The sequence below is a fragment of the Actinokineospora auranticolor genome, from assembly GCF_002934265.1.
Lineage (GTDB): Bacteria > Actinomycetota > Actinomycetes > Mycobacteriales > Pseudonocardiaceae > Actinokineospora > Actinokineospora auranticolor.
In genome coordinates this window covers 57,464-115,134 of sequence record NZ_PTIX01000010.1, presented here as the reverse complement: position 1 = coordinate 115,134, position 57,671 = coordinate 57,464, and the positions used below count along the sequence as shown (strand labels likewise).

Below are 57,671 nucleotides of genomic sequence, written 5' to 3'. Positions count from 1 at the left end.
CCGTCGTGCGGGGGAAAGTTGCGGCTGACCCGCGACGACGTGCCCGCTGAGGTCACCTCCGGGGCGCTGCTGTGTGTGGATTGCGCGCTGGAGTACCCGATCGCCGACGGGGTGCCGCAGCTGCTCTCGGCGCGGGAGCGCGAGAGCCACGTCGCGGCCAGCTTCGGCTTCGAGTGGCAGACCTTCCACGACGGCGGCTTCGAGTCCGACACCGTCTTCGGCCGCACCATCGACGAGGACGTGGCCCAGTTCCACGACGTCTTCGGTGTCCGGCCGGAGACCAACCGGTCCACCGGGGCCGCCGCCAAGCCGGTCGGCGAGGCCGCGGGCAAGGCGGTCGGCGGGGCGGCCGCCAAGACCGCCACGCTGCCCCCCGACCCGCTCGCGGGCCTGGTCGTCGCCGACATCGGCTGCGGCAGCGGCAAGCTCACCGTGGAACTCGCCCGCCGCCACCCCGGCACCACCTTCCTGGCCGTGGACGTCAACCCGGCCATCGCCGAGGTCGCCCGCGCCGCCCGGGACCTGCCGAACCTGCACGTGGTCCGGGCCAGCGTGTTCGCCCTGCCGGTGCGGGAGCAGAGCGTCGACCGGTTGTGGTGCAACGGGGTCATCCACCACACCGGCGCCACCGAGATCGCCTTCGCCGCGCTGACCAGGCTGGTCCGCACGGGCGGCGAGCTGTTCGTCTGGGTGTACCAGCGCAAGCTGAGCCCGCTGGTGCTGGTGCGCGACCTGCTGCGGCCCCTCGGCCTGCACCGCTGGTCGCACCGCACGGTGTACCGGGTGTGCCGGGCGCTGTCGTTCCCGACCCTGGTCGGGGTCCGCGCGCTCAACGCGGTCGCGGCCCTGCCGGGGGTGCGCGGGCTCGCCGCCCGCAGCACCCACGCGCGCATCCTCACCCGCCGCCGCGCCTACGACGAGCTCACCCTGACCTGGTTCGACGTGCTCTCCCCCCGTCACCGCGACACCTACACCACCGCGGAGGTGGAGCGCTGGTTCGAGCACAGCGGGTTCGAGCCGGTGCGGCGGTACTGGTGGCCGGTGGGCGTGACGGGCAGGCGCTCGGCCTGACCCGGGTCCACATCGGAGCCGATTCGCCGCGGTCGCCGCGGCGTTCTTTTTCGGATCCGCTGTGGACACGTGGCCGGGTCGCTCCGCGCGCGGTGCTTCGGGCTGCTAACTTCCACGCCAACCAGCAAACAGCAACCCGTTGTGCAATGAGGTGCCGCATGGCTCAGAAGACCATCGTCCAGCTCTACGACGACCTCGACGGTTCCACCAGCGATGACATCCGCTCGGTCGAGTTCAGCCTGGACGGCGTGCAGTACGAGATCGACCTGACCGAGACCAACGCCCAGCGGTTGCGCGACGAGCTGGCCGATTTCGTGGCCGCCGCGCGGCGCACCGGCGGCCGGATCAAGCGGCCCGTGCTCCCGGCGGGTGCCCGGCCGGAGGGCCGCAGCAAGGAGCAGACCAAGGCGATCCGGGACTGGGCGCGGCGCAACGGCCACGACATCTCCGAGCGCGGCCGGATCCCCTCGGCCGTGGTCGAGGCGTTCGAGGCCGCGCACGCCGTGCCGGAGCCCGAGCCGGAGCCCGCCCCGGCCAAGCCGCGGCGCGCCCCGAAGGTGAAGAAAGCCAGCTTCTCGGGCTGAGCTCGCGCACTACCCGGCGAACGGCCGGTTCCACTTCCGCCCACCGGGCGCGGGCGGGACCGGCCGTTCGGCCGTTCGCCGGACAATTCCGCGAGAATGTCGATCAACCCCGTCCGTGCCCCGGTCGTCCTTTCGGCGCGGCCCGTCCGCTATTTGCAGAGGCCAATAGCGGGAAATCGCCTTTTCCGCCGAAGCGTCCGAAAGGGTGATCACCGGCGTGTTCGGATAACACCGTCGCCGTGACCGAGCGATCACCCGGGGCGAGGGTGGTCGCCCGGGAACCCGGGCGGGAGGGGAGACGAACGCGCGTGTCGTCGTGGCGGTCCGCGGTCGCCGCCCACTTCCGGCGGACCGAGGGCAAACTGACCCTGGTGGTGGTGGGCGTGCTGGTCTGCGCCGTGGTCGCGGGCCTGACCGGGGCGCTGAGCGCCCACGACCGCGCCGACCTGCTCGACGACATGGCCTACCGGCGCGGCGGCCTCAACACCGCGGCGGGCGAGGTCTACCGGGCGCTGGCCGACGCCGACGCCACCGCGTTCTCCGTCGTGCTGGTCACCGGCGAGCGGGTCGCGGTGCAGCGGCAGGCCTTCCGCGACGACGTCGTCGCCGCCACCGCCGCGCTGGACTACGCGGCCAAGGTCGTCCCCGAGGTGACCCCGGTGACCCGGCTCAACCAGCTGACCAGCCAGGGTTTCCGCGGTCAGCTCGCGACCGCGGCGCTCACCCCGTCCGAGGCGCTGGCGGTGCTGTCGAGCCTGCTGCCGATCTACACCGGCATGGTCGAGTCCGGGTGGGTCTACACCAGTCGCGTCGACCCCGTCGGCACGTCGTACCTCAACGAGGCGTCGCTGATGGTGCGCGGCACCATGCTGGAGATCGCCAAGCGGCTGCGCGACGCCGAACCGCCGTCGGGGGTCAACGACTTCCCGTGGTTCGCCACCACCGTCGGCCTGCTGGTGCTGGCCGTGCTGCTGTGGTGCCAGCGGTTCCTGGCCCGCCGCACCCGCAGGCGGTTCAACGCGGGCATGGTCGCGGCCACCGCGCTCACCGCCGTCGCCTTCGGCTGGCTGCTCATCGCCTCGACCGTGGCCGCCGCGCACGCCACGGCCAGCGCGCAGCGGTCGGCGCGGCTGCTCGAACCGCTCACCGAGGTCCGCGCGGAGGCCCGCGGCCTCGACGGCGACGAGGCCCGCGCGCTGATCTTCCCGTTGATCGGGGACACGGTGACGCTGACCGCCAAGCTCGACGCCATCGACAACAAGCTCAACCAGGTGCGCGGCGGCGACCTCGACGCGGGCACCGCCCGCACCCTGGAGGGCGCCGCGCGCACCGTGACCGACTGGCGCCGCTCGATCGAGCGCGACTTCTCCCCCGACCGGCCCGGCTACGGCGAGATCGCCGCCGACATCACCGCGCACGAGGAGCTCAAGGAGACCCTGGACGCGGTCATCGCGCAGGCGGGCGCCGACGTCGACGGGTCCATCCTGGACGCCCGCACCGCGGTGTCCGGCACCGGCGCCGGGGTCGTCGTGCTGATGGCCCTGGCCGCGCTGGCCGGGGTGGCGGGCCTGTGGCCCCGGATCGCGGAGTACCGGTGACGGCCGCGCGCCGACTGGCGGCGCTGCTGTGCGCGCTCGCCGCGAGCGCTTGCGCCGTGGCGCCGAGGGCCGCGCTGCCCCGGCCGACCGCGCCGGAACCGCAGATGCCGACGCTCACCTCGGCGGCCCCCGCGCCCGCCCCGGAGCCCTGCCGCGGCACGACCAAGACCATCCGCCCGACCGGCACCGAGCTGACCGGGATCCCGAGCGGCACCACCGTCGCCGAGATCCGCGCCCGCGGGCTGCGGGTCGGGGTCAGCCAGACCGCGGGCAGGCTCAGCTCGCGCAACCTGCAGACCGGCGAGGTGTCCGGGCTGGAGGCCGACATCGCCTTCGAGATCGCCCGCGCGATCTGGCCCGACCGCGACCCCGGCCAGGTCCGGGCGCAGATCCAGTACATCGCCATGCCCACCAGGGACCGGTTCATCGCGCTGGACACCGACGAGAACCACCGGGCGCCGTCCGCGACCACCGTGGCCACCGTGGACATGATCGTCGCCGACGCCAGCGTCACCTGCCAGCGCGTGGACACCTACGGCGCCCGGTTCTCCGTGCCGTACCTGGAAACCCGGCAGGGCCTGCTCACCTGGCGCGGCACCGACGGCGTGTGGGACCCGCGCCAGGGCGTGGCGGGCAAGCGGGTCTGCTCCGGCGCGGGCACGATCAACATCGACCGGATCACCCAGCGCGGCGGCATCGCCGTACCCGCCGTGGACACCACCGACTGCCTGGTCCAGTTGCAGCGCCACCAGGTCGAGGCGGTGTCCACCGACGACGTGATCCTCGAGGGCTTCCACGACCAGGACCCGAACACCGAGATCTTCCCCGGGTTCGTCGACGACGTCGACGTGGCCGCCGTCGCCGTCGCCCGACAGGACGAGGACCTGCTGCGCGTGGTCAACGCCGTGCTGGAGCGGATGCGCCGCGGCGAGATGGACGCCCTGTACCGCAAGTGGTTCGGGCAGGCGACCACGCGGCGGATGCCGCCCGCCGACTACGAGGGTGGGTGATCGGCCGTGCGGTCGCTCACCCCACCGGACCCGGCGCGGTCCAGGGCCGTGCTGGTCGGCGTCGGCCGGTACGCGACCCTGCCGCCGCTGCCCGCCGCCACGGCTCGCCTGGCCGCGTTGCGCGCCGTGGTCACCTCGCCGGACGGCCTCGGTGTCGCGGGCTGCGAGGTGCTGACCGACCCGTCTTCGGCCGCGCAGGTCGTCCACGCCGTCGACGAGGCCGCCACCGCGGCCGAGGACCTGTTGCTCGTGCACTACGCGGGCCGCGTGCTGTGCGCGGACGACGGCGGCGAGCCCTACCTGGCCACGGCAGGCACCGACGCGCGGTACGTGTCGTCGACCGCGTTGCCGTGCGCCGAACTCCGCCGGGTGCTGCGCCGCGGCCAGGCCGCGACCCGCGTGCTGCTCGTCGACGGCCTGCCGGGCCACCTGGTCGGCGCCGGGCTCGACGTCGACGGCGCGTTCGTGCTCATCGCGCCCGGGCACACCCCGGCGCTGGTGGCCGCCCTGCGCGACGGCCTGCCCGGCCGGGGACCGGTGCTCACCCTGGCGGACCTGGCCGAGGTCGTGGCGGGGTCGGCAGGCGCGACGGTCCGCGACGGCGGCATCGCGACCGCGCCGCTGCTGCGCAACCAGGCCGAGCGGGTGCTGGACCTGCGGTCGCGGCTGGCCAAGGCGGACGCCTGGCTGGCCATGGTCGCCGAGGACGAGGCGACGACCGCACGGTCGGTCGCCGACGTCCGGATCCGGGTCGCGGGGTCGGACGGGTTGGTCGTGCCCGGGTTCGCCGACGACCTGCGACGGCGGCTCGCGGCGCTGGGGGAGCGGACCGTCGCCGGGCAGTGGACGGCCGTGGCCGAGGAACTGGCGGTGATCGACCAGGACGCCAACGCGGCCGTGGAGGCACTCGGCGCGTTGCGCGCGGAGGCGGCCCGGCTGTTGGAGCAGCGCGCCGAACTCCGCGGTCGGCTCGACGCGTACCAGGCGATGGCGGTGCGCCTCGGGGTGGCCGAGGACCCCGACGCGGTCGCGTGCCACCGGCGCGCGCACGGGCTGCTGTGGACGGCGCCGAGCGACCTGGCCGCGGCGGCGTCGGCGGTCGAGGCCTACCAGGACGCGGTGCGGCGGAGGCGCGGATGACGGCGTGCGTGCGGGACGGGTGCGACGGGACCTACCTGCCGGACGGGTCCTGCGACGAGTGCGGCTTCTTCGCCCCGACCGCGTCCGAGGCGACACCGCCCGCGGCACCGCCCGCCTCCGCGCGGACCGAGCCCATGCCATCGGGGCGTTCCACCGGCAACCGGACGCGGGCCGCGCGCACCGTGGTCGACCGGGTCACGCTCCCGCCGATCGCCGTGCCGAACCCGGCCGCCGCGGTGCTCACCGACCCCAAGGTCCCATACCACCGCAGGAAGTGCCCGAACTGCGGTGAGCCGGTCGGGCAGCCGCGCGGCGACCGGCCCGGGCTCGACAGCGGGTTCTGCCCGCGCGACCGCACGCCGTTCTCCTACGTCCCCGCGCTGGCCCGGCACGCCTACGTCGAGCGCTACGAGGTGTTCGGCTGCCTCACCTACGGCGGGCTCGGCTGGATCTACCTGGCCCGCGACTCGCACCTGGGCGACGACCGCACCGAGCGCTGGGTAGTCCTCAAAGGACTGATCAACTCGCACGACCCGGACGCGGTGGCGGCGGCCACCAGGGAACGGCAGTACCTGGTCACCGTCGACCACCCGAACGTCGTCCAGATCTCCGACTTCGTCGAGCACACCGACCCGCGCACCGGGGTCGTGGCGGGCTACATCGTCATGGAGTACCTGCCGGGCCGGACCCTGCACCAGGTGCTGGTCGACCCGGCCGAGCCGGAACCGCTGCCGGTACCGGTCGTGCTGCGCTACGCCGACGACCTGCTCGACGCGCTCGGCTACCTGCACCGCCGCGACCTGGTGTACTGCGACCTCAAGCAGCACAACGTGATGCAGGTCGAGCAGCGGGTCAAGCTGATCGACCTCGGCGCCGTCATGCGGGCCGACAGCGACACCGCCTCCTACGGCACGGTCGGGTTCATGGCGCCCGAGGTGGAGACCGGCGAGCACCAGCCGACCCCGCACTCCGACCTCTACACCCTCGGCCGCACCATGGCCGCGCTGACGTTCCCGTTCCTCGGCTTCTCCGACGCCTACCGGCACCGCCTGCCCGCCGACATCCCGTACCTGGCAGGCGAGGAGTCGTTCGTCCGGCTGCTGCGCCGCGCGGCCAACCCGAACCCGCGCGCCCGCTTCACCGCGGCGGAGGACATGCGCGACCAGGTCGTCGGCGTGCTCGCGGAGACGCTGTCGCGCGCCGACGCCGAGCCGTACGGGGTGAACTCGGCGCTGTTCACCCGTGAGCGCCGGGTGTTCGGCACGGGCGCGGGCGTGGTGCGCGCGGTGGCGGCGGAAGCGGTCGAGTGGCGGGAGGTGCCCGCCTGCCTGCCCAGCCCCCTGGTGGACCCGGCCGACCCGGCGGCGGGGTTCCTCGCGACCCTCGCGGGCGTCGCCCCGGACCGGTTGGTCGAGACCCTGCTGGGCGCCGGGGAACGCACCCCGGAACTGTTGCTGCGCCTGGCGGAGGCGCACGTGCTGGCCGGCGAGCCCGGGGCGGCGCGCGCGGTGTTGGCCGAGTTCGCCGAGGCGCTGCCCGACGACTGGCGCACCGACTGGTACCTCGGGCTGGCCGCCATCGCCGACGACCCCGCGGCCGCCGCGGACCGCTTCGACGCGGTCTACTCGGCGCTGCCCGGCGAACCCGCCGCGAAACTGGCGCTGGCCGCCGCGGTGGAGCGGACCGGCGACCCGGCCCGCGCGCGAGCCCTCTACGCCCGGGTCTGGGACACCGACCGCACCTACGTCAGCGCCGCGTTCGGCCTGGCCCGCGCCCACGCCGCCCAGGACGACCACCGGGCCGCGGTCGCCGTGCTCGACCAGGTCCCGGACAGCTCCAACCACCACACCGCCGCCCAGGTCGCCGCCATCCGCGCCCTGGTCCGCGCGGACCTGCTCCCGGACGCCGCCACCCGGCTCGACGCGCTCACCCTCGACGCCGAGCGCACCGCCCGGCTCAACATCGAGGTGCACGGCGCCGCGCTCGCCGCCCGCGCCGACCACCCGACCGACCACCGGGGCGCGGCCGAGGAGGAAGCGGAGACCGCCCTGCGCCGCCGCCTCGAACAGGCCTACCGCGCGCTCGCCAAGCTCACCCCCGACCGCGACACCCGCTCCGCCCTGGTGGACCGGGCCAACGAGGTCCGGCCGTGGACCCTGGTGTGACGCCGTGGAGCCGAACCCGCCCGCCGCCGACCCCGCGAGCCCCTGCGCGCGGTGCGGGGTACCGCTGGAACCGGGCTGGCGGTTCTGCGAGGGCTGCGGCGCCGACCGGCTCGCCCGGGCCGACGGCGCGGCCCGGGTGCGCACCTCCGAGTCCGCCGACGACCTCGACCTCGGGGTCGTCGCGGCCGTGACCGACCGGGGGCTGCGGCGCCCGCGCAACGAGGACGCCGTGGCCATCGGTGTGCTCGGCGACGTCGCGGCGGCCGTCGTCTGCGACGGGGTCGCGTCCGCCCCCGGGTCCGCCCGCGCCGCCACCGACGCCGCGGTGGCCGGGCTGCACGGCCTCCTCGCCGCCCTCGACCGCGGCGACGACGCCGTGGCCGCGACCACCGCCGGGGCGTTGGCCGCCGCAGCCGCCGCGACGGCGGTGTCCGCGCCCGACCCGGGCAACCCGCCCTGCTGCACCTACGTCTCCGCCGTCGTCACCCGCGACGCCACCGTGGTCGGTTGGGTCGGCGACAGCCCCGCCTACCTGGTCGACCCGACCGGTGCCCGCAGGCTCACCGTCGACGACTCCGCCGCCGGGCGCCTGGCCGCCGACGGCGCCGAGCCGGACGACCCCCGGCTCGCCGACCCCGCCGCGCACGCGCTGGAACGCTGGCTCGGCGCCGACTCCGGCCCCGTCGAACCCCGGGTGCGCGTCGACCCGGCGGCACCCGGGCTGCTCCTGGTGTGCAGCGACGGCCTGTCCCACTACCTCGACGCGGGCGTCGTCGCCCCCGCCGACCACCGCGCCGCCCCCGCCGCCGCGGCGCGCGCCCTGCTCGGCCGCGCACTCGCCGCGGGCGGCCACGACAACGTCACCGTGGCGGCCATCGCCGTCGCGCAAGGGTGAAGGAGGCAACCATGGGCCACGGCTTCGAGATCACCGTCGACCAGAACGAGTACCTGCCCGCGGGCGGCCGGGTGATGGACGCGATCATCACCGTCCGCCTCACCGGCGACGACCCCGGCAGCACCGGCCGCGACCGCGGCGTGGCCAGGGTCGTGCTGCTCGACTGCTCCGGCTCGATGTCCGGCAGCAGGCTCACCCAGGCCAAGCGGGCCGTCACCGCCTTCGTCGACGCGTTGCCCGACGGTGCCGCGTTCGCCGTGGTCCGCGGCACCGACGTCGCGGGCATGGTCTACCCCGTCGCCCCCGAACTGGCCATCGCGGGCGACCGCACCCGCGGCGAGGCCAAGGACGCGGTGCGCAGGCTCGGCGCGGGCGGCGGCACCGCCATCGGCAGCTGGCTGGCCCTGGCCAAGCGGCTGCTCGCTGACCACAGCGCGGCCGTGCGCCACGCCCTGCTGCTCACCGACGGCCGCGACGAGCACGAGACCCCGGAGCGGTTGGCCGAGGTGGTGCGCGACTGCGAGGGCGCCTTCACCTGCGACGCGCTCGGCGTCGGCGAAGGCACCTGGCAGGCCGACACCCTCGAGCGCGTCGCCGACGGCCTGCTCGGCGCCGCCCGCGGCCTGCCCGACCCGGCCGCGCTGGCCGCCGAGTTCCGCGAGGTCACCGAGCGCCTCATGGGCACCGCCGCGGTCGACGCCGACCTGCTGCTGTGGACGCCCGCGCACGCCGAGGTGCGGTTCTTCAAACAGGTCTTCCCGCGCTTCGTCGACCTCACCGGCCGCGGCACCCAGGTCACCCCGCGGGTGCGGGCCCACCCGACCGGCAACTGGTCCGCCGAGGCCCGCGAGTACCACCTCAGCGTGCGCGTCGAGGCGGGCCGCGTCGGCGACAAGGGCCTGATCGCCGCCCGCGTCCACATGGCGGTCGGCGACGAGCGCTCCGCGGAGCGGACCGTGCACGTCAAGTGGACCGACGACCAGCAGTTGGCCACGTCGATCAACGAGAACGTCGCGCACTACGCCGGCCAGTCCCGGGTCCCGGAGCTGCTGGACGAGTGCCTGAGCGCGGTGGCGGCGGGCGACCGCGGCCTGGCCACCGACCGGCTGGACCGCGCCATCGCCGTCGCGGACGCGCACGGCAACGCGAAAGCGGCCGCCCACCTGCGCAACCTGCTCGACACCGACCCGGCGGGCACGGTCCGCGTGCGCGACGGGGACATGACGGGCTACCTGGCGGAGATGGCCAAGATCGAGTCCAAGCTCACCACCCGGCTCCGGGACGACCGGTGACCGAACCGTGGGACTGCCCGAACGGCCACCCCGGGCAGGTCGGCCGCTACTGCGAGGTGGACGGGTACGACTCGCACCTGGACGCCCACCTGTCGGCACCGGTGGTAGGGGAGAAGGGCTGGTCGATCACGGTCGCGGCCGACCGCGAGTACTACGAGGTCACCCGGGCCACTACGGAGGACCTGAGCATCGACTACCCCCTTTTCCTACCCCCGCGCCGGTTCCCGCTGCGGGGCGAGTCGGTGCTGGTGGGGCGGGCGGACGTGAACCGGGGGATAGCGCCGGACATCGACCTGACGGGCCCACCGGAGGACCGGGCGATCGGGCGGGCGCACGCGATGTTCGTCCCGACGGGGGACGGCACGTGGGCGGTGGTGGACCTGCGCTCGACGAACCGGACGTACGTCAACGACTGCGCGAACCCGATCCCCGCCGAGGTCCCCGTCGAACTGCGCGACAGTGACCGGGTGTTCCTCGGTGCGTGGACGGCGCTGACCGTCCACCTGGTCACCGAACCCTGACCACCGGCGTGGTCTGCTTGACGGGTGAACCCCACCCAGGGCCGCTACCCCGTCCGCTTCGGCACCGCCGAGATCCTGCGCGACCTCGACCACCCCACGGGCTGGCTGCTGAGCGTCGACGGGGTTGCCCAGTCGTACGTGGACACGGCGAACCCCCGGCACCTGGAGTTCGACTACGTGCGAAGGCTGGCGGAGGTGGTGGACAGCCACGGCGAGCCGGGCACGCCGGTCGAAGCCGTGCACCTCGGTGGCGGCGCGTGCACCCTGCCCCGGTACATCGCGGCGGTCCGGCCGGGGTCCCGTCAGCGGGTGTTCGACGCCGACGAGGGGATGGTGGAGCTGGTCCGCGGGCAGTTCGGGGTGGACTCGATCCCGGGCCTGGAGTTGACGGTGGCGGATGGGAGGGCCGCGGTCTCCTGCCTCCCGGACGCGTCGGCGGATGTCGTGGTGGTGGACGCGTTCGAGCGGGGGACGCTCGCCGGGGCGCTCTACGGGTTGGAGGCAACCCGTGACATCTCCCGGGTGCTGCGGGCGGACGGGCTGTACATGGCGAACCTGTCGGACGGCCCGGACCTGAAGTTCACCAGCCGAGCGGTGGCGACCCTGTCGGCGGTCTTCGGCTCGGTCCTCCTCCTGGCCGAACCCCCGGTGCTGAGGGGGCGCAGGCACGGCAACATCGTCCTGGCCGCCGCGGCGACCGGTCTGCCGGTGGCGGAGATCGCCGCCAAGGAGGCGGCGGCGCCGTTCCCGGCGCGGTGCGTGACCGCGGCGGAGCTGAGGGCCCTGGTCGGCCCCGCGACCCCGTTGACCGACAACGACCCCACACCGCCGCCGGTGCCACCTTCGGGCCTGTTCAGCCAGTAGCCGGGTTGTGCACAGGCTTGATCATCTCCGCCCGGAACCGTCGGCCCTATTCGGTAGAATGGATACCGGGGGCCGGAGGCATGCGGTGATCACCTCGCTGCCTCGCATGTCTTGATTCCCTCGATCTTGGCCGGGCGACGGAACCGGCGCGGGAGGGGTGTGCCCCGGACGCCCGGGACACACCCCCGGTGCTCAGCTCCGCGGCAGCAAAGCCCGCATCTCGTCGATCTCGGCCTTCTGCGCCGCGACGATCCGCCCAGCCAATTCCCTGGTGTCGGGGTCGGCCCCGTCGGCCAGCTCGGTCTCGGCCATCCGCACCGCGCCCTCGTGGTGCGTGATCATCATCGACAGCCAGCGCCGGTCGAAGTCCGGGCCGGTGGCGGTGCCCAGGTCGGCCATCTCGGACCCGCCGTGCCCCGCCGGGTGCTCGGTCGGCTCGCCCCAGGCGTTCAGCCGTTCGGTGAGGGTGGTGATCTCCGGGGCCTGTGCCCGCTTGATCCGCTCGGCCAAGTCGACGACCGCCGGGCCCGCCCCGCGACCCTCGACCAGCTCGGCCATCGCCACGGCCTGGCGGTGGTGGGGGACCATCCCCTGGGCGAAGGTGACGTCGGCGGTGTTGTGCGCCGTGCCGCACGCGGCGAGCACGACTGATGAGGTCAGGACGGCGAGCGCCGACCTGACCAGGTTCTTCCTGGTCATGGTGTGGTTCCTCGGGTGGTTGCCTACGGGGTGCGGGAGCGGCTCCCGATCACTGCCGCAGCACGCAGAGCATGGCCAACCGAGGACGTGGTGGCGAACGCGGGGAACCGTGGGCGACGACCCGCTGCCCGCCGGGTCGTGCTTCCTGCGCCGGACGACGGCCCAGCAGGACCAGCAGGCCGAAACCGACGGCGGCGACGAGCACCGCCAGGCACGCGTGCCCCCACAGGTCGCCGTCGTGCGCGGGGGCGTCGTGGTGCTCCACCGACACGCTGACCGCGGGCCCGTGTCCCACGGGGCCGGGCAGGTGGTGCATGCCGAGCACGCCGAACGCCACGGCGCACAGCAGCGCCCACCGCACCAGCGTCCTCGACGGCTCGACCCGCACGCGGGTCACTGTACGGGCTAGGCGTCGTGGTGCTGGGGCAGGAACAGGTGGGCCAGGCCCGTGATCATCAGCATCCGCTCCAGGTTGGGGTCGATCGCGCTGACCGCGAGCGTGCCGCCGACGGCGCTGGCCTTCTTGTAGGCGTTGAGCAGCACCGACAGGCCGCTGGAGTCGCAGAAGCCGAGTCCGCCGAGGTCGAGGGTGAGGGTCGCGCCCTCGGGCAGCGGCAACGCGGCGAGCGCCGCCGTGAACTCGGGGGCGGTGGTGTAGTCGAGGTCGCCGCGCAGGGACAGTCCGCCGTCGTCGCGGCGGGTGATGGCCAGGGCGTGGGGATCGGTCTTCACCTTCGGCGGGCTCCTCACATAGGGTGCGCGCCTGCGGAAGTACCCACAATCCGCCCTGACCACGCCTGACGGGTCAGGTGTTCGGCAGCACGTAGGACGCCGAGCCGTCCGGGTGAGTGGCGCCGGAGGTGCACCAGACCTCGTGGCCGACCGCGTTGACGTCGAGGAACTGGTCGTTGCCGGGGTCTTTCTCGTCGCCGCGGTGGATGATGTGGCTCAGCCCGCCCGCACCCTGCGTGAGTGGGACCGACCAGTACACCCCGAACGTGTCCACACCGTCGGGTGGGCGTGACTCCTGCCAGCTCGGGCTCGGCTCCAGTGATCCAGCCCAGTGGTAGAGCGTCCACCCCGCGTAGGCGCCGTCCGGTCTCGAGTAGTGGATCACCGCGCGGTTGTCGGCCGCCGCCCGCGAGACGTACACGGCCTGGTCGCCTTCCCGTACCCACAGCCGTGCCGACGACACCCGCACGGTGCGCACCGTTGCGCCGTCGCGGACGATGGTGACCTCCGGTGCGGCGGGGACCGTGGCGAAGACACCGAAGTCGTCCTCGGTGCTCATCGGTGCGTCGGGTCGTCCAGGCACGCGTACCGCGAGGCCGGTGGTGTCGGCGGTGCGGTAGTGCACCGTTGCGGTGCCGGTGGCCTCGATCTCCGACGAGTACTGGGTTTGCGCACCGCTCTTCAGCCACACCTGTGGTTGCGCCGCCGGGTCGGCCGTGCGATCGGCGCCGTCCTTCTCGTCACCGTTGTGCACGATGAACCCGACCTGCCGCGCGCCGGGCAGCAACCGCACCCAGGCGAACCGGCCGTACGGCGTCTCCCCGGCGAAGGGCAGGGGCGACGTCCACGAGGTCGGCGACTCCACATCACCCCACACGTGCAGACCCCACCCCGCGTAGTCGCCCGCCGGTCGGTTGTAGTGCACGACCAGCCAGTCCGGCCCGACCGGTGGCGGCGGCGCCGCGACGAGCCCGATCTCCGCCCCGTCGGCCCCCAGCGCCCCACCCCCGTCCCGCGCGACGACCCGGAACTCCACCCGCTTGCCGACCCCGGCGCCGGGCAGCGCGCCCACGTCGGCGAACACCCGGTAGGGCGCCGCGTCGTCGGTCCCCAGCGGCGTCCACTGCCGGCTCCCCGCGACCCGCGCCGCGAAGCTCACCTGCGCGAACGCTGTCGAGACCCCCTCGGCCCGCAGCTCGACCCGTCCGTCGAGCGCGGTCCCGACCCCGGGCACCACCAGCCGCGGCGCGGGCGTCGTCGCGGGCAGCCGCTCGTCCGCGCGCAGGACCACGACCCCCAGCGCGGGCACCGTCACCCGTACCGACCGACCTCGGGTTACCGGTGAGTTATCCACAGGCCCGGCCGTCGCCCCTCGATTCCCGCCCACCTCCGCCACTAGACTTGAAATCAGGGGTTCCCCCTGGTCGGGGACCCCTGCGTCAGCTTCGGCGGGCGCGGTTCGGCCGAGGGTGCCTGCGGGATTTGTGGCTTTCGTGCCCCCGGATTCGAGTTCGGTCGCGGATTCGCGCTGCGGGCCGGGTCGGGTGTGGTCGGGGCCTGCGGGGTCGGTTTCCGCGATTCCGGTGTGCGGGGCGGTCGGCCCGGGTCGGGTGCCGCCGGGTGCGGTCGCCGCGGTGCGCAGTTCGACGCGGTAGCGGCCCGCGCTCACCGGAATGTCCACTGTGGTCTCGGTGGTGCCCGCGTTCGCGACGACGACGTGCTCGCGGCGGTCCCGGGCGTCGGTGCGGCTGAAGGCGAGGACGTCGCCGGAGGTGTAGCGAAGCGTTTGCGCGCCACCGGACCAGACGCGGTCTTTGTCGACAAAGGACGCAAGGTCGGCCAGTTGGCGGTACAGCGGGTGGTTCCGGTTGAAGTTGTCCTGCGCGCCCGTCCGGCCCGCACCGATGAACACCTCCGCCGCGTACTCCGGGGTCCGGCTGGCGAACATGTCCTGCCGCGCGAGCTTGTCGCCGCCGGTGCCCGCGAAACCCTGCTCGTCGCCGTAGTACACGACGGGGTTGCCGCGCCACAGGTACATCAGCGCGTTGCCCAGCTCCAGCCTGCGCAGGAGTTCGGTGTCGGTGACGCCCGGTCGGCGGTCGCGGATCAGCCAGGCGAGGCGGCCCATGTCGTGGTTGCCGAGGAAGGTCGGCAGGGCGGCGGCGTTGGAGTCGGGGTCGGTGTAGCGGTCGTCGGCCAGCAGGGCGTTGGCGATGGTCGTGGAACCCTTGCCGGACAACAGGTCCAGCGCACCCGCCTGGAACGGGAAGTCCAGCACGGCCTGCATGCGGCCGGTCGTCGTGTATGTCGAGGTCTTCGCCGGGTCGGCGTCGTACACCTCCCCGAAGACGAAGAAGTCCTTCTTGCCGCGCGCCTTCGCGTACGCCCGCACGTGCGGGGCCAGCGCCTGCCAGAACTCCAGGTTGACGTGCTTGACGGTGTCCACCCGGTAGCCGTCGATGTCGAGGGTGTCGACCCAGCTGGTGAAGATGTCCCGCATCCCGGCCACGACCCTCGGGTCCTCGGTCATCAGGTCGTCGAGGCCGGAGAAGTCGCCGTACTCGGTGGACTCGCCGGTGAAGGTCGAGTCGCCGCGGTTGTGGTAGAGGGTCGGGTCGTTGAGCCAGGTCGGGGACTTGGCGGTCGGGTCGGTCACCACGGGGGTGTAGGGGAACGTCGCGATTCGCGGGAAGTCTTGCTTTCCCGCGTGCGCCTTGATGTCCACCGGGTTGCCGGACGCATCGCGGTACGGGTACGCGCGGGTGTTGCGGTACTCGTGGCTGCCCTCCGCATAGTCGATGACGTCGGCGGTGTGGTTCGCAACGATGTCGAAGAAGACCTTCATGCCGCGCCGGTGCGCCTCCGCGATCACTCCGCGCATCTCTTCCGTGGTACCGAAATGCGGGTCCAGGCGGGTGAAGTCGGTGGTCCAGTAGCCGTGGTACGCGGCGGACACATCCGCACCGATGCCCTGCACCCACCTGTTGGCGAACATCGGTGTCATCCAGATCGCCGTGATGCCCATGTCCCGCAGGTACCCGAGCTGCGACCGCAGACCCGCCAGGTCGCCGCCGTGGTAGAACCCCTTGTCGGCCGGGTCGAACCCGGTGCGCAACCGATCGGTCTCGCCCGACCCGCCCCGGTCGTTGCGCGCGTCCCCGTTCGCGAAGCGGTCCGGCATGACGAAGTAGAACCGCTCCCCGACCAGGTCGTCCCGCACCGCCCCCCGCGCCAACCACCGATCATCCCCCCGAACCCCCGGCGCGATGTCGACGACGTCCCCGACGGCCAGCCGCGTGGCTGATGGGGTCGCGGCCGCGGGTGGCGCGGGTACCGCGAGGGCCAACGTGATCACCGCGCCCAGTAGCCAGCCCCGCCCCATGCCAACCTCCCGCACCGGTCCGCCACCGCCGACCCTCGACCGAACCACGCCCCGCCGCCCACCGCATAGGGCCGACCGGCGGGGTCCCCCGACCGGCCGACAGTCGCCCCGCCACACGGCACCTTCCCCATACCGCGAGGTTGTCCACAGCCCAGCCGATGGCGGCTCGGCCAGCGCATCCCCATACCGCGAACCTGTCCACAGCCCCACACACGCCACGAAAACCCGCGCCGCGGTCCACTAAGGGATGTCTCGTTACCGGGTGCTGTTGGTGGCGGTGTACTGGCGCACGAACCTCACGATGCGCCAGATCGGACCACTGTTCGGTGTCTCGCACTCCGCCGCGCACCGCGTGGTGGATTCGCTGGGCCCGCCGCCGGCACTGGCGCCGGTGCGCAAACGCCGCGTTGACCAGGTCGCGATCGTCGGCGGCACCCTGGTCCCGACCCGTGACCACCGCGTCGCCGAACGGTCGAAGAACTGCCGCTACTCCACCAACCCGCAGGTCGCCATCGACGCCGACACCCGACTCGTGCTCGCCACCGGCGACCCGAAGCCGGGCAACCGCAATGACTGCACCGCCTACCGCGATTCCGGCATCGCCGACACGCTCGCCGGGCGGCCGGTCATGGCCGACAGCGGCTACCAGGGCAATCCCGAGGTGATCATGCCCTACCGCAAACCCCGCGAGGGTCGGGAACGGCCCGAGTGGCAACAACAACTCAACACCGTTCACCGCGTCATCCGAGCCCGGGTCGAACACGCCCTGGCCCGCATGAAGAACTGGAAGATCCTGCGCGACTACCGCCGCGCAGGCCACACCCTCGCCACCACCGCGGCGGGCATCGCCTTCCGCCACAACCTCACCATCACCGACTGAACACCGAGCCACTGGAACCAACCACAACATCAGTTACGAGACATCCCTAGCGTGGAAAACAGGGGTTCCCCCGGCGAGGGGACCCCTGCGAAGCGCGGGACTTTCGAGGCTTGGGTCGGCCGGGCGCGGCAGCGGGGAGTCGGGCTCTGGCCGGGGTAGTGGAGTTCGAGGTCGGCGAGCGGTGCCACGGCGGCCGGGCCGGCGTCGCGCCAGGCGGTGGCACCGGTGCCTGCGAGGCGGGTGTGGGTGGCCAGAGCGGTGAGGGGACCCCTGCGAAGCGCGGGAGGTTCGAGGTGCGGGCCTGCCTGGCGCGGAGCTGGTGGCGGTGATCCCGCCGTGGCTCGGAGTCCGCGTCGGTACCGGTGCGGCGGAGGGCGAAGCGACTTCGGTGGTGCCGGGTGTGTGCGGGAGTCGGCGGTGGTGCCGGGAGTGACCAGGGCGGAAGTACGGGTTCTGGTGCGGGCTGAGGTGATGGGGGTCAGCGTGGCTGAGGGGAAGTCGGGTGGGGGCGAGGTGTGCGGAGGTGGCGGTGGTGCGGGGGGTGGGAGGGATCAGCGCGTCTGTGGGCGCCTGGTGCGGGGCTGAAGCGCTGGGTCAGCGTGGCTGCGCGGTGGCGGGCCGGGGCGGGGCGAGGTGGGCATGGGTGGCCTGGAGCTGGCGGTGGTGCCGGGAGTGCGTGGGGTCAGCGGCAGCGGGGGTGTTTGGTGCGGGGCTGAGGCGGCGGGGTCAGCGCGGCAGCGGGGGTGTCGGGTTGAGGCCGAGGCGGTGGAGTTCGAGGTTGGCGAGCAGAGCCACGGCGGCCGGGTCGGCGTCGCGCCAGGCGGTGGCGGTGGCGCCGGTGGCGGCGAGGCGGGTGTGGGGCTGGGTGGCCAGCGCGCGGAGGGCGAGGACGTCGTGGCCCGCCGGGCCGAGGTCGCGGAGGCGCGCCGCGCCGGTGGCCTGGCGGGCGTAGTGGACCCGCAGGGGTAACCAGGTCACCAGGAGGAAGGCCAGCGGGACCGCGATCAGCACGCTGGTGAGCCAGGTGGCCAGGTTCTCCACGGCGTGGATCTGGCGCCACCCCGCGTCGGCGATGCGGATGCCCGCGTTCGAGCCGGACAGCAGCGCGTTCGCCAGCGAGTCGCCCACGAGCGGGACGCCGTCGGCCTTGGCGGCGGCGGTGTCGAAGGTGCCGCGCAACGCGGTACCCGCGTCGACCAGGCGGTCGCCGGGGGCGCGCAGACCCAGCACGACATCGCGTACCCGCAGCGCCACCAGGATCGCGCCCACCGCGACCGCCCCCGCGACGACGTCCGCCACCAACTGCCTGCCCCGGCGGGCGGCGCGTTCGGCGTAGACCTTCATCTCGCTCCTCAGCCCAGGCAAACCAGTCCCAGCCAGAATGCCCCGATCCCGGCGACCAGCGACACCCCGACGTACACCGCCCCCGCCCCGCGCCGCGCGGACTCCACCAGGCGGAGGGTGTCGGCGGAGAAGGTGGAGAAGGTGGTGAGGGCACCGCAGAAGCCGGTTCCGAGCAGCACGCGCAGGTCCGGCCCGGCCGCCGCCACGACACCGCCGAGCACCAGGCTGCCGACGACGTTCACCACCAGCGTCCCCCACGGGAACCGCTCCCCGAGCCACCGCCGCATCCCCCGGTCGACCAGGTACCGCGCGGGCGCCCCGACGGCCGCGCCGAGCGCGGTGAGCAGGACGCCGTTCACCGCGCCACCCGCCCCGGCCCGGTTCCGCAGCCGGACGCGATGAGCTGGAAGCCGCGGGCGGTTCGAGGGTGAGCTGGGGTGGCCGCGTGCCTGGGTGCGGTGCGCTGGAAGCCGTTCACCGGAGCATCTGCTCCGGAGTGGTTTCGCGGGTCGAGTGCGGCGGGCGGGCCGCCGCCACCGTGGTGCGGGTGGGCGCGGGTCGGGGTGGCCGCTTGGCCGAGCGCCGCGAGGTGAACGCCGATCATCGGACTACCTGCCCCGGGGTGGTTTCGTGGGCTGGGCGCTGAGGGCAGGCTGAGCGCCGCGGGCGGTACGCCGTTCACCGGGTCAGCCGTCGGGTCAGGGTGGCGCCGGTGGTCACGGCTGCCAGGGCGGCGACGAGGGTGCCTGCCAGGTAGGCGATGCCCGCGACGGGCGCGGTGGTGACCAGGTGCTGGAAGTCGCCGGTGTAGGCCGAGAACGTGGTGAAGCCGCCCAGGACGCCGGTGCCCAGGAAGAGTTGGGTGGTCCTGTGTAGTTCGGTCACCATCAGGCAGCCCATGGCGAAGCAGCCGACCACGTTGATCACCAGGGTCGTCCACGCGCCGGGCCAGGCGGTGCCGATGCCGTACCTGGCCACGGCACCGAGGACACCACCCGCCGCGACGGCGGCTGCTTCTCTCCACACGGCGTCTACCGTGCCACACGAAACACGGGTGTAACCGTTGTGGGCCAACGGGGCGCCGTTCCCTAGTGGATGATCGGCGGCATGGAACGCGTCGACGCCCGCGGGCTGTCCGCCCTGGTGCCGGACCTGGCGGACCTCCTCGTCGACGCGGTCGCGGGCGGGGCCTCCGTCGGTTTCCTGCATCCTCTGGCCGCCGCGCGGGCCCGCGAGTGGTGGCGCTCCCTCGAACCCGACCTGGCCACCGGGCGCCTCCTGCTCTGGACCACCCGCCACGCGGGTCGCGTGGTGGGGACCGCGCAGCTGCGGCGCACCGACTACGAGAACGGGCGCCACCGCGGCGAGGTCGCCAAGCTCCTCGTGCACCGCGACGCCCGGGGGAGAGGGCTCGGGCGGGCCCTGCTCACGACCGTCGAACAGGCCGCGACCGAACTCGGCATGACCCTTCTCCTGTTGGACACCCAATCCGGTAGTCCCGCTGACCACCTGTACCGGTCGGCGGGCTGGGTGGAAGTCGGCGTGGTGCCCGACCACGCGCTCGACCCGGCCGGTGCCCGCCAGCCGACGACGATCTTCCGCAAGGCGCTCAGAAGTACTCCCGGGCCGCGCAGTCGCACGTGACCGACAGTACGTTCAGCGCCCGGGCCAACCGCCGCCACGGCAGATCGCGGCTCGCCGCCCACTGCCCGGTCAGGGGGAGCCGGTCGTCGCACTCCGCGAGGTGCGCACGCAGGTGAGCCGCCAGGTCACGGCGGGCAGCCGGGTCCAGCCCGAGCCGCGCGTCGGCCCGGCGGCGGCAGTCCTCGTGGAACGCCTCGCGCTCCGCGCGGCGGTACGAGTCCGGCCTCCCCTCCGCGCGGAGCAGCAGCCGGGCCTCGAAGACCTCGACGCGGAACCGCTCGAGAGACAGGAACGGGGTGAACGCGCCGTCGGTCGGCAGCACGGCTATCTCGTGGTTCTCCAGGTCGTAGCGCTCGAAGTACTCGTCGAGCAGGTCGTCGACGGCGATCGCGACCGGCGGCTCGGCCCACTCCATCGCCTCCGCCGACAGCTCCGCCAAGCGCCGGTGCGGCCAGAGCGGCACCTGCGTGACGTCGTCGTCGAGTTGGAAGACGGTCGACTCGTCCCACGCCCACACCACCCCGGTCGCGGCCACGGCGGCGAAGAAGTACTCCTTGCGCGCACGGCTGTCGAGGCCCCACACCCGCCGCGCCTCGTCCTCCGCCAGGGGGGCGCCTTCGCCCGAAGGTGTCATGGGCACTGCCTATCATCCCCGCTGTGATCGACTCAGCGGCCCTGCGCGCCGACCGCTCCTGGCAGCTCACCTGGACCGACGGGCGGCTCGACGAGGCCGTGTTCCGGCTCGACCCCGACACCGCCGCCGACCGCCGCGACCTGGTCGAGCGGCTCGGGGCCGACCCGACCGACCCGGAGCGGTGGGAGTCCGCGCTGGTCGAGGCGGTGCTGACCGACCCGGCCTCGGCCGACCTGCGTCGACTGGAGCTGCGCCTCACCGACTTCCACCACTCCGCGAGCCGCGCCGCGGCCGCGCTGGCCGCGCACCGCCGCGACCGGCTGACCACCCTGTACTTCGGCCACGACTTCGAGTTCCTCTACGAGGACGCCCACACCTCGACCGGCGGCCGCTTCGACCCGCTGAGCAGGCTGCACGAGGGCTTCGCCGACGACATCCGGCACGGCCTGTGGGCCGCGCTGCCCGCGCTGCGGGAGCTGACCGCCGAGGGCGGCCTGCTCTTCGACGAGATCGGCGGCGCCGCGCTCACCGACCTGCGGCTGCGCGGCGCGGTCCTCGCCGACGGCGCCGTCTTCCCGCACGAGGCGCCCGGGGTCGTCTCGCTCGTCGTCGACAGCGGCACGGACGTCTTCGGGGTCGCCTGCCCGGTCGACCACCTGGCCGAACTCGGCCCCCGGGGCTGGCCCGCGCTGCGCCACCTCGACCTGAGCCGCGCCGAGTTCGACCCGAGCGACCTCGCCACCGTGCGGGCGCTCGCCGAGTCCCGGATCGTGCCCCAGCTGGCGACGCTCACGCTCGGCGCCCTGCGCGTCAACGACCACGAGGCCGACGACCCGATCGGCGCGCTGACCGCGCTCGCCCCGGCGTTCGCCCACCTCACGCTCACCGTCGCGGGTGAGACCAACGTCGACGGCGCGGCCCGCGCACTGTCCGGAGTGGACCGCTAACCCGGCGTCCCCGCCCCTGCCACCCGGTCCGCCTGCGCGCGGGCACAGTACATATCGCGCGGGCACAGTACATATAGCGTCGGCTCATGGCGTCACCGAACAGCGGCCGCGCGCGGTCGACCCCAGGTCGTTCCGCACCGCGGGTGAGCCCGCGTTCACCCACTGCTCCGGGCCGCCGCGCCCCGCGCAGCCCACCGGCGACGTCCCCGCCCGGGCCCGGGGATCCCCCGAGATTCCACGCTGCTGCGGGGGACCGACAAAACCGACAACTCACCCGAGAGCCCTGTGCACAACTCGGGATCTTGGTCGTGCGGGTGCCACCACCGGCGTGTCGCGCGGCGAGGGCGAACGCGTGCCGGGCTCGCATTATCAGGCTGGAGCGTTTCAGGGCAATAGGCGCGCCGCGAAGTGGTGTCCGGTAATCGCGGCGCCGCGGGTCGGACATCATCACTATTCGTCTCGACCTTTGCTTTTGCCCTTCCGTACCATCGCGGTTGCCCGTACAAACTAAATCGTTGCCCTGGTGGGGTCGCCGGTGCGAATCGGACATGGAGCGCTCCCGGTCCCGACCCCCAAACCGGGCAACTCTGGTACCTCGGGGTAGTCCGGTCAAGGGTGGATCGAGCAGGGCTGCCACATCGTTATAGGCCCAAATCTGCCATGATCGAGTTCGGTATCAGTGCTGGCCAAGCGGCATATCGCCGGAGTATGGTCTAGACCAAATCACCCATCTGTCCGATTGCCCGGCTCAGGGCTCCGCGCCGATAGTGGGCGGGCCTCGCGAACCGGTCGCGTGACGGTCGAAGGAGTCTCCACATGTCCGCTGCGCTTCCGCAGAACCCCAGTCGCCGATCAGTGCTCAAGGGGCTCGGAATGGCCGTGCTAGCGGCCGGCCCGCTGTCCGCCTGCGCGTTCGGCTCCGATGACAAGCCCGCCAACAACGGCCCCACCGGCACGGTGTCGGCGAACAACCCATTGGGTGTCGCGGCCAATGCGCCGCTCGAGGTCGTGATCTTCAAGGGCGGTCTCGGTGACGCGTACGCCACCGAGGTGCACGAACCGATGTACAAGAAGGCCTACCCCGAGGCCACCATCAAGCACATGCCGACCCAGCAGATCTCGCAGACCATGCAGCCGCGGTTCGCCAGCGGCGACGTGCCGGACGTGATCGCCAACTCCGGCAGCGACGTGATGGACAACGGCGCGCTCGCCAGCGAGGGCCAGCTGCTGGACCTGACCCCGCTGTTCGACGCCCCGGCCATCGGCGGCTCGGGCAAGGTCCGCGACGGCCTGCTCCCCGGCACCGTCGAGGCGGGCATCCTCAGCGGCAAGCCGTACCTGATGAAGTACATCTACACCGTGTACGGCCTCTGGTACGACCAGGCGCTGTTCGAGAAGAACAGCTGGACCCCCGCGACCACGTTCGAGGAGTTCGACGCGCTCCTCGGCAAGATCAAGGCCGCGGGCCTCAAGCCCTACGCCTACGCGGGCAAGAACGCCTCGTACTACCAGTACTGGATGATCGCCATCACGGCCGCGAAGATCGCGGGCAACCAGGTGCTCATCGACATGGACAACCTCAAGGAAGGCGTCTGGACCTCCGAGCCGGTGCTCAAGGCCGCCACCGCGTGGGCCGAGATCGGCAAGAAGTACCTGGACCCGTCCTTCGAGGGCCTGACCCACACCGAGGTGCAGACCGCGCAGAACCAGGGTCAGATCGGCTTCTACCCCAGCGGTTCGTGGCTGGAGAACGAGCAGAAGGAGCAGACGCCCGCGACGTTCAAGTACGGGCTGACCCCGACCCCGAGCGTCACCTCCTCGGACAAGCTGCCCTTCGGCGCCGTCCGCGCGGCCGCGGGCGAGGCGTACATCATCCCGGCCAAGGCGAAGAACCCCCAGGGCGGGCTCGAGTACATGCGCATGATGCTGTCGAAGGAAGGCGCGCGCGGCTTCTCGGAGAAGACCGGCAACATCACCGTGGTCAAGGGCGCCGCCGACGGCCTCCCGCTGTCGCCGGGCACCAAGGCCAGCAACGACGCCCTGAACAAGGCCGGTGACAACATCATCACCTACAACCTGTTCGAGGACTGGTACAAGGAGTTCGAGACCGAGCTGCGCGCGAAGACCAACGCGCTCATGTTCGGCCGCATCACCCCCGACCAGTTCTGCAAGGACGTGCAGGCCAAGGCCGACGCCGTGCGCAACGACTCGGCGGTGACCAAGCAGAACCGCACCTCATGAGGATGCCCCGCGGCGGCGCCAGGTTCGTCATCTCGTTCCTGGCGCTGCCGATCATCATCTACGTCATCTTCGTCATCGCGCCGTACCTGCAGGCGTTCTACCTGGCGCTGACCGACTGGAAGGGCATCACCGCCTCCCCGAAGTTCGTGGGCTTCAAGAACTTCGAGGTGCTGTTCTCCGACAGCGTCTTCTGGAAGGCGGTGCTGCACCACGGCATCCTGCTGCTGGTGCTGCCGCTGGTGACGCTGATCATCGCGCTGTTCTTCGCGTTCCTGCTCAACATGGGCGCCGGGACCAAGGGCGTGCGGGGATCGCGCTTCTACCAGGCGGTGTTCTTCTTCCCGCAGGTCCTCGCGGTCGCCGTGATCGGCGTGCTGTTCCAGGCCATGTACCGCCCCGACAAGGGCGGTGTGCTCAACGGCCTGCTCGACCTGGTCGGCGTCGAGCCGATCGGCTGGCTCACCAAGCCGAACCTGGCGCTGTGGATGCTGATCGCGGTGCTGGTGTGGCAGGCGGTCGGCTTCTACGTGGTGCTCTTCGCCGCGGGCATGGCCTCCATCCCCAAGGAGATCGTCGAGGCCGCGCAGCTCGACGGCTGCAGCAAGGGCCGGATGTTCTTCCAGGTCACGCTGCCGCTGCTGTGGGACACCATGCAGGTCGCCTGGGTGTACCTGGGCATCGCCGCGTTCGACGGGTTCGCCATCGTGCAGGTCCTCTCGGTCGACCGGGGTGGCCCGGACGGCTCGACGACCGTGCTGCCGCTGGAGATCTGGCGCAACGCGTTCACCTTCTCCAAGTACGGTTACGCCTCAGCCATGGGTGTCGCGCTGTTCGTCCTCAGCCTCACCTTCGCCGTGCTCACCCTCCGGGTGACCAGGCGGGAACGGATCGAGTACTGATGAGCGCCAACCTCACCGTCGAGCGCACCGAAGGCGGACCGGACAACGGTTCCGGTCCGCCCCCGGTGCGCCGCAACAAGCACGACCGGGGCAACCCCGCGTTCAAGGGGCTCTCGCACCTGGCGCTGTTCGTCTGGGCGCTCACCGTGATCCTGCCGATCCTGTGGACGTTCCTGGCCTCGTTCAAGACGAACACCCAGATCTTCACCGATCCGCTCGGCCTGCCGAGTTCGATCAGCTGGGACTCGTGGGGCCGGGCGTGGGAGAAGGCCAACGTCGGGACCTACCTGTTCAACAGCGTCATCGTGGTCGCCTGCGGCACAGCGGGCACGATGCTGCTCGGGGCGATGGCGGCGTACGTGCTGTCCCGGTTCTCCTTCCGGGGCAACCGGTTCATCTACACGCTGTTCGTCTCCGGCATGGTGTTCCCGGTGTTCCTGGCCCTGGTGCCGCTGTTCTTCGTGGTCCGCAACCTCGGGTTGCTGAACACGCACCTGGGCCTGATCCTGGTCTACATCGCGTACTCACTGCCGTTCACGGTGTTCTTCCTCTCGGCGTTCTTCCGCACCCTCCCGGTGCCGATCGCCGAGGCCGCCATGATCGACGGCGCGTCGCACACCCGCACGTTCTTCCAGATCATGGTGCCGATGGCCAAGCCGGGCCTGATCAGCATCACGGTCTTCAACGTGATCGGGCAGTGGAACCAGTACCTGCTGCCGATCGTGCTGCTCGCGGGCGACGACAAGAAGTGGGTGCTGACCCAGGGCATCGCGAACATCTCGACCAACGCCGGCTACCAGGCCGACTGGCCGGGCCTGTTCGCGGCGCTGACCATGACGATCATCCCGGCGCTGGTGGTCTACCTGATCTTCCAGCGGCAGATCCAAGCCGGGCTCACCTCGGGAGCGCTCAAGTGAAACTCGCGGTCGTCGGCGGAGGCTCGACCTACACCCCGGAGCTGGTCGACGGCATCGCCAGACTGCGCGCCGAGTTGCCGGTCACCGAGCTGGTGCTGATCGACACCGACGAGCACCGGCTCGGCCTGGTGGCCGGGGTGTCCGCGCGGATCCTCAACCGCGCGGGCCACCCGGCCCGGTTGTCCACCGCCACCGAGCTGGAGAAGGGCGTGGCGGGCGCGGACGCGGTGCTGATCCAGCTCCGCGTCGGCGGGCAGGCCATGCGCCACCAGGACGAGACGGTCCCGTTGGAGTGCGGGTGCGTCGGGCAGGAGACCGTCGGCGCGGGCGGCCTGGCCATGGCCATGCGCACCGTGCGGGTCGTGCTCGACGTCGCCGAGCGGGTCGCCGCGGTCGCGCCGAAGGCGTGGATCGTGGACTTCACCAACCCGGTCGGCATCGTCACCAAGGCGCTGCTCGACGCCGGGCACCGGGCGATCGGCCTGTGCAACGTGGCGATCGGCTTCCAGCGGCGCTTCGCCGCGCTGCTCGACGTCGAACCGTCGCGGATCGCCCTCGACCACGTCGGGCTCAACCACCTGACCTGGATCCGCGCGGTCTACCTGCGCGGCGAGGACGTCCTGCCCCGGCTGATCGACCAGCACGGCGAGGCCATCGCCAAGCAGATCGGGCTGCCGGAGCCGGTGCTGCACCGGCTGGGCGTCGTGCCGTCGTACTACCTGCGGTACTACTACGAGCACGACGCGGTCGTCGCCGAGCAGAAGGTTGGGACGTCGCGGGCCAGCGCGGTCAAGGAGGTCGAGGACAAGCTCCTCGAGCTCTACGCCGACCCGAGCGTCGACACCAAGCCCGACCTGCTGACCAGCCGCGGCGGCGCGTTCTACTCCGAGGCCGCGGTGGCGCTGCTCGCGTCGCTGTTCGGCGAGGGCGGGGACGTGCACGTGGTCAACGTCCGCAACAACGGCACCCTGCCGTTCCTGCCGGACAACGCCGTCGTCGAGGTACCCGCCACGGTGACCTCGGCGGGCGCCCAGACCTGGCCCGTGGCACCGGTTTCACCGCTGCTGGCCGGTCTGATCGGGCACGTGTCGGCGTACGAGTCGCTGGCGGTCCGCGCGGCCATCACCGGCGGCGAGGACCTGGTGACCGAGGCGCTGCTGGCGCACCCGCTGGTCGGCCAGATCTCGGTGGCCGAGCGGCTGGCGGGCAGGCTGATCGAGGTCAACCGCGACTTCCTCCCGTGGGCCTCCGTCCGATGAGGACGGTCCTCGCCATCGACGGCGGGAACAGCAAAACCGACGTGGCCCTGGTCCGCGAGGACGGCACCGTCCTCGCCCGGGGCCGCGGCGCCGGTTTCGAACCGCAGACCGTCGGTGTCGAGGCAGCGGTGGACGTAGTGGCCCGTACGGCGGCGGAGATGCTCGGCGTCCCGCCGCCGTACGCGGACCACGTCGCGGCCTACCTGGCGGGCGCGGACCTCCCGGAGGAGGAAACCGCCCTCCGCGACGAGTTCCTGCGGCGCGGGATCGCGCCGTCGGTGGAGGTCGGCAACGATACGTTTGCCTTGCTGCGCGCGGGAACCACGCGCGGGTGGGGCGTCGCGGTGGTGTGCGGCGCGGGCGTGAACGCGGCGGGCATCGGCCCGGACGGGCGCGTCGCCCGCTTCCCGGCCCTGGGCAAGCTGACGGGCGACTGGGGCGGCGGGCAGCACCTGGGCGAGGAAGCGCTGTGGCACGCGGTCCGCGCGGAAGACGGCCGGGGCGTGCCGACGGAACTGGTTTCCCTGGTGTGCGACCACTTCCACACGCCCAGCGCGACCGCGGCGGCCGTGGCGATCCACAACGGCGAGATCCCCCGGCACCGGCTGGGTGAGCTGGCACCGCGGCTGCTGGAGTCGTCGGACCCCGTGGCCCTGGGCCTGGCGGCCCGCATGGCGGAGGAGGCCTGCCTCCTGGGCTGCGCGATCCTGGACCGCCTGGACCTCCTGGACACGCCCGCGGACGTGATCCTGGGCGGTGGGGTGCTGACGGGTGGTTCGCCGAGGTTCATGGCGGCCGTGGAGTCGGGCTACGCGACCCGAGCCCCCCGCGCGCGCCTGCACGTGGCGCGGAACCCGCCGATCCTGGGGGCGGCCCGGTTGGGGCTGGACCAGCTCAAGGCCGAACCGGCCGCGTACGAGCGGGTGCTGGCGAGCTTCTCCTGAGCGGTGGTTGGCACCGAGAACGGTTGCCGCCTAGCGGGCGCCTGTCGAATGCGCCGCGGGGCCACTGGTGTCGCGGTCACGGTATCCACGCCAGTAGTCGGCGAACACGGTGTCCTCCTCGACCAGGAACCGAAGCGGTTCGGTGGTGTTGGCGACGATGGCGGAACCACAGATGATCATCTGGTGGTCGCCGTCGGGGATGCCCGTGCCGGTGAGCGGCGACGGCAGGTAGAGGTGGGCCTCCCGGTTGCTGCCGTCGCGATAGGTCTTCTTCGTCCTGCCTGACGCGGTGCGCAGCGAGGACTCGAAGCCGAACACCGTGGGAGTGAGGCCGGCGGAGGTCAGGGTGGTCGCCGCGGCTGAGACACCCTCCGCTGCCCGGATGAGGTCCGTCAATGTCGGGAAGGTCGACGGGGCGTGCCCCAGGCGGTTGCGCACCTCGGCGACCTTGGCCCGCACCAGCGTCGAGTGCGCCTCGCGCAAGGCATCGATCAGGGTGGACTGGCTCTGACGGGTCAGGTCGCAGACCATTCGTGAGTGGTTGAACGGGTAGATGCGCAACTGCGTGTACTTGCTGTACGTCGGGCCGTCCGACTGTTTGACGTACATGTCGGCGTTCTCGACTGTCCGTTCGGCTACCTGCGCGACTCGGAGCAAAGACTCGATCAGCACCCCGAGGGAGTTCCGGCCCGCCGGGTCGTAGGTGAAGTTGTCGGACTCCTGGGAGAGGACCGAGGCGCTCCACGCCCTCGACTTGGCTCTGCTGTAGACGAAGAGCTCCTCCTTGCGGCCGCAGTGATCGTTGGTGAGGAGCCAGCAGGCGAACTCGGTCGCCGACGCCAGGAACGACTCCGCTTCGACGAAGAGGTCGAGCCCGGCGCTGCGCGCGACGGTTGCCCACTCGGTGCCGGCGGCGTACTCGACGTTCTCCACCTCCCGTATCCGATCGATGTGGCGCAACACCGCTTGGTCATTGCTGGGCGGCGGCTCCTGGGTGCGCCCCAACTTCCACAGCAACCGGCCGCGAAGTCTCTGCTCGTCCTCCGGACCTGCGGGCACCTCGAACCTGCCGTACCTCAACTCCTTGAACGAGCGCATCAAGGAGCCACGTGTGGAAAGCACCAGCCGACTCAGCAGTTCGTTCTCGTCGGCATCGCGCAGGAAGTAGTCGAGCTTGTCGTAGGGGGTGCCGCTCTGGTATTCGCGCAACAAATAGCCGAGCTCTTCTCGCTGCTCTTCGGTCGCGTAGATCGACTGTAGAAACGTTCGCAGGTTGAGCGGTTGAGTGTTCCCGGTGAAGCGGATTCCGTTCCGGCTCAGTTCCTGCTCCACATGGAACGATCCACCCGCCTTGTGGCGTACCGCGACAGCCTTTCTGAGTTCGGTAGGTGTCAGGTGGATCGCGTCGTCGTCCACGAGTTCTTCAATCGCCTCGACGATATCGGTAGTGGGGTAGAGCAGGGTTAGTTGAAGGCAACGCGCGTCGTCGTAGGATGTGATCATTTTGATCACGGCATTCTTGTTGGTCGGCATCCCGTGCGCCCCGGACAGCCGGTCGGTGATCATCAGTCGATCCTTGCGGATCAGAGTTTGGACCAGGGTGCGCTGTTCGTCGGGCGTCAATCCGTTGCCGACGAGCCACGGGAGGTTGTCGGCGTTGAACACGTCGTAGTAGTCATCATCTGGACGAAGGATGTCAATGACGTGGTTCGACAGTACGCCGCCGGTCGGGTAACGCCGTTCGATGATCTGCCACGCCTGGCCCGCGTCGGTGTCGCCCGTCCTCAGGCCGACGTGGTGGCCTGTGGTGCACTCGACTCGGGGGCACAGATAGGTTGGGCCGCAGGTCAGAGGTGCGAAGTAGCGTGCCGACGCCGACTCCTGCAACCCGAATGGTCCGCACACCAGGTTGCGAAGTTGGAACACTCCCTGTGGTAGTGGGTCCAGCAGCTGATACGACTGTATCGGGGGAAGTGACTCCTGTATCAGGTCGGTGCTGTACAGCTTCGCATACCTCTGGTCGAGGCCCTGGCCCAAAATCCACGGGTATCTAATCCGTTTTTCGGCCACCTCTACACTGATGGATTCAAGGGCGGCAGCTGCGCCGCTTCGGTCGCAATCGATAAGCAGTGAATTGCGGGCCGTGAATCGGCCCAAAGCTGCTGCCTTCAAGTCGGAGTCAAGAAAGTCCGGGTGCTCGCCTGCGATCTGGCCGATGATCTCGGAGCCGGTTGGGGTAAGGTTGATCGCTTTCCCGAACTCTTCCGGAAAATGGTACCCGTTCGGCAGTAGGCAGTGAGTGATGAAGCGCCCGATTGTGACTAGTGTATTCTCGCTCACAATACCTTCCGTGGAATCATTTGACCCCTCCTGCCGTCAAGCCCGCCACGATGCGGCGCTGGAAGAGCAGGACGAGGATCACCAGTGGGATCGTCACGATGACGCCCGCCGCCATCTGCGTGCCGAACGGCGAGTCGAACTGCGTCGTCCCGGTGAACTGGCTCGTGATGACCGGGGCCGTCTTCAGCTCCTCCCGGTTCACCACCGACAGCGCGATGATGAACTCGTTCCAGGCCGCGATGAAGGTGATGATCGCGGTGGTGAACACGCCGGGGGTGGCGATGGGGAGGATGACCTTTCGGAAGGCTTGGGCCGGGGTGCAACCGTCTATTTGGGCCGCTTCCTCCAGTTCTCCCGGCATCTGGCGGAAGAAGGCCGTGAGGTTCCAGACGGCGAGGGGGAGGACGTAGCCGACGTTGGGGACGATCATGGCCTGGTAGGTGTTGATCCAGTCGATGTCCGAGAACAGGTCCAGCAGGGGGATCAGCAGGGAGATGCCCGGGAACATGCTGGTGGCGATGATCAGCGCCAGCACCGCGTTCTTGAACCGGAAGGTCAACCGGGCCAACGCGTACGCGGCGAAGGTGGCGAAGAGCAGCACCAGGACCGTGGTGGCGCCCGCGACGATGAAGCTGTTCAGCAGTGACCGCAGGAAGCCGTTGCGGTCGTCGAAGGCGGCGGTGTAGGACTCGAACGAGAGTGGGGAGGGGATGGGGCCCGAGTCGAAGATGTCGCTGGTGCGGCGGAGGCTGGAGACCAGCATCCAGTAGAACGGCGCCAGGCAGTACGCCACGATCGCCGCGATCCCCAGGTACGGCAGCGCCGAGCGCAGACGGGTGCTCACCGGTTCCTCCCCACCCGCGCCCCCACGACGTCCGCGCCCAGCAGCCGGACGAACACGAAGGCCACCACCGCCACGTACAGGAACAGGAACACCGCGTACGCCGACGCCGGGCCGTACCGCCCGAACCGCACGGCCTCCTCGAACGCCAGCACCGTCACCGTGTCCGTGGCGTCCTTGCCCGGCCCCACCAGCGTGTACGGCAGGTCGAACATCCGCAGCGTGTCGAGGATCCGGAACAGCACCGCCACCAGCAGCGTCGGCCGCACCAGCGGCAGCGTGACCGAGGAGAACTGCCGCCACGGCGAGGCCCCGTCCAGCCGCGCGGCCTCGTAGACCTCCTGGGGGATGACCTGGAGCCCGGCCAGCACGAGCAGGCCGATGAACGGGGCCGTCTTCCAGGTGTCGGCGATGATCACCGCGAACCACGCCTGCAGCCCGTCGGTGGTCCACAGGATCGCCGGGCCCGGCAGCAGGTCGTTGGCCACGCCGTCGGCCTGGAACACCCAGTTCCACAGCAGACCCGCGATCGCCGTCGGCACCGCCCACGGCACCAGGATGCTCGCCCGCACCAGCGCCCTGCCCCGGAACGCGTGGTGCATCACCAGGGCCATCAGCACACCGAGCACGACCTCGACCGCGACCCCGACCACCGTGAACGTCGTGGTGTTCCACAGCGCGTTGAGGAAGCGGCCCGCGGTGGCGCCGGTGACCATGTCGGCGAAGTTGTCGATGCCGACGAACCGGTAGCCGGTCTCCAGCAGGCCGGTTTCCGGGTCCACGCCGTCGTTGCGCTGGTAGAACGCCAGCCGGACGGCCGAGACGATCGGGTACGCCACCACCAGACCCAGCACGACCAGCGTGGGGGAGACCAGGGCGGCGGCCAGCCGCCCGGTCCCCGCGCGCCGACGGGATCTCGGTGGGTCGGCGACGGCTGTCACTTGGTCAGCTCGGACAGCCGCGCCTGCAGACCCGTCAGCGCGCCACCGACGTCACCCTTCCCGCCCATGGCGTCGTAGACCGCGTTCTGGATCGCGGTGGACACCTCCTGGTACTTCACCACCGCGGGCCGCCGCTTGGCGCCGAGGATGCTCTGCTTGAGCGTCGGCAGGTACGGGAAGCGCGCGGTCAGCGCCGGGTCGTCGTAGAGCGCGGCCCAGGTCGGCGCCTGCGACGACTTCTCCAGGTTCGCCCGCTGCTGCTCCTCGCTGGACAGGTACTTGATGAACTCCAGCGCCGTCTTCTTGTTCTTCGCGAACGCGCTCACCGCCAGGTTGTGACCGCCCAAAGTGGACGACCCGGGACCGGTGAGCCCCGGCAGCGGCGCCACCGCGAACTTCCCCGCCACCGCCGAGGAACCGTCCGTCGCGGCGGCCTTCAGGTACTGGTACGGCCACTGCCGGTGGAACACCAGCTCGCCCGCCTGGAACGCGCGCCGCCCCTCCTCCTCCTTGAACGTGCGCGCCTTCCCCGGGATCTCGCCGGACTTGACGCCGTTCACCAGGAACTCCAGGCCCTTGCGCGCGGCCTCGGTGTCCAGCGTGGGCTTGCCGTCCGGGCCGACCACCGCGCCGCCCGCCGAGTTCACCGCCTCGGAGAAGTTGACCGTCAGGCCCTCGTACTTCTCGAACTGCCCGGCGTAGCAGGAGGTCCCGGGGTTGGCGGGCAGGACCTTCGCGCACGCCGCCGACAGCTCGGCCCACGTCTTCGGCGGCGTCAGACCCGCCGCGTCCAGCAGGTCCTTGCGGTAGTAGAGCAACCCGCCGTCGGAGTTGGTCGGCACCGCGTAGAGCCGGTTGAAGTACGTGCCGGTCTCGACGGTCGCGGGCAGCAGCTTGTCCAGCGGGAACTCCGCCTCCGGCAGCTGCACCACCCACTGGTTCGCGGCGAACTCCGCGGTCCAGATGACATCGAGGTTGAGCACCGCGTAGGTGTCCGAGCGGGTCTGCGCGTTCTGCACCATCTGCTGGCGCTGCGCGTCGGCGTTCTCCGGCAGCTCGATCAGGCTCACCCGCTGGTCCGGGTGCGCCGAGTTCCAGCCGTCGATCTGGTTCTGCAGGTTGCCCGAGGTGTCCTTGCCGGTCGCCAGGGTGATCGGCCCGACACCGTCGAGCGCGGCCTGCGGGGGGGTCGGGCGCGAACCGGAGTCGGTCCCGCACGCGCTCGCGGTGAGCACCAGTACCGCCGCGATGCCGATGCGGCCGATCAGACCCTGCCTTGCCACGACGCCTCCCGGAAAGCGTTGCCGCGCCCCGGGTTCCGCTCGCCGTGGGCGTGGGCTAGGTGATGGTCGAACTGTTCTCGCCCGGCCCGGGCCGTGAACATGCACCGTGGCACGTTGTTACTGTTTCGTGACGCCCAGTGCGACAACCGGATGACGCTTTCCCAGGAAAGAGATCAACCACCCTGGTGCGGCGGCGGGACCTGGGGCATCCTGGAACGTCGGCCGGTCACCCGGCGCGCCACCACACGGCGGTGTCGGGCGGCAGCACCACGTCCGGACCGTCCACTGTGTACGGTCCCGAGGCGAGCAGCACACCGGACGCGGGCATCCGCGCCGGTGCCGCGCCCAGGTTGACCGCGCAGCCGAACCCGCCCCGGCGCAGCGCCAGCACCTCCGGCCCCGCGTCGAGCCACGTGAGCGGCGTGTCCGAGCGCAACTCCGGCGACTCCCGGCGCAGCCGCAGTGCCGCCCGGTACAGCTCGAGAGTCGAGCCGTGCTCACGGCTCTGCGCGGCCACGGACAGCCCGGCCCAGTCGGCGGGCTGCGGCAGCCACGGCGTCGACCCGTCCGGGCCGAAGCCCAGCGCGCTGCCCCCGGTGTCCCACGGCAGCGGCACGCGGCAGCCGTCTCGGCCCCGGTCGGTGTGCCCCGAGCGCGCCCAGGTCGGGTCGCGCAGCACCTCGTCGGGCAGGTCGGTCACCTCCGGCAGACCGAGCTCCTCCCCTTGGTAGAGGTAGACCGAGCCCGGCAGCGCCAGCGTCAGCAGCGCGGCGGCCCTGGCCCGGCGCAGCCCGGTCGCGCCGCCGCCGTAGCGGGTCACGTGCCGGGTGACGTCGTGGTTGGACAGCACCCAGGTGGCGGGCGCGCCGACCGGGGCCATCGCGGCGATCGACCCGGTGATCACCGCGCGGAGCGCCGCGGCGTCCCACTCGGCGGTCAGGTAGTGGAAGTTGAAGGCCTGGTGCAGCTCGTCGGGGCGCACGTAGCGGGCCGTGCGGTCGGCGCCGGTGGTCCACGCCTCGGCCACGGCCACGCGCGGCGGCCGGTAGGTGTCGAGGACCTTGCGCCAGTCGCGGTAGATCTCGTGCACGCCGTCCTGGTCCCAGTACGGCAGCTCGCGGGTGTGCCGCAGCCCGTGCTGGCCCGCCGCGCCGACGTCGGGCAGGCCGTCGCGCTTGACCATGCCGTGCGCGACGTCCACCCGGAAGCCGTCCACCCCCAGGTCCAGCCAGAACCGCAGGATGGCGCGGAACTCCGCGCGCACCTCCTCGTTGGTCCAGTCCAAGTCCGGCTGGGTCACGTCGAACAGGTGCAGGTACCACTGCCCGTCCGGGACGCGGGTCCAGGCCAGGCCGCCGAAGACCGATTCCCAGTCGTTGGGCGGGCGCTCGCCACCGGGGCCGCGCCCGTCCCGGAAGACGTACCGCGCCCGCGCGGGCGAGCCCGGACCGGCGGCGAGTGCCTCGGTGAACCACGCGTGCGCCGAGGAGGTGTGGTTGGGGACCAGGTCCACGACGACCTTGAGCCCGCGCGCGTGCGCGTCGGCGACCAGGCCCCTGGCGTCGTCCAGCGAACCGAAAGTCGGGTCCACGTCGCGGTAATCGGCCACGTCGTACCCGCCGTCGGCCATCGGGGAGGTGGTGAACGGGGTGACCCACAGGGCGTCCACGCCCAGGTCAGCGAGGTGGTCGAGGCGGGAACGGAGTCCGGGGAGGTCGCCGACGCCATCCCCGTTGGCGTCGGAAAAACTACGGATGTAGACTTCATACAGCACCGCGTCGCGCCACCAGTCCCCGGACAGGGGTTCGCCGGTCCCGTGCATGGAGCTACCTCCTCGTGCGGGCGGGTGGTTCGACGCTAGCAGCGGTCGCGGAGGGCAGGAAGTCTTCGCCCGTCCGCAACCCGCTGGTTCCCCCGGGTGTGTATTTCGATCACCCGTTTGCCATTTTTGGCTGACGCTATTCTTCGCGGATACGTCCGTCGCGGTCATCGCGAGTTTCGGTATGCGGCGCGTGTGATTCGTCCCGCCGTCGGTTCTTGGAGGGTTCGGTCCGCGCGCACGATTCTCGGATATCGGTGTCCGGACAGTCGGATCCGACGTTGCGTTCCGGGTATACCACCGGCGTAATGACCTGACGTTATGCCCTCGTCATGGACTTGAGCTGCGAGAACGTAAATCTGCAAGTTGCAGATCAGTGTTTGCGAAATAGCCGGGTGATGCCCCGTTTGGCGGCGTTATGCCGGGGAACCGGGCCAACGTCGCCGGTTCTTCCGGCCCGGTGGTGAAAAAGTGCGGGCTAATTCACCCGATCGTGATCACGGACTGGCGTTTGGGTGGCATATTGGAACCGTGACCGCCACACGGTCACACCGTGAGGGGGTGGGGGATATGTACGAGAATGGTTACCGGGCCGCCGAGTTCGGTTCCGGCTCCGTGCGATCGGTCGCCGACCCGGTGATCGTCGACCGCGACGACGCGGCCGAGGCGCTGCTGGGGTTCTTCCTCGCCAACGCCGACGTCAACGACCACGACGCGAACGACTACCTCGTCGAGGAGCTGTGCCGAAGACTGCGCGACGCCCGCCGGGTGCCCGCGCCCGCGGCGCCGCCGATGATCGAGTGCGACTGAGCGAGCCGGAGCGGGTGTGGGCCGACCGGGGTGGTCCACTGCGCCCGGTGGGGGAACGCGGGGGCCTGGGGGTCAGGCGTTTCGCTCTGCGGCTTTCCGGTTGGCACCGGGGTGTCCGATAGTCATCTGATCGTGGGTCACGTGATCACGTACAGCACGGTCGCTCCTGTCGAGGCGACCGTTCGAACGTGGTTCCACGCCGTCCACCGCCGCAGGTAGCCCGCCCAGTACGCGGCTGCCTCGGCGGTGCCCGGCGTCAGCGCGTCGAGCTCGTTGTTCCACGGCACGTTGCGCGCGCCGGTCACGCCGAACACGCCCACCACGTAGAGCGCCGCCGCGACCGCGTGCGGCCACGGGCCGAGCACCGCGAGCGCGACGCCGAGCGCGCCCGCGCCGAGGAACACGGCGATGAACAGCGGTGTGATGATCACCCGGTTGATCGACCGCATGGCGGCCACGCCCGACTCCGGGGGCACCGCGCCGAGCGCGCGCATCACGAACACGGAGAAGGCGAAGAAGATCCCGGCGACCAGTCCGGACGAGACCGCCGCGGCGGCCGACAGCACGCCGACGGCGTCCCAGGGGCCGCCACCGGTGGCGAGGTCCACGGCAAGGGTGTCCACAGGGCCACTGTCGCACAGTGACGCCCCGCGACCGCGCTCGCCGGATCCCGTGCGCGAAACCCCGGACGACCGGTCAACCGGCCGCGGGGCTTGGCCGCGCCCCTGCACGACACGGCCAAGCCCGGCGGCTCGCGGGTCACAGCGAGGGCTTGGGACCCGCCGAACGCGTACACCATAAGGGCTGCGGGCACGCGTGTGGAGAAAAAACTTCGGAAAAGCGCGAGGGCCGGGCGCGTGAGGGTGCGCCCGGCCCCCGCCGGGGCCTCCGCGCGGACGCAGGCATCGCCCGCGTGGAGGTGGGGGAGCGGGCGCCCCTGTCTCGACCCGCTCCCCATCCGATGGGACTTCTCGCCTCGCCTCAGCTCCCGTACGGCGCCGGGGCCTTGGTGGCGGCGTAGGTCAGCATCGACTTCACCTTCGGCCAGAACGTGCTGGTCTGGCAGGAGTAGGCCGGGGTGAACCCGGAGCACGCACCGCTGGACCCGCCGATCTCCCAGACGAAGCTGGACACGCCCAGGTCGTCGTAGACCCAGTCGTCGGTGGCGCCGCCCGCGTTGTAGAGGATCTCGCCGGGCTGCCCGTACTGCCAGCCACCGGCCAGCGAGGCCATCTGCCTGGCGATGCCGCGCAGCGCGGTGTCGTTGCCCGATTTCACCGAGGAGTTGAAGCCCCACGGGAACAGCACCATGTTGGAGTAGCTGTGCATGCTGATGACCATGCCCGTGGTGTCCGCCGGTGCGGGCGCGGACGTGCCGGTGGCCCGGCGGTCGCGGTAGAGCGAGCGCCACAGCGATTGCAGCGCCTTGGTCTCCGCCTCCGAGTTGGCGCTGGGGCCGCGGTAGGTCTCCGAGCACGGCTGGGTGCTGCTGCCGGTGCCGAAGCCGGAGCTGGTGTTGCGGTTGAGGTCGATGCCGACCTGGCTGGAGCCGCCGGTGGTGCCGCAGCCCGCGCCGTTGGTGTTGTTGCCGTTCTTGCGCTGCAGGTACGGCCGCCCGCCGCCGCGCTGGACGATGTCCACGCCGTCCGGGTTGGCGATCGGCACCACCCACACCTCGATCTTGTCGAGGAGCTGGGTCACCTGGGCGTCGGTGCCGTAGTTGTCGGTCAGGTGGTCGATCCAGCGGTAGGCCACGTCACCGGTGGTGATCTCGCGGGCGTGCAGCTGGCCCATGACGAACAGCCGGGGCTTGGGCGCGTTCGGGTTGAGCGCGCAGTCGCCCGCGTTCTTCTTCGTCAGGCAGATCGCCTTGAGGTCGTAGCCGCCGGACCCCCGGGACTTGCGCCACGAGTCGCCGTAGTCGACCACCGTGGCCAGTGCCGCGTGGTCGCGGGCCACCTGGTCGAGGTGGGCGTACTGGGCGTTCACGGTCCGGTAGCCGCCGTAGTAGGTCTCCTCGGCGACCGCCGCGTCGAGCACGGCGGCCTGGCCGCTGCGCGCGGGCGGGGCCCACGTCAGCGGCGGCAGCACGGACTCCACCGACGCGCGGAAACCGTCCGCGCGCAACCGGTTCGCGGTGTCGGACCGGCCGAGGACGAACAGGTCGTCGCCGTCGCGGTCCTCCAGCACGTCGTACCCGGCGCGCAGCAGGGCCTCGGCGCGCAGCGCGCCGCCCGCGACCCGGTAGACGACGCCGGGGGACTGGTCGGCGACCGCCTGCGACGGCTGGGACGGGGCCGCGGTGGCCCCTGGCAGTGCTCCGGCGAACAGCGCGGACCCGGCGGCAACGGCCGCGGTCAGCGCCAGCGCGGAGCGGCGGGTGATGGTCACCCTTCGCACCTCCTCGCGGTTCGCGACGGCCGAGCCCGAGGCAGGGTGGGCCCGATCGCCGCTGATCGGTGCGCGCGCCGCGGTGCACAGCGCGCGATCGGAACTCACAGAGCGTGCCCTACGCCATCCGGTCTCCACCCATCCCAACAATGCATAGCGAGTTCCTATGGATCCTTTGGGAAAACTGGGATCAGGGCTCGTCGGGGGCCGCTGCCGGGTGCCGCGATCACCCGGGCTGATCGTCCATCTAGGACTATTGGGGAGTGCTCCGGTGCGGCCATTCAGGTGATCGTGGGACGTTTGTCCGGTCAGAGTGGGAAAGAATAATTGGTCTAGACCGGTTGAGTTAGTTGGTTTAGACCACTTACGATCCTCTTCAACCCTGCGTCCCAGGCTCCACTTGTCCCCCAGGAGGTGAAGCGTGGTCAGAAAGAGCCTTCCCCTGCTCCTCTTGCTGACTCTGCTCTCCGGCATCACCGTGGCAATCGCCGCGTCGCCAAGCAACCCCGCCCAGGCCGCCGACAACTCCCAGTGCCGTCCCGACGGCCTGGCGCAGACCGGCAACCTGGCCGTCCCCTACTGCCTCGCGTACGACACCGACGGCCGCGAGAAGATGGGCGCCGACCACCCCCGCCGAGTGATCGGCTACTTCACCAGCTGGCGCACCGGCAAGAACGGGCAGCCCGCCTACCTGGCCAGCAACATCCCGTGGGACAAGATCACCCACATCAACTACGCCTTCGCCCACATCGACGGGCAGGGCAAGGTCTCGGTGGGTGGCGACGGCCCCGACAACGCCGCGACCGGCATGGAGTGGCCCGGCATCCCCGGCGCCGAGATGGACCCGACGCTGCCGTACAAGGGTCACTTCAACCTGCTGAACAAGTACAAGAAGCAGCACCCGAACGTGAAGACGCTGATCTCCATCGGCGGCTGGGCCGAGACCGGTGGCTACATCGGTGACGACGGCAAGCGCGTGGCCGACGGCGGCTTCTACACCATGACCGACAGCCCGGCGAAGATCAACACCTTCGCGGACTCGGCGGTCGACTTCATCCGCAAGTACGGGTTCAACGGCGTGGACATCGACTACGAGTACGCCACGTCGATGAACAACTCCGGCAACCCGGACGACTTCTCCATCTCCAACCCGCGCCGCGCCAAGCTGATGGCCAACTACGTCACGCTGATGAAGACGCTGCGGGAGAAGCTGGACGCGGCCGCCGTCGCCGACAACAAGTACTACTCGCTGTCGGTCGCCGCCCCGTCCTCGGGCTACATGCTGCGCGGCATGGACACCTACCAGGTCACTCAGTACCTGGACTACCTGAACATGATGACCTACGACCTGCACGGTGCGTGGAACAACTTCGTCGGTCCGAACGCCGCCCTCTACGACGACGGCAAGGACGCGGAGCTGAACTTCTGGCAGTACTACACCACCGCGCAATACGGTCAGCTCGGTTACCTGAACAGCGACTGGGCGTACCACTACTTCCGCGGCGCGATGGGCGCGGGCCGGATCAACCTCGGCGTCCCGTACTACACCCGCGGTTGGCAGGGCGTCACCGGCGGCACCAACGGCCTCTGGGGTTCGGCGCCACTGCCGGACCAGACCAAGTGCCCACCGGGAACCGGCGGAACCGTCGGCTCCAAGGTCTCCTGCGGCAACGGCGCCATCGGCGCCGACAACCTCTGGCACGACCAGGACACCAAGGGTTCCGAGGTGCCCGCGGGCTCCAACCCGCTGTGGCACACCAAGAACCTGCAGGAGGGCAAGCTCGGCAGCTACGCCGCCTCCTACGGCCTCGACCCGGTGAAGAACCCGGCGGACCGCGTCACCGGCACCTACACCCGCAACTACGACTCGACGCTGGTCGCGCCGTGGCTGTGGAACGCCGAGAAGAAGGTCTTCCTGTCCACTGAGGACGAGCAGTCGCTCGGCACCAAGGCGCAGTACGTCGCCGACAAGGGCCTCGGCGGGATCATGATCTGGGAGCTGGCGGGTGACTACGCCTACGACCAGACCAAGGGCGAGTGGTTCATGGGCGACACCCTGACCACGCTGCTGTACAACAAGTTCAAGACCGCCGCGCCCTACGGCAACACCAAGGCCAAGCGCACCATGCCGACCGACGTGCTGGACGTGAAGTTCGAGTTCGGCGGCTTCCCGGTGGGTGACTCGAACTACCCGATCACCCCCAAGGCCAAGGTCATCAACAACTCCACCCAGACCCTGCCGGGTGGCACCGAGCTCCAGTTCGACTACGGGACCTCGGCGCCGCCGACCATCGGCCAGCAGTCCGGCTGGAGCCTGTCGACCATCTCCACCGAGCACAGCGGCAACAACATCGGTGGCCTGAAGGGCGACCTGCACCGGTTCTCGCTGAAGCTGCCCTCGTGGCAGAGCCTGGCCCCCGGTGCCAGCGCGGAGGTCCAGTTCTCCTACTACCTCCCGATCGCGACCCCGTCGAACATCACCATCACCTTCGGCGGCAAGAGCTACACCGCGAAGCAGGACTGGCTGCGCGGCACCGGCGGCACCACGCCGCCGTCGTCGAGCACCACCCCGCCGAGCAGCAGCACCCCGCCGAGTTCGTCGACGCCGCCGAGCAGCAGTACGCCGCCCAGCTCGTCGACCCCGCCGAGCTCGTCGACCCCGCCCAGCAGCAGCACCCCGCCGAGCAACTGCACCGCCGCTCCGTGGGACGCCGCGAAGGTCTACAACGGTGGCCAGACCGTGTCCTACAACGGCAGGCAGTACCGCAACAAGTGGTGGACCCAGGGCGACCGGCCGGACCTGAGCGGTCAGTGGGGCGTCTGGACCGACCTCGGCCCGTGCTGAGTCGGCTGAACAACCGATAACCGAATAGACCACGCGGAGCGGTCGCCGGTGTACCCGGCCCGGCGGCCGCACCGCGGTCCAACCACCGTTCCCCCCAAGGGCTCCACTCCTGGGGGGAACGGTCTATTCCCGGGGTAGCGCGCGCGTCGGGTCGATGCCCTGGAAGATCAGGCCGATGACGAACCCCGCCACCTGCTCGACCTGCCGGGCCCGGTCCAGACCACCGAGGTGCACGCCGGTGGCACCGACGTCGCCGACGAGCCCCAGGACGGTCGAGACCGCCGCCGGGTCGTCACCGCAGACGGGGACCACCGGCGCCGTGGTGCCCCAGGCGGCGGCCGGGAGCAGGTTGAACGCCTTCACCACGTGCGCGCCGGTGGCGATCCCGGCGACGTGCGCGGCGGCCGACTCCACGAGCACCTCGCCCTTGCCGTGGTTCACCGCGTTCGTCGGGTCGATGAGCGGCTTCCCGGCGAACACCCCCTCGGCCGCGCCCGCGGCGGCCAGCGCCTCGTCGACGCTCGCCCACGGCACGGCCAGCAGCACCGCGTCACCGGCCGCCCCCACCTCCCGCACCGGTACGGCCGTGCCGCCGACCCGCTCCGCCACTTCCTTGGCCCGGTCGTGCGTGCGGCTGCCGACGACGATCTCGTGCCCGGCCCGCGCCCACACCGCCGCCAGCGCCGAGCCCACGTTGCCCGCGCCGATGACCCCGATCCGCATCCTGCCTCCAACTCGAGAGTTCCGATCCCGCTGGAACGGTAGAGAAGTGGACACGCACCGCTCGGTAGGCGATTGGGGGCCACAATGGGGTCCATGAGTGGCGAGGAGTGGTTGGCCGACTGCCGGGTGCGCGCGGCGACCGACCTGTTCACCCACCGCTGGGACCCGGTGGTGCTGGCCGGGCTGATGGCCGGGCCGCTGCGCCGCGGTAGGCTGCGGGCGGCCATCGGCGGCCTCAGCGACAAGGTCCTCGCCGAGTCGCTGCGCCGGTTGGCGCACAACGGGTTGATCGAGCGCGACGGCTCGCCACCGCGGGTGGAGTACCGGTTGAGCGCGTTGGGGCAGAGCCTGGTGGACGGGCCGCTGCTGGCGTTCGCCGACTGGATCGACGAGCACGGCGACGAGCTCTTGGCGGCGCAGTCCCGCTCGTCGGAGACCGGCTAGCGCCCGTCCGGCACCGGACAACCGAAGGTAAAATCTGGGAAATCCCCACTTAATGGGTTATTCATCTGGTGACTTCACACCCTTACCTGCGGTGATACCGGTGTTGCGCACGGCAATAAGGTCACCTTATGTGCCCGTCTTATATCTGAGTGTGATAGCGCTGCCTACACTCGGCCTACCGGTGAACGCGAAGCCACCGGAAACCCTGCACAGCAAGGAGATTCTATGTCTTTGCGCGGTTACACACGCGCCCTGGTGATGGGTGCGGCGCTCGTCCTCGGCTTAGCGGGCACGGCCACCGCGGCCAACGCGGCCCCCGAGGCGGCCCCGGCCGCCGCGGCGGCGCGCACCGTCTACTACAGCGCGTCCAGCTACTCGGCCCAGGCCGACCAGGCCGCCCAGATCTGGAACTCGCGGGTGCCGAACCTGCGCCTGGTGCGCGGCGGCAGCGCCACGATCCGCATCTCCGCCACCACCGGCGGCGGCTCCCGGGCCTACCCCTGCGGCCTGGGCTGCGCCACCATCTACATCGACACCCGCGACGTCGCCGCGGGCAACGACGCGCTGCGCATCGTCGCCCACGAGATGGGCCACGGCCTCGGCCTGCCCGACAACTACAACGGCGTCTGCTCCTACCTGATGTCGGGTGGCAGCGCGGGCACCTCGTGCCGCAACCCCAACCCGAACTCGCAGGAGGCGAGTCGGGTGAACCAGCTGTTCGCGGGCGGCCGGATCGCGCAGTCCGTCGCGAGCACGCAGGTCTACGCGCCGTAATCGGGTGTTGAGGATCCGGCGGGGCGTCCCACCCGCCGGACCTTCGCGCGTGCGACATCGTGACCTGCGGAGACCGGTATCGATGCGAACATGTGTTCGTGTCGAACGAGGGTCCGATCCTGCACGCCGACCTGGACGCCTTCTATGCGTCGGTCGAGCAGCGCGACGACCCCGCGCTCCGGGGGCGGCCGGTGGTGGTGGGCACGGGCGTGGTCCTGGCGGCCAGTTACGAGGCCAAGGCGCGGGGCGTGCGCACGGCCATGGGTGGCCGCCAGGCCCGGGCGCTGTGCCCGGAGGCGATCGTCGTACGGCCTCGGATGGCGGCGTACTCGGCGGCCTCCAAGGCCGTCTTCGAGGTCTTCCGCGACACCACCCCGCTGGTCGAGGGCATCTCCATCGACGAGGCGTTCCTCGACGTGGGTGGGCTGCGCAAGATCGCGGGCAGCCCGTCGGAGATCGCGGCCCGGCTGCGCGCGGCGGTGGTCGACCGGGTCGGCCTGCCGATCACCGTGGGCGTCGCGCGGACCAAGTTCCTGGCCAAGGTGGCCAGCGGTGTGGCCAAGCCGGACGGGCTCCTGGTGGTGCCGCACGGCGGCGAACTGGACTTCCTGCACCCGCTCCCGGTGGAACGCCTGTGGGGCGTCGGAGCGGTGACCTCGGCCAAGCTCCGCGCGTACGGGATCGCGACCGTCGGCCAGGTCGCGGCGTTCGACGTCCGCGAACTGGTCTCGATGCTGGGGGTGGCCGCGGGTCGTCACCTGCACGCGTTGGCGCACAACCGCGATCCCCGGAAAGTCCGGGTGGGACGGCGGCGCGGATCCCTTGGCGCGCAACGGGCCCTGGGGTCGCGCCGTCGGACGCTGGCGGAACTGGACGCGACGGTCGCGGCGCTGGTCGACCGACTGGCCCGCCGGTTGCGCGCGGCCGATCGGCGGTGCCGGACGGTGACGCTGCGGCTGCGCTTCGCCGACTACACCCGCGCCAGCCGCGCGCGGACGATGCGCCGCGCGACGACCGCCACCGAGGACGTGCTGGCGACCGCGCGGTCCCTGCTCGCCGACGCCTGGCCGATGATCACCGACCGCGGTGTCACGCTGATCGGCCTTTCACTGTCCAATTTGGATGACGACGGCCCGCTCCAGCTGGAACTCCCTTTCGAGGGAACGGATCCGCGCGCACTCGACGCGACCCTGGACTCCCTGCGCGAACGCTTCGGCGCCACCTCGGTCACCCGCGCGACGTTGCTCGGCCGGTCCCCGGGCATCGAGATGCCGATGCTGCCGGACTGACGGTCTTGCGCCCGCCGAGATGATCGGTGGGTGGTGGAACCGAGGAAGCACCGGTGGCACATCGAGGATCGCGAGTACGCCCGACAGGAGCAGCGGCGTGGCAGGCGCTACGCCTACCCGAGCCTGAACGGCGCGAAGACCGCGCTGGTGGTGATCGACATGGTGCCGTTCTTCGTCGCGGAGAGCGGCTACGGCCTGGGCATCGTGCCCAACATCGACGCGCTGGCCGTGGGCGTCCGGGCGGCGGGCGGTGTGGTGGCGTGGGTGCTGCCGGGACCGCGGTCGCCGATGCCCGCGGACTTCTACGGCGAACGGGTCGCGCGGGTGCTGGCGGCGTCCGGGGGAGCGGGCGCGCCCGCGGACCGGTTGTGGTCGGGCCTGCGGCACGAAGAGGGCGACCTGGTGGCGGACAAGACGGCGTACAGCGCGTTCTTCCCCGGCCACTGCCCGTTACCGGACCTGTTGCGCGACAAGGGAATCGACACGGTGCTCATCACCGGCACGGTCACCAACGTCTGTTGCGAGTCCTCGGCCAGGGACGCCGCCACCCTCGGCTACCGGGTGGTCATGGTCGCCGACGCCAACGCCGCGCGCCGCGACGCCGACCACAACGCGACCCTGCACACCGTCTACCGCTCGTTCGGCGACGTCCGCTCCACCGAGTCGGTGCTCCACCTCCTCGGGAAACCCTGAGGAGGTGGAGCACAGCTCAGTCTTGGCCCGGCTCGTACGCCAACGTGGGGCGCAGCCAGCGTTCGACGTCCTCGACGGTCATGCCGCGCCGGGTCGCGTAGTCGGTGACCTGGTCCTTGCCGAGCCTGCCGACGGTGAAGTACCGCGACGCCGGGTGGGCGAAGATCAGGCCGCTGACGCTGGCCGCCGGGATCATCGCGAAGGACTCGGTCAGGTTCATGCCCAGGTCCTTGGCGCCCAGCAGGTCGAACAGGGTGTCCTTCTCGCTGTGGTCCGGGCTGGCCGGGTAGCCCAGGGCCGGGCGGATGCCGCGGAAGCGCTCCGCGTGCAGCTCCTCGATGGCCGGGTCGGCGTCCGGCTCGAACCACTCGCGGCGCGCGCGCAGGTGGATCCACTCGGCGAACGCCTCGGCCAGGCGGTCGGCGACGGCCTTGACCATGATCGCGCGGTAGTCGTCGTGCGCCGCCTCGTACTCCGCCGCCAGCTCCTCCGCGCCGTGCACCGACACCGCGAAGCCGCCGAGGTGGTCGCCCGCCGGGGCGATGTAGTCCGACAGGCAGCGGTTGGGCCTGCCCTCCGGCTTCTCGGTCTGCTGGCGCAGCATCGGGAACCGCGCGTCGACGCCGGGCAGCACGATGTCGTCGCCCTCGGCGTGCGCCGCCCAGAACGCGTACGCGCCGCGGAACTCCAGCCGGTGGCCGATCTCGTCGAGCATCGCGTTGGCGTCGTCGAACAGCTCGCGGGCCACCGGGTTGTCGAGGATCGCGGGGTACTTGCCGCGCACCTCCCAGGCCAGGAACAGGAACTGCCAGTCGATCATCGCGCGCAGCTCGGCCAGCGTCGGCGCCACCTGCCGGACACCGGTGAACGCGGGCGTCGGCAGGTCGGCGAAGTCGACGACCTCGCGGTTGGCGCGGGCGGCCTCGACCGACAGCAGCGGCTTGGCGTGCCGGTTCTCGTGCTGCTCGCGCAGGACCTCCTGGTCGGCGCGGTTGCGCACGTCCAGTTCCTCGGCGCGGTTCGGGTCCATCAGGTCCGAGACGACCCCGACGACGCGGGAGGCGTCGAGCACGTGCACGGTCGTCGAGTCGTAGACGGGCGCGATGCGCACGGCCGTGTGCTGGCGCGACGTCGTGGCGCCGCCGATCAGCACCGGCAGCTTCAGCCCGCGCCGCTGCATCTCGGTCGCCACCGTGACCATCTCGTCCAGCGACGGCGTGATCAGCCCGGACAGGCCGATCACGTCCGCGCCCTCGGCGACCGCGGTGTCCAGGATGACCGACGCGGGCACCATCACGCCCAGGTCGATGACCTCGTAGTTGTTGCAGCCCAGCACCACGCCGACGATGTTCTTGCCGATGTCGTGCACGTCGCCCTTGACCGTGGCCAGCACGACCTTGCCCTGGCCGCGGGTGGTCTCGACCTTGCCCTCCAGCCGCAGCCGCTCCTTCTCCGCCTCCATGTACGGCTCCAGGTAGGCCACCGACCGCTTCATCACGCGGGCGCTCTTGACCACCTGCGGCAGGAACATCTTGCCGGAGCCGAACAGGTCGCCGACGACCTTCATGCCGTCCATCAGCGGGCCCTCGATCACGTCGAGCGGCCGCGCGGCCACCGCGCGGGCCTCCTCGGTGTCGGCCTCGATGTAGTCGACGATGCCGTGCACCAGCGCGTGCGAGAGCCGCTGGGCGACCGGCGCGTCCCGCCACGCCAGGTCGACCACGCGCTTGGTCTTGGACCCCTTCACCGTCTCGGCGTACTCGACGAGCCGGTCGGTGGCGTCCTCGCGGCGGTCGAAGAGCACGTCCTCGACCAGTTCCAGCAGGTCGGCCGGGATGTCCTCGTACACCGCGAGCTGACCGGCGTTGACGATGCCCATGTCCAGGCCCGCGCGCACGGCGTGCAGCAGGAACGCGGAGTGCATCGCCTCGCGCACGGTGTCGTTGCCGCGGAAGGAGAACGACAGGTTCGAGATGCCGCCGCTGGTCCGCGCGCCGGGGCAGCGCTGCTTGATCAGCGGCAGCGCGTCGATGAACGCCTTCGCGTACCCGTTGTGCTCGCTGATGCCGGTCGCGACCGCGAGCACGTTCGGGTCGAAGACGATGTCCTCCGCCGGGAAGCCGACCTCCTGGGTCAGCAGGTCGTACGCCCGGGCGCAGATGTCGACCTTGCGCTCGGTGGTGTCCGCCTGGCCCTGCTCGTCGAAGGCCATGACGACCACACCGGCGCCGTAGTCGCGGATCCGGCGGGCCTGGGCGAGGAACTGCTCCTCGCCCTCCTTGAGGCTGATCGAGTTGACCACGCCCTTGCCCTGCACGCACTTGAGCCCGGCCTCCAGCACGCTCCACCGCGAGCTGTCGACCATGATCGGGATCCGGGCCACCTCGGGCTCGGTGGCGATCAGGTTGAGGAAGGTCGTCATGGCCTGCTCGCTGTCGAGCAGGTCGGCGTCCATGTTCACGTCGAGCAGGTTCGCCCCGCCGCGCACCTGGTCCAGCGCCACGTCCACGGCGGCCTGGTGGTTGTCGCCCTCGATGAGCCTGCGGAACTTGGCCGAGCCGGTGACGTTGGTGCGCTCGCCGATCATCACGAAGCCGGTGTCGGCGCCGATGGCGAACGGCTCCAGGCCGCTGAACCGGGTCTTCGGCTCGATCGTCGGCACCGCGCGCGGCGCCATGCCGCGCACCCGCTCGGCGATCTGGGCGATGTGCGGGGGCGTGGTGCCGCAGCAGCCGCCGACGATGTTGACCATGCCCTCGCGGGCGAACGCGGCCAGCAGCTCGCCGGTCTCGGTCGGGGTCTGGTCGTAGCCGCCGAAGGCGTTGGGCAGGCCCGCGTTCGGGTGGCTGGCGGTGTAGACGCCCGCCAGCTTGTTCAGCTCCGCGACGTGCGGGCGCATCTCGGTGGCGCCGAGCGCGCAGTTCACGCCGACGATGAGCGGCTCGGCGTGCTCGATCGAGCGCCAGAACGCCTCGACGGTCTGCCCGGAGAGCGTGCGGCCGCTCAGGTCGACGATGGTGACCGAGATCCACAGCGGCAGGTGCGGGGCGACCTCGCGGGCGGCGGCGATGGCGGCCTTGGCGTTGAGCGTGTCGAAGATCGTCTCGATGAGCAGGATGTCCACCCCGCCCTCGGCCAGCGCCCCGATGTGCTCGGCGTAGCAGGCCTTCACCTGGTCGAAGGTGACCGTCCGGTACGACGGGTCCTCGACCTTGGGGGAGAGCGACAGGGTCACGTTGAGCGGGCCGACCGACCCGGCCACGAACGCCCCCACCTCGTCCGCCGCCTGCCGCGCGATCTGCGCGCCGCGCAGGGTCATCTCGGCCGCGAGGTGCTCCAGCCCGTAGTCGGCCTGCGCGATGGCGGTGGCGGTGAAGGTGTTGGTGGACGTGATGTCCGCCCCCGCCGCCAGGTACTGCCGGTGGGCGTCGAGGATGACGTCGGGGCGGGTGATGTTGAGCAGGTCGGGGTCCCCGGTGACGTCCTTGGGGTGGTTCGCCAACCGCTCGTCGTAGTAGTCCTCGGGGCGCAGGGAGGCGTTCTGCAGCATGGTTCCCCACGCGCCGTCGAGTACGACGATCCGTTCGTCCAGCAGCCGCCGCAGGTCATCGGTCCGAGCCGACACGCACACCTCCAGTTGTCCCGGAGGCGCCCTTGGAAGTCGTCGCGAGCCGAGCGTGGCGGGCCGCCGTGGCCCGTCGCAGCGCCTCTCGGCATCGGACGCCAGCCTACCGGATGGCCCCCCAGTAAAACGCCGGAGTCCACCCGGGCGCATCACTCGAAAGTGGCTTGCCGGGAGCGGTTCGGGTGCCCGGTGGGTAGGGAGGTGGCGGAGGGGCGATCGCGAAGGTGCTCGTGCCTCGACGCGGAGGTCGACTTCCTGAGCCCGCGGCGCGACCCCGGGCGGGGCTGGGACTCCCGGGCGAAAAAGTGCCCCGCTCCCGGGCCGGGGGCCGGAAGCGGGGCGGTGGGCCCGCGAGTCGACCGGGAGCATCGGGGTCGCGGGGCCCTGGGTGGTCGTCGTCGGGGCGGGGTCAGGGCTCCGGCGACGACCGGTGTCGGCTACGGGATCGCCAGGGGCAGCTGGGGGAGCTGGGGGAGCAGCGGGCGCTGGGGCGCGGACTGCTGGGTCATCAGCTGCCGGATGAGGTTCAGCAGCCCGGGCAGGGCCGCGGCCGCGATCTGCGGTGACAGCGCGGAGGCGGCCGAGTGCGCGAGCGCCTGGGCGTCGACCAGCAGGTGCAGGACGCCCTGGCTGTCGGTGAGGCCGCGCAGGTCCTCGAGGACCGGGGGCAGGTCGGCGAGGGCCTGGTGCAGCTCGCCCGGCGACTCGGCGTCGGTCAGCTCGTGGGTGATGGCGGTCAGCCGGTCCATCGGGTTCGCCTCGGCGGCAGTCGCGGTAGGGATGATCAGCAGCGCGGAGACGGCGGCGGCGAGCACGGCCGTCGCGGTGCGCGGCAGCGGGGTCCTCTTCAAGGGGCGCCCTTTCTGGTCGGTCAACGAGGTACTCGGGCTGCCCTAGAGCTAGCAGCGACAACGGCCCGTGACCAGCCCGGCACCTTGTGTGACTCCGCAAGCAGTTCAGCGCATCCGTTCCCGCATAACCGCTGGTCAGCCCCATTCGCGTGGTGTGGCACCGGACAGCACGGGCAGGTGCACACGCAGCGGGGTGGCCGGTGCGCCGCTATCGGTGACGCCGCCGCCGATCGGGTGAAAGCGGGCCGTGTCACCCGTCAGAGGGTCGCGGCGAGGAGTACCCCGGCGTCGATGACCGCCACGACCAGCATGGCGTGGAACGCGGCGCGGGAGCCGGGGCGCCTGCCGAGCACCAGTCCCACCACGGTCACCGCGAGTGCCACCGCCAACCCCGCGTAGGCGAGCGGCCCCGGCAGCCCCGCGACGAGGGTCGCCGACGCGGCCAGCACCAACAGCGCGGCGGCGGCCCGTGACGCGGCTTCCCCGAGGCGGTGGGGCAGCCCCACGACACCCGTCGCGCGGTCGTCGGCGAAGTCCGGGAGCGTGTTGGCGAAATGCGCCGCACTGCCCAAGAGGGACGCGGTCGCCACCAACCACCACGGTGGCCAATACGGGTCGGGAAGCCCAAGAGTGACGAATGCCGTCAAGAGTCCAAACGAGACCGCGTAGGGAACGATCGAGAACGCGGTCTCCTTCACCTTCACGTCGTAGGCCCACGCCGACACAAGAGCCACTACGTGCATAAGTCCGGCCACCATCCCGGACAACAACGACAGCCCCACCGCGAGTACACCGGATACCAACACCAAGAGCCGCACGGTCGACGCCGAGACCTTCCCGGACGCGACAGGCTTGTCCGCCCGCCCCACACGCGCGTCGCGCGGCGCGTCGACCAGGTCGTTGAGCCACCCCACCGACAACTGCCCCGCGAGGACCGCCGTCCCGACCGCGACCCCGCCCCACACCGTCTGCCCCAGCCCGAGAGCCAAGGCCACGGCGGCGACCGTCACCGCGACGGCGGGCTCCGGATGCGAGGCGCGCAGCAGGGGCGTCACCGGTCCAGCCTACGGCGGAGCCCGCCGCGCTGTGCCAGCCTCGGTGCGTGACCGCGATCTACGACGACCTGGCCGACCGGTGGTGGCAGCCCAGGGGGCCATTCGCCATGCTGCACTGGCTCGCCGCCGCCCGCGCGCGGCTCGTCCCACCCGCGCCACGTCGAGGCGCGGTGCTCGTGGACCTCGGTTGCGGCGGGGGCCTTCTCGCGCCGCACATAGCGCGAAAAGGCTACCTACACATAGGTATCGATCTATCCCTAACCGGACCACGCTTAGCGTCCGAGCACGGTGTCCACGCGGTCAGGGCCGATGTACTGCGTGTGCCACTACGGCCCGAATGCGCGGACGTAGTGGTGGCGGGAGAAATCCTCGAACACGTCCCGGACCTACCCCGCGCCGTGGAACAAGCCTGTGGACTCTTGCGCCCGGGCGGCCTCCTGGTGATCGATACATTGGCGAACACCGCGCTGTGCCGGTTCCTGGCGATCACGGTGGCCGAACGGCTGCCCGGCGTGCCGCGCGGCGTGCACGAGCCCGGTCTGCTGGTGGACCGGGCGCTGCTGGTGCGCGAGTGCGCCCGGCGAGGTGTGCGCCTGCGGCTGCGGGGTATCCGCCCGTCGGCGGCCGACCTGCTCGGCTGGGCGCTGGGCCTGCGCCGGGACGTGCGCCTGCGGCCCGTCCCGACGACCGCGGTCCTGTTCCAGGGGACCGGCACGAAGGAGGCCCGATGGCCGCGGTGACCGGGCTCGGCACGGCACTGCCCCGGTCGGTGGACCAGGAAGCCCTGTGGGAGCGCGGTTTCCGCGCGCACTTCGGCGACAGCGGCTTCGCCCGGCGGGTGTTCGCCGGGTCCGGTGTCCGCTCGCGACACACCGTCGTGGACCCGTTCGCGGAGGGTGTCGCCGGGTGGTCCACCGCGCAGCGGATGGCCCGGTTCGACCGGGAGGCCCCACCGCTGGCCCGGGCGGCCCTGCGCGAGGCGCTCGACGACGCGAACCTCGCCCCCGGCGACCTCGGGCTCGTCGCGGTCGTGTCCTGCACCGGCTACGGCACCCCCGGCCTCGACATCGGCCTCGCCGCCGACCTCGGCCTGGCCGCCGACGCGCAACGGCTCGCCATCGGCCACATGGGCTGCTACGCCGCGCTGCCCGGCCTGGGCGCGGTGTCCGACTTCGCCACCGCGCGCGGCCTGCCCGCCGCGCTCGTGTGCGTCGAGCTGACGTCGTTGCACATCCAGCCACCCGACCGCGACCCCGAGCAGGTGGTGGCGCACGCGCTGTTCGGTGACGCCGCGGCGGCGGCCGTGGTGCACCCCGACGCGCCCGGCTGGGAGGTCCTCGACGTCGTGTCGCACACCGACACCGACACCCGCGACCTGATGACCTGGCGGATCACCGACCACGGCTTCCGGATGGGCCTGTCCGCGCGGGTGCCGGACGTGCTGGCGGTGGCGGTGCGCCCGGTCGTGGAGAAGATGCTGGCCCGGCACGGCGCCGACGTCGACGGCGTGGCGGGCTGGGCGGTGCACCCCGGCGGGCCGCGCGTGCTGGACACTGTGGCCGCCGGACTGGGCCTGCCGCCCGCGGCGCTGGCCGCCTCGCGAGGGGTGCTCGCCGAGCGCGGGAACTGCTCGTCGGCGACGGTGTTGCTGGTGCTGCGCGAACTGTCCGCGCGGCCGGGAGAGCTGGTGGTGGCGATGGCGTTCGGCCCGGGGTTGACCCTGTACGCGGTGTTGCTGAGGCGGTCGGCGTGAGTCGGACGCGGCTGTACCGGGACGGCTCCGTCGAGGAGGACTTCCCGCTCGACCAGCTGGCGGAGCGGCTGGCGGGCGGCGGGGTCGCCTGGGTCGACATCTCCGACGACAAGGCGCTGGAGGTCGTCGGCCGCGAGCTCGGCCTGCACGAGCTGGCGCTGGAGGACAGCCAGGAGCGCCACCAGCGGCCCAAGCTCGACCACTACCGCACCCACCAGTTCGTCTCGGTCTACGGGGTGTCCGTGGCCGCCGACGGCACCCTCGAGTGCCACGAGTTGTCGATGTTCGTCACCCCGAACACCCTGGTCACCGTGCGCGACGGCTTCGACATGGCCGCCGTGACCCGCCGCTGGGACGCCTCCGCGCTGCCCTGCGACCGGGTCGGGGTGCTGCTGCACGCGGTGCTCGACATCGTGGTCGACGGCCACCTGGAGGCCACCTCGCGGCTCGACGAGCTGATCGAGGATCTGGAGGGCGTGGTCTTCGAGGAGCGCCCCGACGTCCGCGAACTCCAGCGGCACTCCGTCCGGGTGCGCCGCGCCCTCGCGGGCCTGCGCCGGGTCGTGCTGCCGATGCGCGACATCATGACCGAGCTGCCGCGCGACAAGAACCTGGTCGACGCCGAGCTGCAGCCCTACTTCGGCGACATCCGCGACCACGTCGCCCACGCCGCCGAGTGGACCGAGTCCCTGCGCGACCACATCACCGCGCTGCGCGAGACCCAGCTCAACATCCAGAGCAACCAGCTCAACATGATCATGAAGAAGGTCACCGGCTGGGCCGCGGTGATCGCGATCCCCACCGCCATCACCGGCTTCTACGGCCAGAACGTCCCCTACCCCGGCTACGACCAGCCCTGGGGCTTCTGGGCCTCCACCGCCGCCATCATCGCCATCGGCGGCGGCCTCTACGCCATGTTCCGCCGCAAGGACTGGCTCTAGAACCGCAGCGCCTCCGGCAGCGGGTCGGCGTGGATGACGTGCAGGGTGGTCACCGCGCGGGTCAGGGCCACGTAGAGGCGCTGGAGGCCGCGCTGTTCCGCGGTGGCGATGCGGGACGGCTCGACGACCAGGACGGTGTCGAACTCGAGGCCCTTGGCCAGGGTCACCGGCACGAGTGCCAGGCGTTCGGCCTCCGGGTCGGCGTCGTCGCCGAGCACGACGTAGCGGAACCCGCCGTCCGCCAAGGCCTCGGCGATGGCGGGGAGGTCGGCGTCGGCCGCGATGAGGGCGACGGACCCCTCCTCGACCAGGGCCGTCGCACAGGTCGCGGAGATGGTCGCGGCGAGCTTCTCGGGGGTGGTCTCCTCGAGGTTCAGCGCACCCGGCCTGCTGCGGAAGGACGCCGGGCCGCGCAGGTCCGGGGCGATGCGCGGCAGCAGGCGGGCGGCGAAGTCGATGATCTGGGCCGGGACGCGGTAGCCGCGGGTCAGCTCGGCGATCCGCCCGTCCGCGCGATCGAGGTGGGTGAGCACGGCCGCCCAGTCCGACACCGCCGCCGGGCTCGTCGCCTGGGCCAGGTCGCCGAGCACGGTGCAGGAACCCGCCAGCCTGCGGGCGATCGCGCGCAGGTGCATGGGGCTCAGGTCCTGGGCCTCGTCGACCACGACGTGCCCCAGCCGGGCCGGTCGGGCGAGCCTGCCCGCGACCTCGTCGAGCAGCGCCAGGTCCAGGCTGCTCCACGTCATCGCCTTCACCGACCTGGGCTTGGGGGTGCGCAGGACGACCTGTTGCTCGTCGGGGGACAGGACCCCGTCCGCCGCCTCCGCCAGCACGGCCGCGTCGGTGAGCAGGTCGAACACGACCCGCGCGGCGTTGACGGCGGGCCACACGGCGCGCAGGGCCCGGTCGATGCCGCGGTCGCGGGCCAGCGCCTCCACCGACGAGGAGCCGATACCGGACAACTCCATCCGCCGCAGCACGCGCAGCGCCAGCCGCTTGGCCAGCAGGTCGCGGCCCGGGCCGTAGTCGAGGTCCCGGGCGAGCACGGCGTCGAGTTCGGCGGCGAAGTACTCCACCGGCACCCGCCACACCCGGTTCTGCCGCTTGACCTCCACCCCGTCGACCGGCCGCCGGATCCGCGACCGCAGGTACCGGCGGACGACCTCGGCCATCCGCGCGTCCCCCTTGACCCGGGCGGCGTCGGGCTCGTCCACCCGGCCGACCGCGAGCCGCGCCCCGGTGACCTCCTCGATCGTCGTCTGCGCGACCTCCACCTCGCCCAGCGCGGGCAGCACGTTGCGGATGTAGGACAGGAACGCCCGGTTCGGCCCGATGACCGCGACCCCGCCGTCCCGGCGCAACCGGTCCCGCTCGGCGTAGAGCAGGTACGCCAACCTGTGCAGCCCCACCGCCGTCTTGCCCGTTCCCGGCGCCCCCTGCACGCACACCGTGTCCCCCAGGGGCGCGCGCACCAAGCGCATCTGCTCGGGCTGGATGGTGGCGACGATGTCGCGCATCGGGCCCTTGCGCGGGCGCTCGATCTCGGCGGCCAGCAGGCCGTCCCCGCCCGCCGCTGCCCGCGGGGTGAGCGCCTCGTCCTCGTAGGCGGTCACCAGGCCCCTGGTGTCGAACCCGTAGCGGCGCCGGACCCGCACGCCCATCGGGTCCTGGTGGGCCGCCTCGTAGAACGCCCGCGACACGGCCGCGCGCCAGTCGATGACCAGCGGCTCGCCGTCGTCGTCGCGGACACCGCGCCGTCCGATGTAGACGAGGTCCCGGTCCGGCGGGTGGGTCGGCGAGCCCGCGGCGCGGACCACGTCGCCGTCGTGGACCTCGCCCGGCGGGAAGTCGAGGCGCCCGAAGAACAGCGGCACGTCGTCGAGGTCGGCCAACTCCTCGAGCGCGCGCACCCGGACCTCGCGCAGCGCGTTGTTGAGGTACTTGTCGACGACCGCGTCGCCCTCGCCCGCGCCGGTCGCCAGCATCGCCGCGACCTCCTCGCGCATCGCGGTGAGGGTGACCCGGCACAGGTCCATGTAGTCGCGCTCGGCGCGTATCTCGGGTTCGAGGACGGGCTGGTTCACGGTTGAGATTTCCCCCACGGCAGAAGTGCGCAACCGATCAATTGTACGGTTGGCGCAACTCGTTAACCGGGAGAAGAAATACCGCTACGGGTGAAATCCCCATTACGGCCGCCGGGGCCACATCGCTTTCCGCAACGCGGTCCGGAACGCCTTGGTGGCCGGTTCGATCTGGGCCAGGTACTCCCGCAGGCTCTCCGGTCGCGCGGTGGTGTCCGGGGCCGGGCGGGGGGTGGTCACCAGCCAGCTCTGGCCTTCCACCGAGTTCACCACCTGCCGCCACCAGCCGTTGATCTCGCCGACGACCTGGGCCTCCGCCTCGGTCGCGGCGTGGATCTCCTTATCGGTGGCGTGGATCTCGGCGACCAAGTCGATCAGCCGCCGCCGTTCGTGGTCGGTGTGCTTGCGGGCGGCGCGGTGCGCGGTGTCCAGCAGTTCGCGGTAGCGGGCGGCGGGATCGGTCACGACTCCTCCGGGTGCAGCGCGGTGGTGGTGTCGAAGGGGATCAGCACGTCCGGTCTGCTGTGCGTGGACCGGTCGAAGAAGATCGCCCGGTGCGGGCGCGGTGACCAGTCCACGATCTGCCCGGCCGCCAACGCGTTCAGTTCGGCGCCTTGGACGTCGAGCGCCACCCAGGCGCCGACGTCGTCGGTGCCCGCGAAGCCCAGGGTGTCCTTGAGCCTGCCGACCCCGCGCCACCAGCCGAAGGTGTGCACGTGGTTGGCGGGCCCGTTCTTCAGCAGCGCCCGCAGCCGGTCCAGGCCGCTGGGGCCGAAACCCTCCTTGACCTCCAACACCGGGTGCGCCGCGTCCACCGCGTAGAAGAACACGAACTGCGGCACGCCGTTGTCGGGGAAGTCCGGGATCACGCTGTCGAACCGGGGGTGCACCCGGTGCCCCATGTCCTCCAGCGCGTGCTGGACCAGCGCGACGTGCTCGTTCAGCGAAGCGACCGCGCACCACAGGTGGAACTCGCAGTTCTCGCCCCGGTGGATCTTGCCCAGCGACAGCGCCAGGCTGTCCAAAATGGACAAAGCGTCGTTCTGCGCCGTGCCCAGCACCGCCAGGTTCCGGCCCGGCGCGGGCTCCACCCGCAGCGTCGCCGCGCTGTCCTCGACCGCGATCACCTGACCCAGCAGGGGACCCGACGGGTGCGCGAACTCCGGCGCCGACGCCAGGTCCGGCTGGTGCGCGCCGTCGAACAGCCGCGGCACCGCCCCCGCCTGCTCCCGCCACAGCCGCTGCTGCAACTCGTCGAAGGTGCCCCGGCTCGACGCGTCCGGTACGTGCGCGACCTCGTTGCCGTGCGGCACACCGGAATCGTGGTTGATCACCGCGTGCCAGCGGGGCAGGCTCACCGGCGCGTAGTTGTCGTCGGTCAGCACCCGCTTCGCCTTGGGCATCGCGATCCGCAGCGTGCACTGGTCGTACACCGCGGGCTTGCCCCAGAACGCCTCGATCCCGGCGATGTCCTGGCTGGCCAGCACCAGGTGGATGCCCTGGGACCGGCCGCGCCTGGCCACGTCCTCCAGCAGCGCCGCGGCCTGCTGGGTGATCTGGTCGCGGCTGCCGAACAGCGCCTGGAACTCGTCGATCACCGCGACGATCCGCGGCCACCGCGCCTCCGGCTCCGCGTCGCGCAGCTCGGCCAGCTTGGTGACCTCCTGCCGCTTCGCCGCCTCCGCGCGCCGCGCCAGCTCACGGGTCAGGTACCGCAGCAGCGCCAACCCGAACTCGCGGTCGGTGTTGACGTTCACCCCGACCAGCCGCGCCTGCGGCAGCCAACTCGGGTCCTTGCGGCCCGGGGTCAGACCCGCGAACGACACGCCTTCCTTGAAGTCCAACAGGTACAGCTCCAGCTCGTCCGGCGGGTACCGGGCGGCGAAGCCACCGAGCATGGCGTAGAGGAAGTTCGTCTTGCCCGACCCGCTCGGCCCGGCGACCAGCGCGTGCGGGGTCGCGTCGCCCAGCACCACCTCCACCGGCTCGCCCTCGTCGAACCCGATGACCGTGCGCAGCTCCTCGCGGGAGCTGCCCCGGCCCAGCTCGTCCGGCAGCAGGTCGACGAACGAGCGCGGCCTGCCCCGGCGCACCACCACGTCGTCGCGGATCGCCGCGGCGGCCCGGCTGACGATCCCCGGCGGCATCGGCGGGTCGGCCCGCACCACGATGCCCGGGCCGGTGATGCTCGCCGTCGCCCGCTCGGCGTCGGTGAAGCTCACCGTCTCCAGTGGACTGCTCGCGGACACCGGCATGTCCACCAGGATCAGGTGCACCCCCGCGTCCGGTCCCGTGCGGGCGACCCGGTTCAGCTCCCGGTACTGCTCGTCGGCCAGCCGCTCGCCGTTGCCGAACAGCACCGCGACCCGCCACGGCTCCACCCGCCGCCCGGCCACCTCGCAGGCCTCCCGCAGCGTCGTGCGGCCCGAGGCGCGCAACGCGTTCGCGTGCACCTTCCGGATGTGCCCGGCCAGCAGGCCCAGCAGGTCGTCGAGCCGGGTCGGGTCGTG

The 57,671-nt window shown here is 71.6% G+C and carries 48 protein-coding genes and 1 pseudogene (2 of these 49 running past the window's edge); 27 read left to right on the top strand and 22 right to left on the bottom strand.

Going from position 1 to position 57,671, the window contains the following annotated elements:
• The 10 genes from CLV40_RS19445 to CLV40_RS19400 form a co-directional block, all read left to right on the top strand.
• Positions 1-1,071 carry the 3' portion of a methyltransferase domain-containing protein gene (locus tag CLV40_RS19445; RefSeq protein WP_181043595.1) on the top strand. 33 nt of this gene lie to the left of the window's left edge, so 1,071 of the gene's 1,104 nt are visible here — the last part of the coding sequence; its start codon lies off the left edge, out of view; its stop codon occupies positions 1,069-1,071.
• A 158-nt stretch (positions 1,072-1,229) separates the two neighbouring features.
• Positions 1,230-1,655 (top strand): histone-like nucleoid-structuring protein Lsr2, encoded by a 426-nt coding sequence (locus CLV40_RS19440; RefSeq protein WP_104480374.1) that lies wholly within the window; start codon positions 1,230-1,232, stop codon positions 1,653-1,655.
• A gap of 308 nt (positions 1,656-1,963) precedes the next feature.
• Positions 1,964-3,253 carry a hypothetical protein gene (locus tag CLV40_RS19435; RefSeq protein WP_104480373.1) on the top strand — a complete coding sequence of 430 codons (1,290 nt, stop codon included), beginning with the start codon at positions 1,964-1,966 and terminating at the stop codon, positions 3,251-3,253.
• Positions 3,250-4,263, top strand: coding sequence for a transporter substrate-binding domain-containing protein (locus tag CLV40_RS19430; RefSeq protein WP_104480372.1), 1,014 nt, complete (start codon positions 3,250-3,252; stop codon positions 4,261-4,263). Before CLV40_RS19435 ends, CLV40_RS19430 begins: the two co-directional genes overlap by 4 nt.
• A 6-nt stretch (positions 4,264-4,269) precedes the next feature.
• Entirely contained in the window at positions 4,270-5,403 is a 1,134-nt protein-coding gene (locus tag CLV40_RS19425) for a hypothetical protein (RefSeq protein ID WP_104480371.1), read from the top strand.
• A complete protein-coding gene (locus CLV40_RS19420) occupies positions 5,400-7,568 on the top strand; it encodes a serine/threonine-protein kinase (RefSeq protein ID WP_219824029.1) in 2,169 nt (722 codons plus the stop codon). The genes CLV40_RS19425 and CLV40_RS19420 overlap by 4 nt, the downstream gene beginning before the upstream one ends.
• A 4-nt stretch (positions 7,569-7,572) precedes the next feature.
• Positions 7,573-8,463: a PP2C family protein-serine/threonine phosphatase gene (locus CLV40_RS19415; RefSeq protein ID WP_245931395.1), complete on the top strand. Its 891-nt coding sequence runs from the start codon at positions 7,573-7,575 to the stop codon at positions 8,461-8,463.
• 11 nt (positions 8,464-8,474) lie between these two features.
• Positions 8,475-9,755, top strand: a complete 1,281-nt coding sequence (locus CLV40_RS19410; RefSeq protein ID WP_104480370.1) for a vWA domain-containing protein — start codon at positions 8,475-8,477, stop codon at positions 9,753-9,755.
• The gene (locus CLV40_RS37290; protein WP_181043594.1) at positions 9,752-10,276 is read left to right on the top strand and encodes an FHA domain-containing protein; all 525 of its coding nucleotides are present in this window, start codon (positions 9,752-9,754) and stop codon (positions 10,274-10,276) included. Before CLV40_RS19410 ends, CLV40_RS37290 begins: the two co-directional genes overlap by 4 nt.
• 24 nt (positions 10,277-10,300) lie before the next feature.
• On the top strand, positions 10,301-11,140 hold the full coding sequence (locus CLV40_RS19400; protein ID WP_104480369.1) for a spermidine synthase: 840 nt from the start codon (positions 10,301-10,303) through the stop codon (positions 11,138-11,140).
• 192 nt (positions 11,141-11,332) lie between these two features.
• Here CLV40_RS19400 and CLV40_RS19395 read toward each other — a convergent pair whose 3' ends face one another.
• The 4 genes from CLV40_RS19395 to CLV40_RS39630 all read right to left on the bottom strand — a co-directional run bounded on the left by CLV40_RS19395 (position 11,333) and on the right by CLV40_RS39630 (position 15,953).
• Positions 11,333-11,839, bottom strand: coding sequence for a DUF305 domain-containing protein (locus CLV40_RS19395; protein WP_104480368.1), 507 nt, complete (start codon positions 11,837-11,839; stop codon positions 11,333-11,335).
• Between the two features lie 49 nt (positions 11,840-11,888).
• Complete coding sequence (locus CLV40_RS19390; protein ID WP_146108108.1) at positions 11,889-12,227, bottom strand: hypothetical protein; 339 nt, start codon at positions 12,225-12,227, stop codon at positions 11,889-11,891.
• Between the two features lie 17 nt (positions 12,228-12,244).
• Positions 12,245-12,571: an STAS domain-containing protein gene (locus tag CLV40_RS19385; RefSeq protein ID WP_181043593.1), complete on the bottom strand. Its 327-nt coding sequence runs from the start codon at positions 12,569-12,571 to the stop codon at positions 12,245-12,247.
• Between the two features lie 73 nt (positions 12,572-12,644).
• Positions 12,645-15,953 (bottom strand): alpha-amylase family glycosyl hydrolase, encoded by a 3,309-nt coding sequence (locus CLV40_RS39630; protein ID WP_245931394.1) that lies wholly within the window; start codon positions 15,951-15,953, stop codon positions 12,645-12,647.
• Between the two features lie 259 nt (positions 15,954-16,212).
• Here CLV40_RS39630 and CLV40_RS19375 point away from each other — a divergent pair.
• Positions 16,213-16,833: pseudogene (locus tag CLV40_RS19375) on the top strand (transposase family protein); the annotation flags it as partial.
• 726 nt (positions 16,834-17,559) lie between these two features.
• Here the strand turns inward: CLV40_RS19375 and CLV40_RS19370 are convergent.
• From CLV40_RS19370 to CLV40_RS19360, 3 genes are all read right to left on the bottom strand, one after another.
• Complete coding sequence (locus CLV40_RS19370; protein WP_104480365.1) at positions 17,560-18,177, bottom strand: hypothetical protein; 618 nt, start codon at positions 18,175-18,177, stop codon at positions 17,560-17,562.
• Between the two features lie 8 nt (positions 18,178-18,185).
• Positions 18,186-18,536, bottom strand: coding sequence for a fluoride efflux transporter CrcB (gene crcB / locus CLV40_RS19365; protein ID WP_104480364.1), 351 nt, complete (start codon positions 18,534-18,536; stop codon positions 18,186-18,188).
• 319 nt (positions 18,537-18,855) lie between these two features.
• Complete coding sequence (locus CLV40_RS19360; RefSeq protein ID WP_245931393.1) at positions 18,856-19,203, bottom strand: fluoride efflux transporter FluC; 348 nt, start codon at positions 19,201-19,203, stop codon at positions 18,856-18,858.
• An 81-nt stretch (positions 19,204-19,284) separates the two neighbouring features.
• On the opposite strand from CLV40_RS19360, the gene CLV40_RS19355 reads away from it, so the two are divergent.
• Positions 19,285-19,821 (top strand): GNAT family N-acetyltransferase, encoded by a 537-nt coding sequence (locus CLV40_RS19355; RefSeq protein WP_219824028.1) that lies wholly within the window; start codon positions 19,285-19,287, stop codon positions 19,819-19,821.
• Here CLV40_RS19355 and CLV40_RS19350 read toward each other — a convergent pair.
• The gene (locus CLV40_RS19350; protein WP_104480362.1) at positions 19,787-20,455 is read right to left on the bottom strand and encodes a DUF2750 domain-containing protein; all 669 of its coding nucleotides are present in this window, start codon (positions 20,453-20,455) and stop codon (positions 19,787-19,789) included. The genes CLV40_RS19355 and CLV40_RS19350 overlap by 35 nt on opposite strands.
• 23 nt (positions 20,456-20,478) lie before the next feature.
• Between CLV40_RS19350 and CLV40_RS19345 the strand changes: the two genes are divergently transcribed.
• The 6 genes from CLV40_RS19345 to CLV40_RS19320 all read left to right on the top strand — a co-directional run bounded on the left by CLV40_RS19345 (position 20,479) and on the right by CLV40_RS19320 (position 27,662).
• Positions 20,479-21,402, top strand: a complete 924-nt coding sequence (locus CLV40_RS19345) for a hypothetical protein (protein ID WP_104480361.1) — start codon at positions 20,479-20,481, stop codon at positions 21,400-21,402.
• An 873-nt stretch (positions 21,403-22,275) separates the two neighbouring features.
• Positions 22,276-23,643 (top strand): N-acetylglucosamine/diacetylchitobiose ABC transporter substrate-binding protein, encoded by a 1,368-nt coding sequence (gene ngcE, locus CLV40_RS19340; protein ID WP_104480360.1) that lies wholly within the window; start codon positions 22,276-22,278, stop codon positions 23,641-23,643.
• Positions 23,640-24,542, top strand: coding sequence for a carbohydrate ABC transporter permease (locus tag CLV40_RS19335; protein ID WP_104480359.1), 903 nt, complete (start codon positions 23,640-23,642; stop codon positions 24,540-24,542). Before ngcE ends, CLV40_RS19335 begins: the two co-directional genes overlap by 4 nt.
• Positions 24,542-25,459, top strand: a complete 918-nt coding sequence (locus tag CLV40_RS19330; protein WP_104480358.1) for a carbohydrate ABC transporter permease — start codon at positions 24,542-24,544, stop codon at positions 25,457-25,459. The genes CLV40_RS19335 and CLV40_RS19330 overlap by 1 nt, the downstream gene beginning before the upstream one ends.
• The gene (locus tag CLV40_RS19325) at positions 25,456-26,718 is read left to right on the top strand and encodes a 6-phospho-beta-glucosidase (RefSeq protein ID WP_104480357.1); all 1,263 of its coding nucleotides are present in this window, start codon (positions 25,456-25,458) and stop codon (positions 26,716-26,718) included. Before CLV40_RS19330 ends, CLV40_RS19325 begins: the two co-directional genes overlap by 4 nt.
• Complete coding sequence (locus tag CLV40_RS19320; RefSeq protein ID WP_104480356.1) at positions 26,715-27,662, top strand: N-acetylglucosamine kinase; 948 nt, start codon at positions 26,715-26,717, stop codon at positions 27,660-27,662. The genes CLV40_RS19325 and CLV40_RS19320 overlap by 4 nt, the downstream gene beginning before the upstream one ends.
• Before the next feature lie 30 nt (positions 27,663-27,692).
• Here the strand turns inward: CLV40_RS19320 and CLV40_RS19315 are convergent, their stop codons facing one another.
• The 5 genes from CLV40_RS19315 to CLV40_RS19295 all read right to left on the bottom strand — a co-directional run bounded on the left by CLV40_RS19315 (position 27,693) and on the right by CLV40_RS19295 (position 34,868).
• A complete protein-coding gene (locus CLV40_RS19315) occupies positions 27,693-30,002 on the bottom strand; it encodes a hypothetical protein (RefSeq protein ID WP_146108107.1) in 2,310 nt (769 codons plus the stop codon).
• 16 nt (positions 30,003-30,018) lie between these two features.
• A complete protein-coding gene (locus CLV40_RS19310; RefSeq protein ID WP_245931392.1) occupies positions 30,019-30,846 on the bottom strand; it encodes a carbohydrate ABC transporter permease in 828 nt (275 codons plus the stop codon).
• Positions 30,843-31,784 carry a carbohydrate ABC transporter permease gene (locus CLV40_RS19305; protein ID WP_104480354.1) on the bottom strand — a complete coding sequence of 314 codons (942 nt, stop codon included), beginning with the start codon at positions 31,782-31,784 and terminating at the stop codon, positions 30,843-30,845. Before CLV40_RS19305 ends, CLV40_RS19310 begins: the two co-directional genes overlap by 4 nt.
• Positions 31,781-33,067 (bottom strand): ABC transporter substrate-binding protein, encoded by a 1,287-nt coding sequence (locus CLV40_RS19300; RefSeq protein ID WP_104480353.1) that lies wholly within the window; start codon positions 33,065-33,067, stop codon positions 31,781-31,783. Before CLV40_RS19300 ends, CLV40_RS19305 begins: the two co-directional genes overlap by 4 nt.
• A 226-nt stretch (positions 33,068-33,293) precedes the next feature.
• On the bottom strand, positions 33,294-34,868 hold the full coding sequence (locus tag CLV40_RS19295; protein ID WP_104480519.1) for a glycoside hydrolase family 13 protein: 1,575 nt from the start codon (positions 34,866-34,868) through the stop codon (positions 33,294-33,296).
• Between the two features lie 588 nt (positions 34,869-35,456).
• Here CLV40_RS19295 and CLV40_RS19290 point away from each other — a divergent pair.
• Positions 35,457-35,696 carry a hypothetical protein gene (locus tag CLV40_RS19290; RefSeq protein WP_104480352.1) on the top strand — a complete coding sequence of 80 codons (240 nt, stop codon included), beginning with the start codon at positions 35,457-35,459 and terminating at the stop codon, positions 35,694-35,696.
• Between the two features lie 137 nt (positions 35,697-35,833).
• Here CLV40_RS19290 and CLV40_RS19285 read toward each other — a convergent pair whose 3' ends face one another.
• Together CLV40_RS19285 and CLV40_RS19280 are read right to left on the bottom strand one after the other, a co-directional pair.
• Positions 35,834-36,319, bottom strand: coding sequence for an anthrone oxygenase family protein (locus tag CLV40_RS19285; protein WP_245931391.1), 486 nt, complete (start codon positions 36,317-36,319; stop codon positions 35,834-35,836).
• 358 nt (positions 36,320-36,677) lie between these two features.
• Positions 36,678-38,087 carry a M14 family zinc carboxypeptidase gene (locus CLV40_RS19280; RefSeq protein WP_104480518.1) on the bottom strand — a complete coding sequence of 470 codons (1,410 nt, stop codon included), beginning with the start codon at positions 38,085-38,087 and terminating at the stop codon, positions 36,678-36,680.
• Between the two features lie 421 nt (positions 38,088-38,508).
• Here CLV40_RS19280 and CLV40_RS19275 point away from each other — a divergent pair, with 421 nt between their 5' ends.
• A complete protein-coding gene (locus tag CLV40_RS19275; RefSeq protein ID WP_104480350.1) occupies positions 38,509-40,932 on the top strand; it encodes a chitinase C-terminal domain-containing protein in 2,424 nt (807 codons plus the stop codon).
• A gap of 123 nt (positions 40,933-41,055) precedes the next feature.
• Here CLV40_RS19275 and CLV40_RS19270 read toward each other — a convergent pair whose 3' ends face one another.
• Positions 41,056-41,655, bottom strand: coding sequence for an NADPH-dependent F420 reductase (locus CLV40_RS19270; RefSeq protein ID WP_104480349.1), 600 nt, complete (start codon positions 41,653-41,655; stop codon positions 41,056-41,058).
• 93 nt (positions 41,656-41,748) lie between these two features.
• Here CLV40_RS19270 and CLV40_RS19265 point away from each other — a divergent pair, with 93 nt between their 5' ends.
• From CLV40_RS19265 to CLV40_RS19250, 4 genes are all read left to right on the top strand, one after another.
• Positions 41,749-42,099: a winged helix-turn-helix transcriptional regulator gene (locus CLV40_RS19265; protein ID WP_245931390.1), complete on the top strand. Its 351-nt coding sequence runs from the start codon at positions 41,749-41,751 to the stop codon at positions 42,097-42,099.
• A gap of 225 nt (positions 42,100-42,324) precedes the next feature.
• A complete protein-coding gene (locus CLV40_RS19260) occupies positions 42,325-42,873 on the top strand; it encodes a snapalysin family zinc-dependent metalloprotease (RefSeq protein WP_104480347.1) in 549 nt (182 codons plus the stop codon).
• 92 nt (positions 42,874-42,965) lie between these two features.
• Positions 42,966-44,162 (top strand): DNA polymerase IV, encoded by a 1,197-nt coding sequence (gene dinB, locus CLV40_RS19255; RefSeq protein WP_104480346.1) that lies wholly within the window; start codon positions 42,966-42,968, stop codon positions 44,160-44,162.
• Between the two features lie 30 nt (positions 44,163-44,192).
• Positions 44,193-44,855, top strand: coding sequence for a cysteine hydrolase family protein (locus CLV40_RS19250; protein WP_104480345.1), 663 nt, complete (start codon positions 44,193-44,195; stop codon positions 44,853-44,855).
• A 16-nt stretch (positions 44,856-44,871) separates the two neighbouring features.
• Here the strand turns inward: CLV40_RS19250 and metH are convergent, their stop codons facing one another.
• The 3 genes from metH to CLV40_RS19235 all read right to left on the bottom strand — a co-directional run bounded on the left by metH (position 44,872) and on the right by CLV40_RS19235 (position 50,386).
• A complete protein-coding gene (gene metH / locus CLV40_RS19245; protein ID WP_104480344.1) occupies positions 44,872-48,480 on the bottom strand; it encodes a methionine synthase in 3,609 nt (1,202 codons plus the stop codon).
• Between the two features lie 437 nt (positions 48,481-48,917).
• Positions 48,918-49,331 carry a hypothetical protein gene (locus CLV40_RS19240; RefSeq protein ID WP_146108106.1) on the bottom strand — a complete coding sequence of 138 codons (414 nt, stop codon included), beginning with the start codon at positions 49,329-49,331 and terminating at the stop codon, positions 48,918-48,920.
• Positions 49,332-49,588: 257 nt separating this feature from the next.
• Positions 49,589-50,386, bottom strand: coding sequence for a UbiA family prenyltransferase (locus CLV40_RS19235; RefSeq protein WP_104480342.1), 798 nt, complete (start codon positions 50,384-50,386; stop codon positions 49,589-49,591).
• 107 nt (positions 50,387-50,493) lie between these two features.
• On the opposite strand from CLV40_RS19235, the gene CLV40_RS19230 reads away from it, so the two are divergent.
• Genes CLV40_RS19230 through CLV40_RS19220 form a run of 3 tightly spaced genes read left to right on the top strand, consistent with a single transcriptional unit; the run spans position 50,494 to position 53,080 of the window.
• Positions 50,494-51,126, top strand: coding sequence for a class I SAM-dependent methyltransferase (locus tag CLV40_RS19230; protein WP_104480517.1), 633 nt, complete (start codon positions 50,494-50,496; stop codon positions 51,124-51,126).
• Entirely contained in the window at positions 51,114-52,139 is a 1,026-nt protein-coding gene (locus CLV40_RS19225; protein WP_104480341.1) for a type III polyketide synthase, read from the top strand. Before CLV40_RS19230 ends, CLV40_RS19225 begins: the two co-directional genes overlap by 13 nt.
• Positions 52,136-53,080 carry a magnesium transporter CorA family protein gene (locus CLV40_RS19220; protein ID WP_104480340.1) on the top strand — a complete coding sequence of 315 codons (945 nt, stop codon included), beginning with the start codon at positions 52,136-52,138 and terminating at the stop codon, positions 53,078-53,080. Before CLV40_RS19225 ends, CLV40_RS19220 begins: the two co-directional genes overlap by 4 nt.
• On the opposite strand, the gene CLV40_RS19215 is transcribed toward CLV40_RS19220, so the two are convergent.
• The 3 genes from CLV40_RS19215 to CLV40_RS19205 all read right to left on the bottom strand — a co-directional run.
• Positions 53,077-55,164, bottom strand: coding sequence for a HelD family protein (locus CLV40_RS19215; RefSeq protein ID WP_245931389.1), 2,088 nt, complete (start codon positions 55,162-55,164; stop codon positions 53,077-53,079). The genes CLV40_RS19220 and CLV40_RS19215 overlap by 4 nt on opposite strands.
• 102 nt (positions 55,165-55,266) lie before the next feature.
• The gene (locus tag CLV40_RS19210) at positions 55,267-55,626 is read right to left on the bottom strand and encodes a hypothetical protein (RefSeq protein ID WP_104480339.1); all 360 of its coding nucleotides are present in this window, start codon (positions 55,624-55,626) and stop codon (positions 55,267-55,269) included.
• Positions 55,623-57,671: the 3' portion of an FtsK/SpoIIIE domain-containing protein gene (locus CLV40_RS19205; RefSeq protein WP_245931388.1), read on the bottom strand. Its footprint extends 663 nt past the window's final position; only the last 2,049 of its 2,712 coding nucleotides appear in the window; the start codon falls outside the window, past its right edge; its stop codon occupies positions 55,623-55,625. Before CLV40_RS19205 ends, CLV40_RS19210 begins: the two co-directional genes overlap by 4 nt.

Coding starts and splice junctions, on each gene's coding strand:
- CLV40_RS19420 (WP_219824029.1), top strand. CDS start 5,400: ATGACGGCGTGCGTGCGGGACGGGTGCGACGGGACCTACCTGCCGGAC.
- CLV40_RS19260 (WP_104480347.1), top strand. CDS start 42,325: ATGTCTTTGCGCGGTTACACACGCGCCCTGGTGATGGGTGCGGCGCTC.
- CLV40_RS19355 (WP_219824028.1), top strand. CDS start 19,285: ATGGAACGCGTCGACGCCCGCGGGCTGTCCGCCCTGGTGCCGGACCTG.
- CLV40_RS19265 (WP_245931390.1), top strand. CDS start 41,749: ATGAGTGGCGAGGAGTGGTTGGCCGACTGCCGGGTGCGCGCGGCGACC.
- CLV40_RS19270 (WP_104480349.1), bottom strand. CDS start 41,655: ATGCGGATCGGGGTCATCGGCGCGGGCAACGTGGGCTCGGCGCTGGCG.
- CLV40_RS19395 (WP_104480368.1), bottom strand. CDS start 11,839: ATGACCAGGAAGAACCTGGTCAGGTCGGCGCTCGCCGTCCTGACCTCA.
- CLV40_RS19440 (WP_104480374.1), top strand. CDS start 1,230: ATGGCTCAGAAGACCATCGTCCAGCTCTACGACGACCTCGACGGTTCC.
- CLV40_RS19350 (WP_104480362.1), bottom strand. CDS start 20,455: ATGACACCTTCGGGCGAAGGCGCCCCCCTGGCGGAGGACGAGGCGCGG.
- CLV40_RS19410 (WP_104480370.1), top strand. CDS start 8,475: ATGGGCCACGGCTTCGAGATCACCGTCGACCAGAACGAGTACCTGCCC.
- CLV40_RS19230 (WP_104480517.1), top strand. CDS start 50,494: ATGCTGCACTGGCTCGCCGCCGCCCGCGCGCGGCTCGTCCCACCCGCG.
- CLV40_RS19335 (WP_104480359.1), top strand. CDS start 23,640: ATGAGGATGCCCCGCGGCGGCGCCAGGTTCGTCATCTCGTTCCTGGCG.
- CLV40_RS19370 (WP_104480365.1), bottom strand. CDS start 18,177: ATGAAGGTCTACGCCGAACGCGCCGCCCGCCGGGGCAGGCAGTTGGTG.
- CLV40_RS19330 (WP_104480358.1), top strand. CDS start 24,542: ATGAGCGCCAACCTCACCGTCGAGCGCACCGAAGGCGGACCGGACAAC.
- CLV40_RS19290 (WP_104480352.1), top strand. CDS start 35,457: ATGTACGAGAATGGTTACCGGGCCGCCGAGTTCGGTTCCGGCTCCGTG.
- CLV40_RS39630 (WP_245931394.1), bottom strand. CDS start 15,953: ATGGGGCGGGGCTGGCTACTGGGCGCGGTGATCACGTTGGCCCTCGCG.
- CLV40_RS19225 (WP_104480341.1), top strand. CDS start 51,114: ATGGCCGCGGTGACCGGGCTCGGCACGGCACTGCCCCGGTCGGTGGAC.
- ngcE (WP_104480360.1), top strand. CDS start 22,276: ATGGCCGTGCTAGCGGCCGGCCCGCTGTCCGCCTGCGCGTTCGGCTCC.
- CLV40_RS19320 (WP_104480356.1), top strand. CDS start 26,715: ATGAGGACGGTCCTCGCCATCGACGGCGGGAACAGCAAAACCGACGTG.